This window comes from Hephaestia sp. MAHUQ-44 (genome assembly GCF_023806085.1).
GTDB lineage: Bacteria > Pseudomonadota > Alphaproteobacteria > Sphingomonadales > Sphingomonadaceae > Sphingomonas.
Genome location: NZ_JAMSLX010000017.1, coordinates 1 through 56,490, shown reverse-complemented (window position 1 = coordinate 56,490; position 56,490 = coordinate 1). Strand labels below are relative to the sequence as shown.

Sequence of the window (56,490 nt, the reverse complement as noted above, 5' to 3'; positions counted from 1 at the left end):
CTGTCGGGTGGGGCAAGGGGGCCGCGAACAAATCGAGGCGGACATGAACGACAAGCTGGTTACGCTCATTGGTGGAGGCGGGTTCGTTGGCCGCTATGTGGCGCAGGCGCTGCTCAAGGCCGGTGCGCGCGTGCGGATCGCGCAGCGCGATCCCCGCCAGGCGTGGTTTCTGAAGCCGCTTGGCGGGCTCGGGCAGACCCAATTCGTCGCCGCCGACGTGCGGCGTCCCGATAGCATTGCGCGCGCCGTCGCCGGTGCGGATGCGGTGATCAACCTGGTCGGTGTGCTGAACGGCGATTTCCGCGGGCTCCACGTCGAGGGCGCGCGGCATGTCGCCGACGCCTGTGCCACGGCCCGAGTCGCGGCGCTGGTGCAGCTCTCTGCCATCGGTGCCGATCGCGAGTCGCCCGCGGCTTATGGCCGATCGAAGGCGGAAGGCGAGGCGGCGGTGCGCGCCGCGTTCCCCAGCGCGACGATCGTGCGGCCGTCGATCGTGTTCGGGCGCGAGGATCGCTTCGTCAACCGGTTCGCCGAGATGATCGTGGCGGCGAGCGCGATGCCGCTGGTCCGGGTCGTGCCGGTGGTGCGCGCCGACACCCGATTCCAGCCGGTCTTTGTCGGCGACGTGGCGCGCGCGCTGGTGGCCGCGCTCGCGGCGCCCGAGCCGTTCGGCGGCAAGACGATCGAGCTGGGCGGGCCGGACGTGCTGTCGATGCGGGCGCTGCTGCAATGGATCGCGGGCGCGATCGGCCGCGATCCGACGTTCGTCGAGCTGCCCGATCCGGTCGCGCGGATCGTCGCGGCGTTGCCGGGCACCCCGATCACGCGCGATCAACTGCTGATGCTCGAGCGCGACAATGTGGTGACCGGCGCGAACGGCCTCGCCGCCGCGGGGGTGGAGCCGACGCCGCTCGCCGCGGTCGCGCCTGCCTGGCTCGTCCAGTATCGCCGCAGCGGCCGCTTCGGCACGAAGGCCGTGGCCTGACCTTCTCCCGCGCGCCCACCGCACCGGCGGCCGCGTCCTGCCCGAGGAAATGCTTTTGAGCGATCTTCTCGTCGTCATCCTGCTCGGCATCGTCGAGGGGCTTACCGAATTCCTGCCGGTCTCCTCGACCGGGCATCTGATCCTCGCGGGCGAATTGCTCGGCTTCAAAGGCACGGTTTCGACGACGTTCGATATCGTCATCCAATTGGGCGCGATCCTCGCGGTGATCGTGCTCTATTGGCGACGCTTCTGGCACGTCGCGATGGGGCTGCTGGGCTGGCAGCAGGGGCCGGTCGCGTTCACGCGCAACATCCTGCTCGGCTTCCTGCCTTCGGCGGTGATCGGGCTGTTCGTCTACAAGATGGTCAAGGCGATGCTCGAGCAGCCGATCATCGTCGCGGTGATGCTGATCGTCGGCGGGGTCGCGATCCTGGCGATCGAGCGCATGGTCAAGCGCACCCCGGTCGCGAGCGTCGAGGCGATGCCGACCCGCACCGCGCTTGGCATCGGCATCATCCAGTGTCTGTCGATGATCCCCGGCGTCAGCCGGTCGGGCGCGACGATCATGGGTGCGCTCGCGCTTGGCGTCGATCGCAAGACCGCGGCCGAATTCAGCTTCTTCCTCGCGGTGCCGACGATGCTCGCCGCCTCGGGCTACGATCTGCTCAAGAGCCACGAGGCGTTGACCAGCAACGACTGGCTGGCGATCGCGATCGGTTTTGTCGTCTCGTTCATCGTCGCGCTGCTGGTGATCCGGTGGTTTGTCGGCGTCGTGACGCGGCATGGTTTCGCGCCCTTCGCCTGGTATCGAATCGTCGCGGGCGGCGTGGCGCTGGTGTGGTTGCTGATGAGATAATCCCGTATCGGACCTGTTATCGGCGTCGCGCCGTGAAAAAATAACGGAAATCCGCGTCGCCGTAAAAACAAGGTCATCATTGTTGCCCTAAAGACCGTTTTGTGCGTGACTCGTGCGGGTTGGCACATTAAAGCACCCACATTCTCTTGGATGTGGGGCGATGATGGCGCACGGCACGATGCAAAGGTTCGTGGATCGCGAGCAGGCCTATCCGGCCAAGCGCTCGCCCGAGGAGCGCGCGCGCGACTTTCGCGAGATCGCGGATCGCTACGATACCGACACCGCGCGCAAGCAATCGGCGCGCTGCTCGCAATGCGGCGTGCCGTTCTGCTCGGTGCATTGCCCGCTCCACAACCACATCCCCGATTGGCTGCGGCTGACCGCCGAGGGCCGCGTGCGCGAGGCGTATGAACTGTCCAATTCCACCTCGACCATGCCTGAGATCTGCGGCCGCATCTGCCCGCAGGATCGGTTGTGCGAGGGCAATTGCGTCACCGAATTCACCGGCCACGGCGCGATCACGATCGGCGCGGTCGAAAAGTTCATCACCGATACCGCGTGGGACGAAGGCTGGGTCGAGCCGCTCCACGCCGGGCCCGCGCGCGGGCAATCGGTGGGCGTCATCGGCGCCGGGCCGGCGGGGCTGAGCGGCGCCGAATATCTGCGCGCGGCGGGCTATGAGGTGCATGTCTACGATCGCTACGATCGGCTCGGCGGGCTGCTGACCTATGGCATCCCCAGCTTCAAGCTCGAAAAATACGTGATCGACCGGCGGATCGAGCGGCTGCGCGAAGGCGGGATCGTCTTCCACGAGAATTTCGAGGTCGGCCGCGACGCGACGCTCGAACAATTGCGCGCCCGCCACGATGCGATCCTCGTCGCCACCGGGGTTTACAAGCCGCGCGCGCTCCGCGTCCCCGGCGTCGGCGGCACCGGCGTGGTCGAGGCGCTCGATTATCTGATCGCGTCGAACCGCAAGAGCTATGGCGACGCCGTACCCGCGTTCGACGACGGCAGTCTCGATGCCGCGGGCAAGCGCGTGGTGGTGATCGGCGGCGGCGATACCGCGATGGATTGCGTCCGCACCGCGATCCGCCAGGGGGCAAGTTCGGTCAAATGCCTCTATCGCCGCGATCGCGCCAACATGCCGGGCTCGCAGCGCGAAGTGGGCAATGCCGAGCAGGAAGGCGTCGAGTTCGTCTGGCTGTCGGGCCCGCTGGCGTTCGATACCGATGGCGATGGCGCCGCCGGGCGCGTCACCGGTGTTCAGGCACAGCGGATGCGGCTGGGCCAGCCCGACGCGAGCGGCCGCCGCGCGCCCGAGCCCGATCCGGGCAACACCTATGTCGAGCCCGCCGATCTCGTCATCAAGGCGCTCGGTTTCGACGCCGAGGATCTGCCGGTGATGTTCGACGCGCCCGAACTGGGGGTCACGCGCTGGGGCACGCTGCTGGTCGATCGCGCGATGATGACCAACCTCGACGGCGTGTTCGCCGCCGGCGATATCGTGCGCGGCGCGAGCCTCGTCGTCTGGGCGATCCGCGACGGCCGCGACGTCAGCGAGATGATGCACAATTGGCTCAAGGCGCGCGCCGGGGTGAGCGTCGCACGCGAAAGGGCCGCGGCATGATCACACGATTGACGACGATCGCTGTCGCCCTCGCAATCCCGGTGCAGGCGCAGGTGCAGGATGCAGCGTCGCCGGTCGTCGAGAGCGCCGCCGCCGTAGATCCTGCGGCGTTGGCTGCTGCGGCGGACCTCCTCGCCACGATGAAGCTCGACGATACGCTCGATCGCATGTTCGTCGGGATGAGCCCGCTCTTCGCGGAAAGCGTGATCGGCATGTTGAGCCAGAATCCCGCGACCAAGACCAGCGTGGACAATCTGCTTGCCAATGGCGAGGGCGGGCACGACCGGTTCGTCGCGATCCTGTCGCAGGAGTTCATGACCGCGCTCAAGGCGCGTTATCCCGAGATCAAGACTGCCGTAGCGCGCGAATATGCCGCGCGCTTCACCGCTGTGGAGCTCGACGAGATTACGGCATTTTACTCGAGCGGCACCGGGGCGAAGGTGCTGCGGCTGATACCCGAAATCCAGCAGGTGACCGCCGCCGCAGGCAGCGCGATCGGAGAAAAAGCCGGTGAGGAAGCCGGCAGGCGCGCCTTCGAGCGCGCCGAACGTGAAATGCTCAAGACCAATGATCGGCCCTCGACATGACTCAGATCGACCAGCGCACCCGCCTTGCCCGCGACGGCATGTATCGCCCCGATCTCGAATCGGATGCCTGCGGCGTCGGGCTGATCGCCGCGACCGACGGGCGCGCGTCGCGGCGCACCGTTCAGCTCGCGATCGATGCATTGAAGGCGGTGTGGCATCGCGGCGCGGTCGATGCCGATGGCAAGACCGGCGACGGCGCGGGCGTGCATATCGATCTGCCGACCGCCTTTTTCGACGATGCGATCACCTCGTCGGGGCACAAGGCGATGCCCAACCGGCTCGGGGTGGGGATGATCTTCCTGCCGCGCACCGATCTGGGCGCGCAGGAAACCTGCCGCACGATCGTCGAAACCGCGATCATCGAGGCGGGCTATACGATCTACGGCTGGCGCCAGGTGCCCGTCGACGTGTCGGTGATCGGCCAGAAGGCGCAGGCGACCCGACCCGAGATCGAGCAGATCATGATCGCGGGGCCGCTCCCGGATGAACAATCGGCCGCCGAGTTCGAAAAGCACCTCTATCTGATCCGCCGCCGGATCGAAAAACGCGTCATCGCCGCGCAGGTGCAGGGTTTCTACATCTGCTCGCTGTCGTGCCGCTCGATCGTCTACAAGGGGCTGTTTCTCGCGCAATCGCTGTCGGTTTTCTATCCCGATCTCAACGACGAACGCTTCGTCAGCCGGGTCGCGATCTTCCACCAGCGCTATTCGACCAACACCTTCCCGCAATGGTGGCTCGCACAGCCCTTCCGCTGCCTCGCGCACAATGGCGAGATCAACACGATCCGCGGCAATCGCAACTGGATGGCGAGCCACGAGATCAAGATGGCCAGCCTCGCCTTCGGCGCGCAATCGGAGGATATCAAGCCGGTGATCCCGGCGGGCGCGAGCGACACCGCCGCATTGGACGCGGTGTTCGAGACGATCTGCCGCGCGGGGCGCGATGCGCCCACCGCCAAGCTGATGCTGATCCCCGAGGCGTGGAGCGAAACCTCGCCGATGCCGCCCGCGCACATCGCGATGTATCGTTATCTGGCGAGCGTGATGGAGCCGTGGGACGGCCCGGCCGCGCTGGCGATGACCGACGGCCGCTGGGCGGTCGCGGGGATGGATCGCAACGCGCTGCGCCCGCTGCGCTACACGCTGACCGACGACGGCCTGCTCGTGGTCGGCTCCGAAACGGGCATGGTCGTGGTGCCCGAGACGAGCGTGGTCGAAAAGGGCCGGCTCGGCCCCGGCCAGATGATCGCGGTCGATCTCGACGATGGCCACGTGTTCCACGATTCCGAGATCAAGGATCGGATCGCGGGCGACGCCGATTACGCCGCGATGGGCGCCGATTTCATGACGATGGCGGATCTCGCCGACCCCGATGCGCCGCCGCCTGCCTGCCCCTATAACCGCGCCGAACTGACGCGCCGTCAGGTCGCCGCCGGGCAGACGCTCGAGGATATGGAACTGATCCTCGCGCCGATGGTCGAGACCGCCAAGGAAGCGGTCGGCTCGATGGGCGACGATACCCCGCTCGCGGTGATTTCGGACAAGCCGCGCCTCATCAGCCAGTTCTTCCGCCAGAATTTCTCGCAAGTCACCAACCCGCCGATCGATTCCTTACGCGAACGCCATGTGATGTCGCTCCACACGCGCTTCGGCAATCTCGCCAATATCCTCGATCCGGCGGGGCGGCAGAGCCGCGTGCTGGTGCTCGAGTCGCCGGTCTTGACCTGCGCCGACTGGGATCGGCTCAAGACGCATTTCGCCGATGCCGCGGCCGAGATCGACTGCACCTTCGAGACCGGTGGCGGGCCGGAGACGCTGCGCGCCGCGATCCAGCGCATCCGCGACGAAGCCGAACAGGCGGTGCGCCAGGGCAAGAGCGAGATTTTCCTCACCGACGACGCGATCGGGCCGAACCGTGTTGGCATCGCCGGCGTGCTCGCGGCGGCGGCGGTGCATACCCACCTCGTCCGCAAGGGACTGCGCTCCTACGCCAGCGTCAACATCCGCACCGCCGAATGCCTCGATACGCATTATTATGCGGTGCTGATCGGCGTCGGCGCGACCACGGTGAACGCCTATCTCGCCGAAGCCGCGATCCTCGATCGTCACGCGCGCGGGCTGTTCGGCGATCTCAGCGTGGCGCAATGCCTCGCCAACCATCGCAAGGCGATCGAAGAGGGGCTGCTCAAGATCATCTCGAAGATGGGAATCGCGGTGATCTCGTCGTATCGCGGCGGCTATAATTTCGAGGCGGTGGGCTTGAGCCGTGCGCTGGTCAACGATTTCTTCCCCGGCATGCCCGCGAAGATTTCGGGCGAGGGCTATGCCTCGCTCCATCTCAACGCCACGCTGCGTCACGAAAAAGCGTATGACACCGCGGTGGCGACGCTGCCGATCGGCGGCTTCTACCGCCAGCGCCACACCGGCGAGACGCATGCCTATTCGGCGCAGTTGATGCACCTGCTCCAGACCGCGGTGTCGACCGACAGCTATTCGAGCTATCTGCAATTCTCGCGCGGGGTGGCCGATCTGCCGCCGGTCTATCTGCGCGATCTGCTCCAGTTCAACTTCCCCGACGAAGGCGTCGCGGTCGATCAGGTCGAGCCGATCACCGAGATCCGCAAGCGCTTCGTGACGCCGGGGATGAGCCTCGGCGCGCTCAGCCCCGAGGCGCACGAAACGCTGGCGATCGCGATGAACCGGATCGGCGCCAAGGCGGTCTCGGGCGAGGGCGGCGAGGATAAGGCGCGCTACGCCCCGTACGAAAACGGCGACAACGCCAATTCGGCGGTCAAGCAGATCGCCAGCGGCCGGTTCGGCGTGACGGCGGAATATCTCAACGCCTGCGACGAGATCGAGATCAAGGTCGCGCAGGGTGCCAAGCCCGGCGAGGGGGGGCAGCTCCCCGGCTTCAAGGTCACCGAATTCATCGCGAAGCTGCGCCACGCGACGCCGGGGGTGACGCTGATCAGCCCGCCGCCGCACCACGACATCTATTCGATCGAGGATCTGGCGCAGCTCATCTACGATCTCAAGCAGATCAATCCGCACGCGCGGGTGTGCGTCAAGCTCGTCTCCTCGGCGGGGATCGGCACCGTCGCGGCCGGGGTCGCCAAGGCGCATGCCGACGTCATCCTCATCGCCGGGCACAATGGCGGCACCGGCGCTTCTCCGCAGACCTCGATCAAATATGCCGGCACGCCGTGGGAAATGGGACTGTCCGAGGTCAATCAGGTGCTCACCCTCAACGGCCTGCGCGGCCGGGTGCGGTTGCGCACCGACGGCGGCCTCAAGACCGGGCGCGACATCGTGATCGCCGCGATCCTCGGCGCCGAGGAATTCGGCATCGGCACATTGAGCCTCGTCGCGATGGGCTGCATCATGGTGCGCCAATGCCATTCGAACACCTGCCCGGTGGGGGTGTGCACCCAGGACGAGCGGCTGCGCGCCAAATTCGTCGGCACGCCCGAAAAGGTCATCAACCTGATGACCTTCATCGCCGAGGAAGTCCGCGACATCCTCGCGCGGCTCGGGGTCAAGAGCCTCGACGAGGTGATCGGGCGTACCGAATTGCTGCGCCAGGTCAGCCGCGGTGCCGAGCATCTCGACGATCTCGATCTCAACCCGCTGCTCGCCAAGGTCGATGCCGACGAAAGCGAGCGCCGCTTCTCGCTGCCCGGTTTCCGCAACGAGGTGCCCGACAGCCTCGATGCGCAGATCATCAAGGATGCCGCCGCGGTGTTCTCGCGCGGCGAGAAGATGCAGCTCACCTATTCGGTCCGCAACACGCACCGCGCGGTGGGCACGCGGCTGTCGAGCGAGATCACGCGCACGATCGGCATGTCGAAGCTCGCCGACGGGCATGTCACCGTGCGGCTGCGCGGTTCGGCGGGGCAGTCGCTCGGCGCCTTCCTGTGCAAGGGCATCACGCTCGAAGTGTTCGGCGATGCCAACGATTATGTCGGCAAGGGGCTGTCGGGCGGGATCATCGTGGTGCGCCCGGTGGTCAGTTCGCCGCTCAAGAGCCAGGACAATACGATCATCGGCAACACCGTGCTCTACGGCGCGACCGCGGGCGCGCTCTATGCGGCGGGGCAGGCGGGCGAGCGGTTCGCGGTGCGCAATTCGGGCGCGCATGTCGTCGTCGAGGGCTGCGGCGCCAATGGCTGCGAATATATGACCGGCGGCATCGCGGTCGTGCTCGGCGTGATCGGCGCCAATTTCGGTGCCGGGATGACCGGCGGCATGGCGTTCGTCTACGATGCCGACGACAGTTTTGCCCGCAAGGCCAATCCCGACAGCATCGTCTGGCAGCGACTCGCCTCGGCGCATTGGGAGGGCGTGCTGCGCCGGCTGGTCGAGGCGCATGTCGCGGCGACCGACAGCGTCTGGGCGGCGGGGCTGCTCGACGAATGGGATCGCGTGTGCGGCCGCTTCTGGCAGGTCGTGCCCAAGGAGATGCTCACCCGGCTGGCGCATCCGCTTGATGACACCGAGGAATTGATCGCAGCCGAATAGGGGGGCCTTCCGCTTCGGCGGCCGGTGCAGTAACGCCGACCTATGTGGCAGCTCTTTCAATTTCCGCTGTGTCCGTTCTCGCGCAAGGTGCGGCTCCTGCTGGGCGAGAAGGGCGTGGGCTACGAACTCGTGCGCGAATCGCCGTGGCAGCGCCGCGACGAGTTTCTCGACATGAACCCCGCCGGGCAGACCCCGGTGATGGCCGATCCCGAAAAGAATCTGCTGCTCGTCGATTCGATGGCGATCTGCGAATATTTCGAGGAAACGGTTGAAAAGGCGGCGATGATCAGCGGCACGGCGGCCAACCGGGCCGAGATTCGCCGGCTGGTCTCGTGGTTCGATACGCAATTCTACGCCGATATCGTCGCGCCGCTGCTCCACGAACGGATGGTCAAGCGGCTGGTGCATCGTGCGCCGCCCGACGCCAAGGCGCTGCGCGAGGCGATGAAGGCCGCGCTCCAGCATCTCGATTACACCGATTATCTGCTCGATCATCGCCAGTGGCTGGGCGGCGCAACGATGTCGCTCGCCGATCTCGCCGCTGCCGCGCAGATATCGGTCGCCGACTATCTCGGCGGCATCGACTGGAAGGGGCATGAGGCGACCGCGGGCTGGTATCGCGGGTTCAAGAGCCGGCCGAGCTTCCAGCCGCTGCTCGCCGAGCGGATGGAAGTGATCGGCCCGCCCGCGCATTACGCGGTCCACGATTTCTGATGGCCACGCCGCAAGCGAGCTTCGACGATTTCCTGAAAATCGACATCCGCGTCGGCACCGTCGTTACGGCCGAGCCGTTCCCCGAGGCGCGTAAGCCGGCAATCAAGCTGGTGATAGATTTCGGCGCGGAGATCGGCCGCAAGCGCTCGTCGGCGCAGATTACCGATCATTATGCGCCCGACTCGCTGGTCGGGCGTCAGGTCGCCGCGGTGGTCAATTTCCCGCCGCGCCAGATCGGGCCGATGATGTCGGAGGTGCTGACGCTGGGCTTCGCCGACGCGGACGGTGGCATCGTGCTGATCGCGCCCGATCAACCGGTGCCCGACGGCGCGAGAATGGCCTAGGCCCGGCCGACATTTAGGTCAGGTCGAGCCGAAAATGGTGGTTTCTCGTGACCCGGAGCGCAGCGTTCTTCAGTACGTGAGCACCGGAAGCGCGGGAAACCGCCATTTGCAGGCCGGCATGGATTGAATGTCGGCCGGGCCTACATCAATACATATGCTGGCCGCCGTTGATCGACAGCGTCGATCCGGTCACGAACCCCGCATCCTCCGCGCACAGAAAGGCGACGCCGCGCGCGATTTCGTGCGCCTTGCCGAGCCGGCCGACCGGGATTTTCGCGACGATCTTCTCCAGCACGTCGGCCGGGACCGCGGCGACCATATCGGTATCGATATAGCCCGGCGCGATCGCGTTCACCGTGATGCCCGAACGTGCGCCTTCCTGCGCCAGTGCCTTGGTGAAGCCGTGGATGCCCGATTTGGCGGCGGCGTAATTGACCTGGCCATATTGGCCGGCCTGGCCGTTGATCGAGCCGATGTTGACGATCCGCCCCCATTTGCGTGTCCGCATCCCCGGAAACACCGCCTTGGCCATGTTGAAGCAGCCGCCGAGATTGGTGCGCATCACCTCGTCCCACATGTCGTATGTCATCTTCTGCATCGTGCCGTCGCGCGTGATCCCGGCATTGTTGACGACGACATCGACCGGGCCGAGCTCGTCGGCGACCTGCTGGCACCCCTTCTGGCAGGCATCGAAATCGCCGACATCCCATTTGTAGGTCTTGATCCCGGTGCGGTCGGAGAACGCCTTGGCGCGCTCGTCATTGCCCGCATAATTGGCGGCAACGATCATGCCCGCCTCCTTGAGCGCAAGGCTGATCGCTTCGCCGATGCCGCGAGTGCCGCCGGTAACGATCGCAACGCGTGCCATGCCTGTCTCCTTATCTCGTACGGCGCCGGACGGCCCGCCTCACCGACAAAAGCTATGCCGGACTGGCCCACCCTTCAAGCTCGCGCGTAAGCAATGTTTTGAGCAATGCGATTCCGTCGGCGCTGTCGTTGAGGCACGGCAGATAGGCGAAGTTCGTCCCGCCCGCCGCGACGAATGTCTCGCGGCCACGGATCGCCAGTTCTTCGAGCGTTTCGAGGCAGTCGGCCGAAAAGCCCGGCGCGACGATCGCGACGCGGGTGATGCCCTTGGCGGGCAGTGCGGCGAGCGTGGTGTCGGTCGCGGGTTCGAGCCATTTGGCGCGGCCGAAGCGCGATTGGAACGCGGTGACCAGGTCCCGCCCCAGCGCGTCGCTCAGCAGCCGCGCGGTCTTGCGGCAATGGCAATGATAGGGGTCGCCGAGGTCGAGCGTGCGCTGCGGCATGCCGTGGAAGCTCGCGACGATCGCTTGCGGCGCGAAATCGAGCGCGCCCAGCGCGGTCTCCACCGACGCGGCGAGCGCGGCGATATAGGCCGGGTCGTCATGATAGGGCGGCAGGGTGCGCACCGCCGGCTGCCAGCGCATCTGCCCGAGGCTTGCGAACGCACGGTCGTTGGCGGTCGCGGTCGTCGCCGCGCAATATTGCGGATAGAGCGGGGCGAGCAGGATGCGCTCGCACCCCGCCTCCTTCATCGCGCGCAGCCGATCGGCAATCGCCGGATTGCCGTAGCGCATGGCCCAATCGACCAGCACATCGGGCCCGAACGCACCGTTCAGCGCATCGGCCTGCGCGCGGGTGATGACCGCCAGCGGCGAGCCCTCGTCGCGCCACACCAGGCTGTAGGCGTGGGCCGATTTTTTGGGCCGGGTGGTGAGGATGATGCCGCGCAGGATCGGTTGCCAGATCAGCGGTGGGATCTCGATCACGCGCCGGTCGGACAGGAATTCGGCCAGATAGCGCCGCACCGCGCTCGGCTCGGGGGCGTCGGGGGTGCCGAGGTTGATCAGCAGCACGCCGATCCGTTTGGGCGGCAGCGGCGGATGGTCGGGGGGCAGGGTCATGCGTCGTCGAGCCTCAAGGGGAGCGCGCGCAGGCGCACGCCGGTCGCGGCCTGGAGTGCGTTGGCGATCGCGGGGGCAACCGCGGGCACGCCGAGTTCACCCACGCCGCCGGGATCGGCCTCGCTGCGGATCAGCTCGACGATGATGTCGGGCGTGTCGGCGAGCAGCGGCAGGCCAAGGTCGCCGAAGCCGCGGGCATCGGCAAGGTTGTCGGTAAAGCCTGTCGTGGCGCCAAGCGCGGTCGCCATGCCGAAGATCAGCCCGCTTTCGATCTGCTGGCGGACGATATCGGGGTTGATGAGGCGCCCGCAATCGACCGCCGCCACCAATCGATCGACGCGCGGGCGGCCGTCTTCCAGATGCGCCTCGGCGAGCACAGCGATATAGCTGCCGCGGAAGCGGTGGCACGCAATCCCCTGTCCGCTGCCCGCAATCCCGCCCTGCCAGCCGCCGAGCGCGGCGGCGGTCGACAGGCAGCGCGCCAGCCGCGCGTCGCCGCCGAGCATCGCGATCCGGAACGACATCGCCTCGGTGCCCGCGACATGCGCGAGTTCGTCGATGAAACATTCGTTGAAAAAGGCGGTATAGCCGTGCGCGCCGCCGCGCAGATGCCCGGTCGGCACGCCGATCTCGGCGGGGTGATGGTCGACCGCATAATGCGGGATGCGATAAAAGGGCTCGGCGCCCGCCACGGCATAAGCGTCGCCCATGCCGGGCAGCGCGCGCGCCGCCGCGATGGCGGGATCGCGCGGCATCAGCCGCCGGGCCAGCGCCGCGCCGGTGGCGGGCGCGGCGATCTTGGCGAGCCAGCCGAGCAGCCCGCCGTTGGCGGCAAGCCGTCCCGCCATCCGCGCGGCGGCGGCGGGGCGGTAACGATCGTGGCGCAGATCCTCGATCCGCGACCAGATGAGCTGGACCGGGCGCTTGAGCCGGTCGGCGAGCAACGCGGCCTGTTCGGCGACCTGATGTTCCAGATTGGCGCCGAAGCCGCCGCCGATCTGCATTGGATGGACGGTGACGCGATCCTCGGCGATGCCCAATGTCGCCGCCGCCGCCGCGCGCGCGAGGCCGGGGGCAAGCGTCGGCAACCACAATTCGAGGCCCTTGTCGGTGCGCTGGGCGGTCGCGGTCATCGTCTCGATGCCGGCGTGGACACCCAGCGCGACGCGGTAATCGGCGGTGACGATCTGCGCGTCGCGAAAGACGGCGGCGAGGTCGCCCGCCTTGGCCATCCGTTCGCCCTCGCCGTCGAGCGCGGCCTCCAGCGCGGCGTCGATCGCGGCCGAATCGACGATTGCGCCCTTGGTCTCGAACCGGGGGCTGAGCGCATCGAGCGCGCGGTTGGCCGCCCACCAATTGTTGCCGACGGCGGCGACCCAGCGCGGGTTTTCGATCACCGCGGACACGCCGGGAATGCGTTCGGCTGCCGCCCGATCGACGCGTACCAGCCGCGAATCGCCCACCGGGCCTTGCCGGATCGCGGCATAGACCATGCCGGGCAGCCGGATGTCGCCCGCGAAATTGGCCGATCCATCGACCTTGGCGGGCACGTCGATCCGCGGCAGCGACTGGCCGTAGAGCCGCTCGCCCTCGCCGCTGCGCAGCGGGGCGGGGTCGGGCACGTCCTCGCCCGCGGCCTCGGCCGCAAGCACGCCGAAGCGCAAGCGATCGGTGCCGTGGACGACGAAACCGTCGGCGGTGCCGCACGCCTGCCAATCGACGCCCCAACGCCGCGCGGCGGCCTTGCACAAGGCGACGCGCGCGGTGGCGCCCGCCGCGTGGAGCGCGGCCTCGAACATCCGCACCGAGCTCGATCCCGCCGTCAGCATCAGCAGCGCCTGCTCGGCATGTTGCGCGCGCAATGGCTTGGGCAGCGCGCCGAGCACGCCCCCGAACAATTCGCTCGCCGCGATCGGGTTGGCGTACAGCGGGTTGAGCGGCGCGGGTTCGACGCCGACGGTGCGCCAGTCGGCGCCCAGTTCGTCGGCAACGATCTGCGGCAGCGTGGTGGTGACGCCCTGCCCGTGCTCGGCCTGCGGCACCACCACGGTGATATGCCCGTCCTCGCCGATCTTGAGCCACGCGCCCATGATATGTTCGCCGCGCGCCGCGGTCAGGTTGGCGGCATAGGTGCGCGGCCACACCGCCCAGGCGACGAGCAGTCCAACGCCCGCGCCGCCGCCGATCAGCAGCGTGCGGCGGTTGAAATGCCCCGGTTTGTCGTGATTGGCCATGCGCCCGACGCTGTAGCCGATCGCCCGCGCCACTCAAACCGTTCGTGCTCAGCCTGTCGCCACCAGTGCGCGGTAATGGTCGCGCAAGCGCACCTTGTCGATTTTCTCGGTGCCCAGCCGCGGCAGCGGATCGGGCGATACCCAGAGGTGCGCGGGCAATTTGAACTGTGCGATATGCTCGGCGAGATAGGCGCGCAAAGCGGCGTCGGTCAGCGCCGCGCCCGCGCGGTAATGGATCACGGCACCGGGCACCTCGCCGAATCGGGCGTCGGGAATCGCGAACACCGCGCATTCGGCGACCGCGGGGTGGTGGTAGATCGCGGCCTCGACCTCGAGGCACGAGATATTCTCGCCGCCGCGGATGATGATGTCCTTCTTGCGATCGACGATGAACAGATAGCCATCCGCATCGAGCAGGCCGATGTCGCCGGTCAGGAAATAGCCGTCGTCGGTCACCGCGCTGCGCGTCGACGCGGTGTCGTTCCAATAATGTTTGAAATTGCACACCGATCGGATCGCGATCTCGCCACGCGCGCCCTGCGGCACCGGGCGGCCCGCACCGTCGAGGATCGCGAGATCGACCAGCGGGGCCGAGGCGCGCCCGGTCGAATCGGGCTTGGCGAGATAATTGTCGCGCCAATTGCCGCAGCCCACCGCATTGGTTTCGGTCAGGCCATAGCCGATCAGCGGTGCCCCGCCGCCCATTTCGTCCCTGATCCGCCGGACATGCTCCACCGGGCGCGGCGCGCCGCCCGCGGCGAAATCGGTGACCCTGGACAGATCGTACTGGCCGCGATTGGGGTGGGTGAGGATTTCGTAGCTCATCAGCGGCACGCCGACGAAATAATTGATCGCCTCCGCCTCGATCAGCCGCATCGCTTCCTCGGCATCCCATTTGGGCATCAGGACGAGCTTGCGCCCCATCGCGAAGCTCTGGAGCATCACCGGGATTTCGGCGGTGACGTGGAACAGCGGCACGGTGAGCAGCGTCGCGGGCTGGCCCTGGGGCGGGTTGCCCTGTTCGGTCGCGATCCCGAGCATCACCAGCGCCTGCGCCAGATAATTGTAGGTCGCCTGCACCACGGCGCGATGATCCGACAGCGCTCCCTTCGATCGCCCGGTCGAGCCCGAGGTGAACAGGATCGTCGCATCGTCGTCGCCGCTCAGCGCGGGGAGCGACGCCTCGGCGGTGGCGCGGTGCGTCACCGGCGCGAGCGCCTCGGCGAGCACCGGACGGTCGTCGATCGCGATCACCTGCGTCGCCAACGCGGCCCCGGCGATGCGCTGGGCGCGGGGCGGATCGGCGAACACCAGCCCGCAATCGACATCGCGAATCGCCTCGGCCAGTTCGTCGGCCTGCCACCAGCCGTTGAGCAGGCAGGCGATGCCCCCCGCCATCAGCACGCCCATGTACAGCGCGATCCACGACGGCGAATTGCGCATCGCGATGCCGATCCGATCGCCCTTCTTGACGGCGAATCCCGCCACCAGGGCGCGCGCCACGCGCTCGGCCTCGGCGTGGATCTGGGCAAAAGTGATCCGTTCGGCGCCTGCGACGAGGAAGGTCGCCTCGGCATGTTCGCGGCAATAGTGCGCGAAATAATGCGGCAGCGCGGGCGGGGCCGAGGCGATCATCGGCAGCGTCTGGCCGTTCACGACGATCCCGGTCAGCGGCAAGGGGCCCTCCGGGTCAGTCAGCCGCGCGATTCCGGCCTCCATCCTGCGGTCGAGTTCGGTCGCCATACCTCTCCCCTTGGTCTTGTCGTCTCTGCTCCTTATGAAGGCCTGTCTCTTCGGGGAAAAGCCTTTGATCCTGACCCTTCTCGCGCAAGCCGTTACCGACATCCAGCATATCCGCTGGACCGACCTCGGCCTCGATCCCGTTCTGCTCTCGATTGGCGGGCACCCGATCCTGCGCTGGTATTCGCTGGCCTATATCGGCGGCATCCTCGTCGGCTGGTGGTATCTGCTCAAGCTGCTCGCGCAGCCCGGCGCGCCGATGGCCAAGCGCCATGCCGACGATCTCGTCTTCTACGCGACGATCGGCATCATCCTCGGCGGGCGGCTCGGCTATGTGCTGTTCTACGCCCCCGGCATGCTGCTCGATCCGCTTCAGGTCTTCAAATTGTGGGATGGCGGCATGTCGTTCCACGGCGGGGTGATCGGCACCAGTCTGGCGATGATCCTGCTCGCGCGGCGCCATGGGCTCGCCTGGCTGCGCGTCCACGATTATATCGCGTGCTGCGTGCCGTTCGGGCTGTTTTTCGGGCGGATCGCCAATTTCATCAACGGTGAATTGTGGGGCAAACCCACCAACGTCGCCTGGGCGATCATCTTCCCGCGCACCGGCAACGATGTCGCGCGCCACCCCAGCCAGCTCTACGAAGCCGGGCTCGAAGGGCTCGTGCTGTTCGCGATCCTCTGGTTCTGCTTCTGGAAGACCAGGGCGCGGTACGATCCGGGCAAGCTCACCGGCATCTTCCTCGTCGGCTATGGCTGTGCGCGGTTCTTCGTCGAGTTCTTTCGCGAGCCCGATTCGCAATTCACCGGCACCTTCTTCGCGACCACGATCCATATGGGGCAGGTGCTGTGCATTCCGATGATCCTCGGCGGGATTTACCTGATCGCCACCAGCGCCGGCCGTCGCCACCGCGTCGAGCCGATCGCGGGGGGCGAAAGCGTCGCCTGACATGAACGATCAAGGGCCCGATGTGGCCGAAGGCAGTTTGGCGGATCGCCTCGCGCGCGCGATCACGCTCGCGGGGCCGATCCCGCTCAGCCGCTTCATGGCCGCCGCCAATGCCCATTATTATGCGACGCGCGATCCGCTGGGCGCGGGCGGCGATTTCATCACCGCGCCCGAGATCAGCCAGATGTTCGGCGAATTGCTCGGGCTCGCGCTCGCCGATCTGTGGCAGCGTGCGGGTAGCCCGGCGGTCGCCTATGTCGAACTGGGGCCGGGGCGCGGCACGCTTGCGGTCGATGCGCTGCGCGCGATGGCGAGCGTGGGGCTCAAACCCGCGATCCATCTGGTCGAGACCAGCCCGGTGCTCCGCGCAATCCAGCAGGAGCGATTGCCCGAGGCGGTCTGGCATGCCGATCTTGCGACGCTGCCCGACGACATGCCGCTGCTCGTGGTCGCCAACGAATTTTTCGACGCGCTGCCGATCCGCCAGTTGGTGCGCGCCGGCGACCGCTGGCACGAGCGGCTGGTGGCGTGTCAGGACACGTTATTCCTCCCGATCGGCGGTCCGCCGCTGCCCGATGAGGTGATCCCCGAGCATCTGCGCGACGCCCCCCACGGCGCAGTGCTCGAAACCTCGCCCGCGGGTGTCGCGATGATGCGCGCTCTCGCGGCACGGCTGGCGGCGCAGGGCGGCGCGGCGCTGGTGGTCGATTACGGTTACGACGGCCCCGCGCTCGGCGACACGCTGCAAGCCGTGCGCGGCCATGCCTATGTCAATCCGTTCGAGGCGCCGGGCGAGCATGATCTCACCGCGCATGTCGATTTCGGGACGCTCGGCGCGGCGGCACAGATCGCGGGCGCGGCGGTCCACGGGCCGGTCGATCAGGGCCAGTTCCTGACCGCGCTCGGGATCGGCGCGCGCGCCTCGCGACTCGCGGCCTCGGCGCCCGAGCGGGCGGGTTCGGTCCATGCCGATCACGATCGCCTCGTCGCGCCCGATCAGATGGGGGCGTTGTTCAAGGTGTTCGGCGTCACCCACGCCAACTGGCCGGCACCGGCGGGGCTGGCATGATCGTCTATCGCGATGCGCTGCCCGCCGACGGCCCCGAACTCGCCCGGATGGCGGCGCGCAGCTTCACCGAAACCTTCGGTACGCTCTACCGTGCCTCCGATCTTGCGGCGTTTCTCGGCGCCGCGTTCGGCGACGAGGGCCTGCCCTCGCAGATCGATGCCCCCGGTTACGCGATCCGGCTCGCGACCGAGGACGGCAAGATCATCGGCTTCGCCAAATTGGGGCCGGTCGACTTCCCCGGTGATTGGCCCGCAGCCGCGATCAGCCTCCACCAACTTTACGTCCTCGGCGGCTGGCACGGTGAGGGCGTCGGCCCCGCGCTGATGGTATGGGCGATCGCGCACGCCCGGCGCGCGGGGCATAGCGACATGATCCTCTCGGTCTATGTCGACAACCATCGCGCACGGCGGTTCTACGAACGCTACGGCTTCGTCGAGGTTGGTGCCTACACCTTCATGGTCGGCGATCATCAGGACGACGATCACATCATGCGGTTGGCGCTGTGAGCGGGGTCGAGGCGCTGCGCGCCCGCGCGCTGGGAAGCGTCCCGCACGGCTTTCTCGGCCGTGGCGGCGGGGTGTCGCAAGGCGTGCACCATGGGCTCAACGTCGGGCTCGGCTCGGATGACGACACGCGCGCCGTCGCGCAGAATCGTGCGCTGGCGGCCAGCGCCGTGCTCCCCGGCGCCGCGCTGGTGACGCTCCATCAGGTCCATTCGGCCGAGGCGCTGGCGGTCACCGCGCCGTTTGCCGACGCCGCCCGCCCGCACGCCGACGCGCTCGTCACCGACCGGCCGGGGCTGGTGCTCGGCATCCTCACCGCCGATTGCGCGCCGGTGCTGTTCGCCGATGCGGCCGCCGGCGTGGTGGGGGCGGCCCATGCCGGGTGGAAAGGCGCGCTCGGCGGCGTCACCGATGCCACCATCACCGCGATGGAAGGCCTCGGCGCCGATCGTGCACGGATCGCAGCGGCGATCGGCCCGTGCATCGCACGCGCCAGCTACGAGGTCGATGCCGCCTTCGTCGCCCGGTTCGAGGCCGCCGACCCTGCCAACGAACGCTTCTTTGCCGCCGGTCGCGCAGGCCATCACCAGTTCGATCTCGAAGCCTATGTCGCGCACCGCCTCGCCGCCGCCGGGATCGGTCGCGTCGAGATGCTGGGTGAGGACACCTATGCGCATGCCGCGCGTTTCTACTCATACCGCCGCGCGACGCATCGCCGCGAACCGAGCTACGGCCGCCAGATATCGTTGATCGGCCTCGGCTGACGGGTATCGCGGAACGAATAGTATCGTTAGATACGACCTATTCGCAGCGATAAGAATAAGAGGACGGCATGCCCGACAGCACCAATGAAGAGGCGGTCCTCCCCGCCATCACCCCGCGTCGCAATCCCAAGCCCGCGATCGACGAGATCGGCGGCCACAAATTGAAACCCTCGACGCTGATGATGGGCCACGGCTTCGATCCCGCGCTGTCCGAAGGCTCGCTGAAGCCGCCGATCTTCGCGACCTCGACCTTCGTTTTCCCGAGTGCGGCGGCCGGCAAGCGCCATTTCGAGGGGATCACCGGCAAGCGCCCCGGCGGCGCCGAGGGGCTGGTCTATTCGCGCTTCAACGGCCCCAATCAGGAAATCCTCGAGGATCGCCTCGGCGTGTGGGAGGATGCCGAGGATGCGCTGAGCTTCTCGAGCGGCATGTCGGCGATCGCCACCTTGTTCCTCGCGATGGTCAAGCCCGGCGACACGATCGTCCATTCGGGGCCGCTTTATGCCGCCACCGAAACGCTGATCGCGCGCGTGCTCGGCAAGTTCGGCGTCCATTTCCTCGATTTTCCCGCCGGGGCCAGCCGGGCGGAGATCGATGCGGTGCTCGCCAAGGCCAATTCGGGCCGCGTCGCGCTGATCTATCTCGAAAGCCCCGCCAACCCGACCAACGCGCTGGTCGATGTCGAGGCAGTGCGCGCCAGCCGCGATGCGATCTGGGGGAATAGCGAGGAAAAGCCGCCGATCGCGATCGACAACACCTTCCTCGGGCCGTTGTGGCAAAAGCCGCTCCAGCACGGCGCCGAGATCGTCGTCTACAGCCTCACCAAATATGCCGGCGGGCACAGCGATCTGGTCGCGGGCGGGGTGCTCGGCACCAAGAAGCACATGGACGTGATTCGCGCGATGCGGAACACGATCGGCACGATCACCGATCCCAACACCGCGTGGATGCTGCTGCGCAGCCTCGAGACGCTCGAACTGCGCATGACGCGCGCGGGCGAGAATGCCGCCAAGGTGTGCGCCTTCCTGCGCGATCATCCCAAGATCGAGCGCGTCGGCTATCTCGGTTTTTTGAAGGACGATGCGCAGGCCGATATCTTCCGCCGCCATTGCACCGGCGCGGGCTCGACCTTCTCGCTCTATATCAAGGGGGCTGAGAAGGAGAGTTTCGCCTTTCTCGATTCGCTTCGGATCGCCAAGCTCGCGGTCAGCCTCGGCGGCACCGAAACGCTGGCGAGCCACCCCGCCGCGATGACGCACCTGTCGGTGTCCGACAGCCGCAAGCAGGCGCTGGGGATCACCGATAATCTGGTGCGCATCTCGATCGGGGTCGAGGATGCCGACGATCTGATCGCCGATTTCGACGCTGCTTTGAAAAAGGTGTGATGCCTTCCGTTCGTGCTGAGCCTGTCGAAGCACCGCTCGTCTAAAAGCGAGATCGGCCCTTCGACAGGCTCAGGGCGAACGGAGGCGCGTGACGACCCCCTATTTGATCTTCCACACCCGGATCGGCGATTTGGCGGGCATCGCCACCGGCTCCAGCCAGTCGAAGGTCTTGCCCTGCGCGAGCTGGTCATAGAACCCGCCCGGCGATCGCGCGCGGTAGACGGTCGATTCGGGCATGTTGGGGCACACCATCAGCAGCGTCGCATGGTGCTTCTTCGCGATCGCGCGGAACCGCTCGGGGCTGCCGCCGAAGCCGTGCTGGACGTCGAGGATCGCATCGCCATTGCGGTGATACGGCCCCGCGATCGCGTCGTGATGCGTCAGCGTAATCAGCCGCGGCCCCAGATCGACGAAGGTGAACACCACCTGCGGCGGCAATCGATCGAGCGGCGTGAGCGACGGGATCGTCGGACACGTCCGGCTGGCGCGGCTGATGATCTTGGTGCGCGCATTGGGCCGGTCGATCGGCAGGTAATTGACCATCAGGCTCGCGAAAAAGCCCGACAGCAGGAGGAACCCCGTCACCGGCCCTGCCACGCGCACCAGCACCGACGGCTGGCGGCGGAACCACGGCAGGACGAACCATGCCAGCGCGGTCACGCCCGGCACCGCGAGCAATTGCGCGGCCGGCCCGGCGCGCACCTGCCACAGCAGCATCGCGGTCGCAAAACCGCTGAACAGGGTCACCGTCACCCAGCCGACCAGATTGTCGTTGCCGCGCGCGCGCCAGGTCGCGATCATCCCGCCGATCAGCCCGATCACCGGCAGCGCCGCGATCGGGAAGGCGGCACGGAACGGATGTTCGTAGATCGGCTTGGCCTCGCGGACATGGTTGAGCCAGGTCCGCGCGAGTTCGGGCGACACCTGCTCGGGCCGCCCCAGACATTGCGGGAAGACGAGCGCGAAGCCGATCGCGATCGCGCCGCCCGCCAGAATCGCGAGCGCGCACCGCACCGAGCGCGCGGCCGGGTTGGCCAAGGCCAGCACCAGCAGCAGCGCGCCCGCCGCCACCATCACGCTCAGCCACACCGGGGTCAGCGCGTCGCAGCGCAGCGCCTGATTGGCGTTCGAGGCGAAGGCGGCGAACCCGGCTGCGCACCCCCCGCCGAGCGTGACGGCATAAGCCGCGAGCCGGGGCGCTTCTGCCCGGTCCCAGATCCAGCGCAGCGCCAGGATCGCGCCCGCCATCGCGCAATAGGGCAGCATCTCGAGCCCGATCGTCAGCGATACCGCGCTCGCCAGCCCGACCATCAAGCCCCCGCGCCGCCGGGCATCGTCGGCCAGGCCGGCGACGGTCAGGCTCAGCATCGCGAGCTGCCAGCCGTGATGGTCGATCCGCATCGGCAGGAACATCGGCAGCATCACCCCGCAGAACAGCAGGAAGACGAGCGCGAGCGGCCACAGCAGCGGGTGGACCAGCCGCCGCGTGGTGAAGGCGAGCCCGGCCATCGTGATGCTCAGCGGCAGCAGCGGCGCGATTCCGCACGCCAGCCGCTCGGCCTGGCCGGTGCCGACGAACGGCTTGAAGATCAGGATCAGCGCCGCGATCGGCAGATCGACCAGCCGCGACCAATGGATGTCGAACCCCGCGGGCGGATTGAGCCGGTACTGACGCAGATCGTACCAGCCCTGCCCATCGAGCAGCCCGCGCACCTGCATCAACCGCATATTGTCGTCGGTATCGCCCAGCGACAGCCAGTGGATCGCGCCCCAGCGCTGCGCGATATACCAGATCGCGATGGCCAGCCACATAATCAGCGTCAGCCGCAGCCAGTGGCGATCGAGTTCCTCGAGCGGCTTGAGGCCGCGGCTGCTCTGTCCGGTCAAAGTGCTTCCCTCACGCTCTCGCGGTCATTAGGGCGGGGCTCGTACAAAGGGCAAGGCGAACGTGACGGCGCTTCTTCGGCAAGTCGACATGTGGCGGACGAGCGGGCTGTTCGGCCAGCTCGTGCGGTTCGGCATTTCGGGCGGAATCGCAACCCTGCTCTATGCGCTCGTCTATTCGCCGCTCGCCGGCCTGGGGATCACGTCCGAACAGGTCGCCAACATCGCCGGCTATCTGGTCGCGGTCGCCTCGGGTTATGTCCTCCACAGCAAATGGAGCTTTCGCGGCCATGGCGGCGCCGCGACGCAGACGAGCTGGCGCTTCTTTCTCGTCTCGCTGATCAGCTATGCGATGAACACCTTCTGGGTGTGGCTGCTGACCGACGACGCGGTCCTCGCCGGGCCGTGGTGGTGGCCGCTGATCCCGGTGCTGTTCGTAACGCCGCTCGTTACCTTCGCGCTCAACCGCGTCTGGGTGTTCAAAAGCTGATGGGCGCAATGCTGATGGCCGGAATCTGATGGAACGCATCGTCTACGATCGTATGGCCGCGCACGATTCGACGCATTGGTGGTATCGCGCCCGCCGCGACGTGCTTGCCGATTATCTCACCCGCTACGGTGCGTTGCCGGGCGACGCGCGCCTGCTCGAAATCGGCTGCGGCACCGGCCACAATCTGCCGATGCTCGCGCGCTTCGGCGAGGTCGATGCGATCGAGATCGATGCGGCGGCGCGCGCCATCGCCACCAGGCGTCTTGGCAAGCCGGTGGGCGACGCGCCGCTCCCGACGCTGCCCGGCGTTTCCCGCGCTTCGTACGATCTGATCGCGGTGCTCGACGTGATCGAACATATCGAGGATGACGTGGCGGCGCTGCGCGGCATGGCGGAATGTCTCGCCCCCGGCGGCAAGATCCTCATCGCCGTGCCCGCGCACCAATGGATGTGGAGCGCGCACGACGTCGTCAACCACCATCATCGCCGCTATTCGAAAGCGACGCTCGGCAAGGCGATTGCCGATGCCGGCCTCACCCACAACGGCCTGCGCTGGTTCAACGCGCTGCTTTTCCCCGCTGCGGTGGCCGCCCGCGCGCTCGGCAAGCTCACCGGCAAGGACGACAGCGACGATTCGCCCCCACCCAAACCGATCAACGCGCTGTTCGAGGCGATCTTCCGCACCGAACGCCACCTGCTCGGCCGCGTGCCGCTGCCGCCGGGGCTGTCGCTGATTACGCTGGCGGAGAAGCCGCGCTGAGATTCCTGGGTTCCCGCTTTCGCGGGAGAACGGCACCTATCAATTCACGGTCTAATCCAGAAACGGCGCCGCCACCTCATCGCGCACCCGGAGCAACCGCCCGGTCGCGCGGTCGAGCAGCGCCCAGGTCGTCACTGCCTGCACCTTGACGGCGCCGTCGCCGCCCACGAACCGCACATGCCGATCGAAGCGCGCGCCGCGCGGTGGCTCGGGCACCCAGGTCTCGCCCGTCACCTGCTCGCCCACGCCGACATTGCCGCGATAATCGATCTCGTGGCGCGTCACGACCCAGATATAGGCGGCGCGATGCTCGGGCGGCGCCACCGCCTCCCAATGCGCGATCGCGAGCCGCTGGATCCACGCGACCCACACCGCATTGTTGACGTGGCCGAGTTCGTCGATGTCGGCCGCCGCCGCGGTGAAGACCTGCGGGAACCGGCTCATCGCCTGCCTGCCGGGATGTCCGGTCGGGAAGGCGGCTGGCCCCTCACAGATCGGCGGCCTTCATCTGGGTGATCGGCGCGGCGAGTGGCTGGTGCGCGGCGAGTTTGTCGATCAGGCCGTCGATATGCGCGTCGATTATCAGCAGGTCGCGATGCTGCGCGCGCACGAAGCCGGTCTCGGCCATCTGGTGCCAGAAAGCGATGAGCTGGTCGTAATAGCCAAAGGCGTTGAGCAGCCCCACCGGATCGCGGTGATAGCCAAGCTGCGCCCAGCTCAGCGCTTCCCACAATTCGTCCATCGTGCCGGTGCCGCCGGGTAGCGTGACGAAGCCGTCGGCAAGGTCGGTGAAGCGCTGCTTGCGCTCGTGCATCGTGTCGACGACGTGAAGCTGGGTCAGCCCGCGATGCGCGACCTCGGCATTGACCAGCGCCTGCGGGATCACCCCGATCACCTCGCCGCCCGCGTCGAGCGCGCTATCGGCGATCGCGCCCATCAGCCCGAGCCTGCCGCCGCCGTAGACGATTCCGATTCCCCGCGTCGCGAGCGTGCGCCCCACCTCATGCGCGAGCGCGAGGAACCGCGGATCGGACGGTGTGGCCGAGCCGCAATAGATTGCGAGACGGTTCAGGATGTCGCTTTCTGCCATTTGTAAATTAAACAAGCCCCGATCGTCGCTTCGTTCAGGACGCTCTCGGGGACGACGGGCTCATAGGACGCGTATGAAGGAGAGTAACTGTTAATTACTGTTCCATCTGGTCGATACCGCACAACGGTAATTGTTTTCGCCTTCTCTTCATCGCATTTGAAGTAGTATAAGCGCTTGGATTGTCGTGCTGTTTCTGACGGGTCTTTTGAATAATCTATTTTAACCCATGCCTTTATGGCTCTTGTTGCATAGCCGTCTTTTACCTCCTGAACGCTGTCCGTGTCGAGATACCAGACTGCCTCGGTCGTCGAAACCGCCACCTGTACCCACTCTGCCGAGTAAGCCGGCACTGCCCACCCAGCGATTAGCGCTATCAGCCAGCGCGATATTGATTTTGCCATCTGTCGTCTCCCCCAATTACCCTTCCAGCATCAGCGTCGCGGTCGCCCTGGCGCTTGCCACCACCCCCGGGATCCCCGCGCCGGGGTGTGTCCCCGCGCCGACGAAATAGAGGTTGGGGATATGGTCGTCGCGGTTGTGGACGCGCAACCATGCGCTCTGCGCCCGTGTCGGCTCAAGGCTGAACGCGCCGCCGAGATGCGCGCTCAAATCATGCGCATAGTCCTGGGGGTCGTAGCTGAATTTGGTCACGATCCGCGCGTGGATGTCGGGGATCAGCCGGCGCCCGACCTCATCGAGGATGCGCTTCTCCAATATCGGCCCGATCCTGTCCCAATCGACCGGAAGCTTGCCCAGATGCGGCACCGGCACGATGGCGTGGAAGGTCGAATGCCCCGGCGGGGCAAGGCTCGGGTCGGTCACGCTCGGGTGATGGAGATGGATCGTGGTATCCTCGCTCAGCACGCCATGGTCGTAAATATCGGTGAGCAGCCCTTCATAGCGCGGCCCGAACAGGATCGAATGGTGCGGGATCCCCGGCCACGTCCCCTTGATCCCGAAATGGACGCGGAACAGCGAGGGCGAGAAGCGCTTGCGCTCCAGCCGCGCGCGCACCCGCTGTGCGCTGCGCGAGCCGCGCAACAGGTCGCGATAGCTGTGCATCACGTCGGCATTGCTCGCCACTGCCTCGGCGTCCGCCGTCCAGCCGCTGGCGGTCGTCACGCCGGTCGCGCGGTCGCCCAGTGTCGCGATCTCGGTCACCGGGTCGCCGAGCCGTAAGGTGCCGCCCAGCCGCTCGAACTGCGTCACCATCCCCGCGACCAGCCGGTTGGTGCCGCCTTGCGCGCACCACAAGCCGCCCTCGCGTTCGAGCTTGTGAAGCATTGCGTAGATCGCGCTCGTGGTGAACGGATTGCCGCCGATCAGCAGTGTCTGGAACGACAGCGCCTGGCGCAGCTTCTCGTTGCGCACGAAGCGCGAGACGATGCCATAGATCGATCGCCACGCCTGATGCCTGGCCAGCGCGGGTGCCGCGCGCGCCATCGATCGCAGATCGAACGTGCCATGGCCGAGCCTGGCATCGCCATCGGCATAGACGGCCCGCGAATAATCGAGGAACCGGCGATAGCCCGCGAGATCGCCGGGCTCGAGCCTGACGATCTCGTTCGTCAGCGCGGCATCATCGGTCGCATAATCGAAATGCGTGCCGTCGCGCCAGTGGAGCCGGTAGAAGGGTGATACCGGCAGCAGCGTCACATCGTCGGCGATATCGCGACCCGACAGCGCCCATAGATCGCGCAGGCCATCGGGGTCGGTGATCGCCGATGGCCCCGCGTCGAAGGTGAAACCGTCTTGCTCCCGGAAATAGGCGTGCCCGCCGGGCTTGTCGCGTGCTTCGACGATGGTCGTCTCGACGCCAGCCGATTGCAGCCGGATGCCCAGCGCCAGCCCGCCGAACCCCGATCCGACGATGATCGCGCGGCTCATGGCGCGCGGCCGAAAATGGCGGCAGGCGCACACCCGCTGGAGACGGGCGTGCCGGTCAGGATGCGCATCTAATCCCCTATGATCGAGCGGCCGGCATAAAAACGTCCGACGCGCGGCGGATCAAGCCTGTAGAAGGGTTTGCATCGCTTGTAACGTGCCGCGACCGCATTGCCGCGGCTCGTTGCGGCGGACGTGCCTCGGATATCGCAACGGAGCGAATAGTGCGACACCGCGTTACTGCCTTACGTCGCTTTCACGGAGCCCGCGTTTGATCCGCCACTTTCTTGTCGCGCCCGCTGCCACCGCGGCCGCCGTTCTCGCCGCTCAACCCGCCACCGCACAGGATAGCACCACCGCCGATCGCTCGATCGACGGCGATAGCATCACGCTCGGGGCGGGGCTCGCCTATGTCCCCGATTATGAGGGGTCGAACGATTACCGCGTCGCGCCCGGCCCCGGCGCGATCGGATCGATCGACGGGTTTGCGTTCACGCTGGCGGCCAACCGCGCGAGCGTCGATCTGATCCGCAATCGGCCCGGTCCGGGCTGGGATTTTCAGGCCGGGCCGATCGCGGTCGTCAATTTCAACCGATCGACCACCAAGAGCATCGACGATCCGCGGATCAAGGCGCTGGGCAAGGTCGATACCGCGATCGAACTCGGCGGCTATATCGGCATCGGCAAGACCGGCGTCGTCACCAGCCCCTATGACAAGCTGTCGGTCTCGCTGAGCTGGCGCCACGATGTCGCCGGTGGGCACGACAGCGCGATCCTGCAACCATCGGTCACCTATTTCACCCCGCTCAGCCACAAGGCGGCGATCGGCTTGTTCGCGTCGGCCGAACATGCCGGCAAGGGCTATGCGCGCAGTTATTTCAGCGTCGATGCGGCGCAATCGGCGGCGAGTGGCCTGCCGGTTTATCACGCGTCGAGCGGGTGGAAGAATTATATGATCGGCACCATCGCCACCCATTCGCTCACCGGCGATCTGCTTCACGGGGTCAAGCTCGTCGCGGCAGGCACCTATCGCCGGATGCTGGGCGATTTCGGCGACTCGCCTGTAGTGTCGATCGCCGGGTCGCGCGACCAGTGGATGGGCGCGGTCGGGCTCGCCTATACGTTTTGAGCGGCGGCACCGGCCCGCGCCCCCACCCACCCTTGCCCTTTCGGCCCCGGGGGCTAGACTGGCGCCTTATCCCCGGGGGGCCGCTGTGTGGCGGCTGAGAGGCAGACTGGATCTGCGACCCGCTGAACCTGATCCCGTTAACGCGGGCGGAGGGAGGGAAGCGGCTTTCAGATGAAAGCCGTCGCCTCGCTCCGATAGACAAGGAGCGATGCGCCATGGCCGATATCCCTGCAAAGACCGAGATCGGTGTCACCACCGGCCCGATCCGCGGCAGCCGCAAAGTCCACGTCCCGGCGCGCACCGGCAGCGGCGTGCGCGTTGCGATGCGCGAGATCGATCTCGATCCCGGCTGCGGCGAGCCCCCTTTGCGTGTCTACGACACTTCGGGCCCCTATACCGATCCGGCGGCGCATATCGACATCATGGCCGGCCTGCCCGCGCTGCGGCGTGACTGGATTCTGGCCCGCGGCGACGTCGAATCGTACGACGCGCGACAGGTCCGACCAGAGGATAACGGCCTGTCGGGCCCCGATCGCTCGGCGGGCGTGCCGCAATTCCCCAATGTGGTGAAGCGCCCGCTGCGCGCGAAGCCCGGCGCGAATGTCAGCCAGATGCATTATGCGCGGCGGGGCATCATCACGCCTGAGATGGAATATGTCGCCGAGCGCGAAAATCTCGGCCGCGAGATCGCGCGCGAGCACATCCGCGACGGGCAGGATTGGGGCGCCAGCATCCCCGATTTCGTCACCCCCGAATTCGTCCGTGACGAGGTCGCGCGCGGCCGTGCGATCATCCCCAGCAACATCAACCACCCCGAATCCGAGCCGATGGCGATCGGCCGCAACTTCCTCGTCAAGATCAACGCCAATATCGGCAATTCCGCCGTGGCGAGCGATGTCGCGCAGGAAGTCGAGAAGATGGTGTGGTCGATCCGCTGGGGCGCGGATACGGTGATGGACCTCTCGACGGGGCGCAACATCCACGACACGCGCGAATGGATTCTGCGCAATTCGCCGGTGCCGATCGGCACCGTCCCCATCTATCAGGCGCTCGAGAAAGTCGGCGGCATCGCCGAGGAACTGACGTGGGAAATCTTCCGCGACACCCTCATCGAGCAGGCCGAACAGGGGGTCGATTATTTCACGATCCACGCCGGCGTGCGGCTGCCCTTCGTGCCGATGACGGCGAAGCGCGTGACGGGCATCGTCAGCCGCGGTGGCTCGATCATGGCGAAATGGTGCCTCGCGCACCACAAGGAAAGCTTCCTCTACGAACGGTTCGACGAGATCACCGAGATCATGAAGGCGTATGACATCGCCTATTCATTGGGTGACGGCCTGCGCCCCGGCTCGATCGCCGACGCGAACGACGAAGCACAATTTGCCGAACTCTATACGCTGGGCGAACTCACCAAGCGCGCCTGGGATCAGGACGTGCAGGTGATGATCGAAGGCCCCGGCCATGTGCCGATGCACAAGATCAAGGAGAATATGGACAAGCAGTTGGAGGCGTGCGGCGAGGCGCCTTTCTACACGCTCGGGCCGCTCACCACCGATATCGCGCCGGGCTACGATCACATCACCAGCGGCATCGGCGCGGCGATGATCGGCTGGTACGGCACCGCGATGCTCTGCTATGTCACCCCCAAGGAGCATCTGGGCCTGCCCGATCGCGACGACGTCAAGGTCGGCGTGGTGACGTACAAGCTCGCCGCGCACGCCGCCGATCTCGCCAAGGGCCACCCGGCCGCCAAGGTCCGCGACGACGCGCTGAGCCGCGCGCGGTTCGAGTTCCGCTGGCGCGACCAGTTCAACCTCAGCCTCGATCCCGACACCGCCGAGCAATATCACGACCAGACGCTCCCCGCCGAAGGCGCCAAGACCGCGCACTTCTGCTCGATGTGCGGCCCCAAATTCTGCTCGATGAAGATCACGCAGGAAGTGCGCGATTTCGCTGCCAGGCAGAACGCCGGCGTCGACAGCTTCCTGGCCAGCATACCGCCACGGGAGGGGGATCAGCCCCAGATTGGTGGAGGGGTTGCGCCGCTCGACGAGGCGGCCGCGGAAGAGGGAATGCAGGCGATGAGCGAATTGTACAACGAAACCGGCCGCGAACTGTACATGGGCTCTGGCGGGCGGGAGCACGATTGACGCCGAAATCCAGGGGCGGCGGTATGCCGCCGACCCCTGGGCGGCTCACCTGATTCTCACGCCGTGTTTACGGTGGCAGTCCACCAAATCACCACATCGAGCGACGGCTTAATAATGATACCGGCACTGCGCGACCTCGAGCGTCTGCGCGTCACCCTTGCCGCTTACCCGATACACCAGCCGGTGTTCCTGATCGATGCGTCGCGACCACCAACCCGAAAGGTTGCCACCCAGCGCCTCGGGCTTGCCGGTTCCTTTGAACGGGTGCCGCCGGCATTCCTCGATCAACGCGTTGACCCGATCGAGTTTCTTGCCGCCGATATCCTGCCAGCTGAGATAGTCAGCCCATGCGTCCCGATCGAACGCGATCTTCACGGCGCAATCAGTTCGCGCTCTTCGCCTTCGCCGGCATTGAGACGCTCAATCGCGCCGAGCAGGCGGGCCGCGTTCTTGGGTGAACGCAGCAAGTAAAGCGTCTCCTCGATCGATGCCCATTCGCTCTCGGAAATCAGCACCGCGCCTTCGCCGCGCTGGCGAGTGATCGCGATCGGTGCCCGGTCGGCGATCGCCTGATCGATCACCGACTTGAGGTTTTCTCGCGCTTCGGAATAGCTGATCGCCTTCATGGGGATTTATATGGACAATGTTTTGTACAATATCAACAAAGGCGGACGGTATGTACAGGCGCGCATATCCCCTCCGCGTGCGTCCGCCCGGGTCGCGCACCGAGCATGATTGTCTTGTTCACCCGCGGCCCCGGTCACGCGCTCACGTCGCGCTTACCACCGCTCACCGCAATACCCCGCACGCGCGCATCCGGATCGCGTACCACAGCAGCAGCACCGCCCCGATCCACAGCGCGGCGGTGAAGGCCATGCCGGCGGGAGTGTTGAGGCTCGCGGGCATCGCTGACACGCCGAACTGATACACCGTCCCGATCACCAGCCCTGCCAGCGAGGCGGTGAACGCCCACACCGCCCAGCGGTTCGCCAGCAGCAGCAACAGCGATCCCAGCACCGCGCCCCACACGCCCACCGCCCAGGCCACCGTCATCACCGGCGGAAAGCTGTCGAACCACGCGAGCTGTTCGGGGGTGAAGTTGGCGAGATAGGCCGCATTGTGCGTCTTGGTCATCACATAGTCGACCGCGCCGCCCGCATTCCATATCAGGCTCAGCACGCCCACCGCCCACAGGTGCCAGGGCCGCCGCGCCACCGCGTCGTCATCGCTTGCCATCGCCGTCGTCCTCTCCGCACACGCGTCGTTGGCGCGCCGGCAGAAATAGTATCACGATACGACGAACAGAGGAACTGGCGCGCCAATGCGAGCGTTGATGGGGTTGACCGGGAGGAAGTTGTGGAAGCGGTTATCTATCTGATTGCGATCCTCGGCTGCGGTGATGGCGCGCAAAGGTGCAGCCAGCAGCGCGTCGAACCCACGCCCTACGCCACGATTCAGGCGTGTCGCGCGGCGCTGCCCGAGGCGCTCGCGCGCAACACCGACATCGATTATCCCACGATCGCTGCCGATTGCCGCGCCAGCGGCCCGCTTATCGCTGCACGCCCCGCCGCCCCGCTCGGCTGACCGCCTTCTGCTTCCGTTCGTGCTGAGCTTGTCGAAGCACCGCTCTTTTTGGCGCCTGCCTGCCCTGCTTATGCGTCCACCCCCAATTGCCACAGCACGAAGGCGTGCTCCTCGGCCGCCTCGCGCAAGCTCTCGAACCGCCCCGATTTGCCGCCGTGGCCTGCGCCCATATTGGTCTTGAGCAGCAGCAGGTTGGCGTCGGTCTTGGTCGCGCGCAATTTGGCAGCCCATTTGGCGGGCTCCCAATAGGTCACGCGCGGATCGTTGAGCCCGCCCGAGATGAACAGCGGCGGATAGCCTTGCGCCCGCACATTGTCATAAGGCGAATAGCCGCGGATCAGCTCGAACGCGGCCTTGTCGGTGATCGGATTGCCCCATTCGGGCCATTCGCCCGGCGTCAGCGGCAGCTCGGCATCGAGCATCGTGTTGAGTACGTCGACGAACGGCACGTCGGCGATCACCGGGCCCCATAGATCGGGATCGGAATTGACCACCGCGCCCATCAATTCGCCGCCTGCCGATCGCCCCGCGATCGCGATCCGGCCCTTCGCGGTCCAGCCCCGGTCGATCAGCCCTTTCGCCACGTCGACGAAATCGGTGAAGGTGTTGGTGCGCTTCTCCAGCTTGCCGTCGTGATACCATTGCTGGCCCAGATCGTCGCCGCCGCGGATATGCGCGATCGCATAAGCGAAACCGCGATCGAGCAGGCTGAGCCGCCCGGTCGAGAAGCCCGGCGGGATCGCCATCCCGTACGCGCCGTAGGCATAAAGGAACAGCGGCCGCGATCCGTCCATCGGGAAACCCCTGGGATAGACGATCGACACCGGCACCCCGGTCCCGTCGCGCGCCGCGATCGTCAGCCGTTCGGTCGCATAGTGCGCGGCGTCATAGCCGCTCGGGATTTCCTGCACCTTGAGCGTCGTCAGCCCGCCGCTCGCGACATCGTAATCATACACCGTCCCCGGCGTGACCATCGATTCATAGCCGATGCGCAGGCTCGGACAGGCATATTCGGGGTTGCTGCCCAGCCCGGCGGCATAGCTCGGCTCGGGAAAGGCGATGCGGCGCGACGCCGCCGTGGAATCGTACGAATGGATCTCGATCTGGTCGAGCCCCTCCTCGCGCCCCTCGACCACGAAATAATCGGCGAAGCACGCCATGCCGGTCATGTAGAAATGCGGGCTCGGCGCGATCCGCTCGGTCCATACGGCCGGATTGTCGATCGGCGCGGTCACCAGCCGCCACATCGGATCGATATCGTTGGTGTGGATGAACAGCGTGCCGTCATGCTCGTCGACATCATATTCGCGCCCCGGCTGGCGCGGGGCGACAAGGATCGGTTCGGCGGTAGGGTCGCTCGCGGGGACGAGCCGCACTTCGCTCGTCACATGGTCGCCGGTGGCGATGATGATCCACTGGCGCGACTGCGTTTCGGAGACGCCGACGCGATAGCCCTCGTCGGCCTCGTGATAGAGGACAATATCCTCGGCCGGATCGGTGCCCAGCCGGTGCAGCCGCGCATTGTCGGTCCGCCATTGCGCGTTGGCGAGCCCGTAGAGGAAGCCGCTGTCGTCGGCGGTCCACACGATCTCGGAGAGCATCCCCGGAATCACATCGGGCAGATGCGCGCCGGTCTCGAGATCCTTCACATGGATGGTGAAACGTTCCGACCCATTGTCGTCGATCGCATAGGCCAGCAGTTTGCCGTTGTTCGACACCGAAAACGCGCCGAGCCGGAAATAGTCCTTGCCCTCGGCCAGCGCCGGCTCGTCGAGCAGCAACTGGTCCGCGCCGCCGCCGACGGGCTTGCGCCACCATTTGCGATATTGCCCGCCGGTCTCGAACGCGGTCCAGTACAGCCAGTCGCCGTCCTTTTGCGGTACGCTCGAATCGTCTTCCTTGATGCGGCCCTTCATCTCTTCGTACAGCCGGTCGACCAACGCCCGGTGCGGCGCCATCTCGGCCTCGAAATAGGCATTCTCCGCCTCGAGATAGCCGAGCACGTCCTTGTCGGTGACCTCGGGATACCCCGGGTCCCTGATCCACGCCCAGGGATCGTCGATCGTCACCCCATGCGCGGTGAACGAATGCGGGCGCTGGGCCGCGACGGGCGGGGAAAGGCGATGGCTCATACCCGCAGCCCTATCGCGACCGCCCCCTCGGCGTCGAGGGGGGCATCGCCGATTGACGGCACCCTGATCGTGGCCTTAAGGAAAGCGACTTGCGTTAATGGGCGCGAACAAGGAGCGGGATGATCCGACGATTGGCATGTGCCGGGCTCGTCCTGTTTGCGGCCGCACAGGTCTCGGGCGAGGATATGATTCCCCCCGATCTCGCGGCCGAGGTCAATCCCTTCATCGGCACCACCAATGGCGGCAACGTCTATCCGGGGGCCACCATGCCGTTCGGGATGGTGGCGTTCAGCCCCGAGGCGACCCCGCTGCCGGGCCGGAGCTTCCCGATCGCCGCGCCCGGCGGTTATGAATGGCGCGCCAACGGCATCCGCGGCTTCGCGCTCACGCATCTGTCGGGCACCGGCTGCACCGGGGCGAGCGGCGATATTCCGATCATGCCGGTGACGGTACCGGTCGAGCGCTCGCCGTCGTCGGTCGCGGCCGGGCTCGGCTATGCCAGCCTGCTCGATCACGCCAGGGAAAGCGCGAGCCCCGGCGCCTATGCGGTGACGCTCGACAATCGCGTGCGGGTCGAACTCGGCGCTACCAACCGCACCGCGGTCGGCCGCTTCATCTTTCCGCAAGACCGTCCCGCCAACCTCCTGTTCCGTACGTCGGACAGCGAAGTCGGCAGCACCGCCTCGACGATCCGCATCGATGCCGAGCACCGCACCGTCAGCGGCTCGGTGACGAGTGGTAATTTCTGCGGCTATCTCGCGCCCGATCGGCGCGAGAGCTATTACACACTCCACTTCGTCGCGACGTTCGATCAGCCGTTTACGGTCGGCGGTACGTGGCGCGACGATCAGGTCGTCAAAGGCGCGACCGAGGGCGGGGGCGGCACCACCTACGGCACGCACGGCCACCCGCCCGCGGGCAAGGGGGCGGGCGGCTGGATCGGCTTCGATGCCGAAAAGACCCCGGCGGTGACGATGCGCGTCGGCATTTCCTATGCCGATGCAGCGGGCGCGCGCGCCAATCTGGAGCGCGAAAGCCCGGCGGGCACCAGTATCGAAGCGACGCAGGCGGCGACGCGCGCCGCGTGGAACCGTGCGCTTGGCCAGATCCGCATCACCGGCGGATCGCGGGCCGACCGCACCGTTTTCTACACCGCGCTCTACCACAGCCTGCTCGGCCAGAACCTCTACAGCGACGCCGACGGCCGCTATCGCGGTTTCGACGGCGCGATCCATCGGCTCGCCAAGGGGCAGCACGCGCAATATGCCAATTTTTCGGGCTGGGACGTCTATCGCTCGCAGCTCCAGTTGGTGACGCTGCTCGATCCGCAGCGCGGGTCGGATATCGCGCAATCGCTGCTCAATCAGGCCAATCAGAATGGCGGCGTGTGGGATCGCTGGACGCATCTGACCGGCGCGACCGGCGTGATGAACGGCGATCCCTCGCCCCCCGCGCTCGCGGCGATCTACGCCTTCGGTGGCCGCGCCTTCGATCTCAAGGCGGCCTACGCCTCCTTAAAGCGCGCCGCGACCGTACCGACGGACAAGGATCTCAGCCGCACCGGCTGCCCGGTGCTGTGCGTCGGCCAGCGTCCCGGCCTCGATCAATGGCTCACGCTCCATTACATGCCGGTGGGCGCCCCCGGCTGGGGCTCGGCGTCGGACACGCTCGAATTCGCCGCCGCCGATTTCGGCCTCGCCGAACTCGCGCGCGCCGCCGGCGACAAAGCGGGCGAGCGCCAATTCCGTGAACGCTCGGGCTGGTGGCGCAATCTGTACAACCCCAGGGCGACGCCCGAGGGCGGCTATATCCAGCCGCGCAACGCCGACGGCAGTTGGCCTGCGTTCGACCCCGCGTCGGACGAAGGCTTCGTCGAAGGGTCGGGCGCGCAATATCTGTGGATGGTGCCCTTCGATCCCGCCGGGCTGATCGAGCAACTCGGCGGCAGGGAGGCCGCGACGCGCCGCCTCGACGCCTTCTTCCGCACCCCCGTGGGCGGCTGGGCGGTCACCAAAGCGGGGCCGCTCCATGCCGAACTCGATAACGAACCCTCGATCGCCGCGCCCTGGCTCTACAATTTCGTCGGCCAGCCGTGGCAGACGCAAGCGATTGTCCGCGCCGCGATGCGCCGGATCTGGACCGATAGCCCCGGCGGTATTTCGGGCAATGACGATCTCGGCCAGATGTCGTCCTGGTATGTGTGGTCGGCGCTCGGCCTCTATCCGCTCTATCCCGGCCGCGCCGAACTGGTGATCGGCAGCCCGCTGTTTCCCGCCGCGACGATCGACCGCCCCGGCGGCCGGATCGCAATTCGCGGGGTCGGCGCCGCCCCCGACGCGCCCTTTGTCCAGGCGCTCGCCGTCAACGGCAAGTCCAGCGACCGCGCGTGGCTTCCCGCCGGTTTCGTCGCCACCGGGGGCACGCTCGATTTCACGCTCGGCACCAAGCCCGATCGCCACTGGGCCAGCACCACGACGCCGCCCTCGTTCCACTGATCATCTTTTGTTTGCCGTTATTTCCGAGCCGCCAGATGATTCCATCTGGCTCGACATCACTCTACTTGCGCAGGTGCTTCGCGAAGAAGCGGGTAACCACGTCGAACAATTGCTTCGATTCGGGCAGATCGGGGTCCATGTGAAACGCATGGGGCAACCCCTCCCACACGTGCAGTTCGGCATCGACCCCCTGCGCCACCAGCCGCGAATGCGTATAGACGGTCGAACTCAGCGCGAAATCGCGCGTCGCGGTCGCGAGCAGCGTCGGCGGAAATTTGGCGAGCAGGCCAAGCGAGCGTGCCGGAAAGGCCAGCGGATCGTCGGGCGACACGCCGTGGAAATAGGGGTTCACCGCCATGGTGTGCGCCGAGGTGTCGTAGACCATCCGCGAAGAATCGCCCTCGGTCCAATAGACCCCGCCTTCGCACAGCATCGCGATCGCGCCGGGCAGCGGCAGCTTCTGATCGATCAGCCACGCGACGCTCTGCGCGGTGAGCAGCCCGCCCGCCGAACAGCCGGAAATGCCGATGTTGCGCGGATCATAGTGCTTGATCAGGTCGCGATATACCGCCGCGACATCCTGGCTCGCGGCGGGAAAGGTGAAATCGGGGCCTTGCCGGTAATCGACGCTGACCACCTTGATCCGCCCGATCGCGGCGATGGGCATCGATTCGACCCGGCTCAGCGTCCGCGCGCCGCCCATGAACGCGCCGCCATGCACGTTGATCAGCACGCGTCGCCGGTTCTCGGGGGCCACCCCGCCGCGCGGCGTGACCATTTCGGTCCGAACCCCGCCGATCACCTGATCCTCGATCGAGACGTCGAACAGCGTCTGCAACCGCCGGTACGCGTTCGACGCGTAAAAGGCTTGCGCCTCGCACTCGCGGATCGCGGGAATCTGGTCGTTGGGCGCGCCGGCCATCGACGGGCACGATCGCGGGTCGCCTTGCTCGGGCGCCGGATTGCGCTGTGCGGCAAGGTGCTGCCGCGTCTCCGCGCTCAACAGCGTCGATTCGGGGATCGCGATCGCGGGGGCGTGGATCGTCCCGTCGGCGTCCACCGTCTGCGCGGCGGCAGGGGCGATGGCAAGCCAAGGCGCGGCGGCCAGCGCCAGACTGCGGGAGATCCAGCCCCTCGGCCAGCCCCTCGATATGCCGATGTAGCGCATTGGCGTCCTCCCCTGCGGGCGCGTGTAGCAGCAATAGTTCCATACAAGAAATATTATTTTGTATGTGAGACGCGACGGTGCGGTGCGATCCTTGCCCCTCCGATCGGTGCAGCCTGTCCTACACGCTGGAAATCTGCCACAAGGGGCGCCTCAGCGATGCCCGCCCGTGCCCTGCATCCGGGGTGAGGAAGGGTGCCGCGCCAGAGCGTCAACTTTGTCAACTTGAGAGCGCTCGCCAACACCAGTTCGAGGAACCTGCATGTCCACTTATGCTGCCCGACTCGAGGCCCTTCGCGCGCAATTGAAGCGGCAGACGCTCGATGGTTTCGTCGTGCCGCTCACCGACGAGCATATGAGCGAATATGTCGGCGCCTATGCGCAGCGCCTCGCCTGGCTCACGGGCTTTGAAGGTTCGGCCGGCAGTGCGGTGGTGATGCCCGAACAGGCCGCGATCTTCACCGACGGGCGCTACACGCTTCAGGTCCGCCAGCAGGTCGATGGCAGCCATTGGCAATATGTGCCCGTGCCCGACGTCACCATCGCCGATTGGCTGGCGGAGCACGCCGCCGCCGGCGCGCGCGTGGGCTATGATCCGTGGCTTCATACGCGCCACTGGGTCGAACAGGCCTCGGCGGCACTGGCTCAGGTCGGCGCGGCGCTGGTGCCGGTCGAACACAACCCGATCGATGCCGTCTGGGCCGATCGCCCCCAGCCGTCCGATGCCAGGCTCGCGGTCCAGCCCGATGCCGCCGCGGGCAAGTCCTCGGCGCAGAAGCGGCAGGAAATCGCTGACTGGCTCGCTGCGGAGAAGGCCGACGCGGTCGTGCTCTCGGCGCTCGATTCGATCGCCTGGGCGCTCAACGTGCGCGGCGGTGATGTCGCGCACACGCCGGTCGCGCTTGCCTATGCGATCGTCGCGGCCGACGGCACCGCCGATCTCTACGTTGCCCCCGATAAAGTGACCGATGCGGTGCGCCAGCATCTCGGCAATGCGGTGCGCCTCCATGATCGCACCGCTTTTGCGCCCGCACTCGCCGGGTTCGCGGGGCGGCGCATCGCCGCCGATCCCGACAATGCCGTCGCCGCGATCTTCGACGCGCTTGAGGCGGGCGGCGCGACCGTGCTGCCCTTGCGCGATCCCGTGGTGCGCACCAAGGCGATCAAGAACGCGGCCGAGATCGCGGGCCACCGCGCCGCGAGCGTCCGCGACGGCGCCGCGCTCAGCCGCTTCCTGCGCTGGGTCGAGGAAACCGCGCCCAACGGCGGGCTGACCGAGCTCGATTGCGTCGCCAAGCTGCTCGACTTCCGTCAGGCGACGGGCAAGCTCAAAGACACGTCGTTCGACACGATCTCGGCCACCGGTGCCCACGGCGCCAGCCCGCATTACCATTCGACCCCCGCATCGAATGCCGAACTCAAGCCCGGCGACCTGTATCTGGTCGATTCGGGCGGCCAATATGAAGACGGCACCACCGACGTCACCCGCGTCCTGTCGATTGGCGAGCCGACCCACGAGATGAAGGATCGCTTCACCCGCGTGCTCCGGGGCAATATCGCGCTCGATAGCGCCTTGTTCCCGCCTGGCACCAACGGCGGCCAGCTCGATGGTTTCGCGCGGCGGCCGCTATGGGAAGTCGGGCTCGATTATGCGCACGGCACCGGTCACGGCGTCGGCGCGTACCTCTCGGTCCACGAAGGCCCGGCGCGGATCGCCAAGCCCAATTATCCCGGCGGCGGACCCTCGGTTCCGCTCGAACCCGGCATGATCCTCTCGAACGAGCCCGGCTATTACAAGGAAGGCGAATACGGCATCCGCATCGAGACGCTGGTGCTCGTCGTCGAGCGCGCGGTGCCGCGGGGCGACATGCCGATGCTGGGGTTCGAAACGCTGACGTTCGTGCCGATCGAACGCTCGCTGATCCTGCCCGAACTGCTCAGCGCGCGCGAACTGGCCTGGCTCAACGCCTACCACGCCAAGGTGCTGGAAAAGATCGGCCCCGAGCTGGACGGCGACGACCGCGCGTGGCTCGAAGCCAAATGCGCGCCGATCGGGTAGCGCATATACATGCCGTTCGTGCTGAGCCTGTCGAAGCACCGCTCTTTCTTGCGCTGGAAGAAAGCGAGTCGGCCCTCCGACAGGCTCAGAGCGAACGGAAGGGCCTACCGTTCGAGCGTCGCCATGAAGCGGACCTTGGGATAGCGATCGGCGACATAGCCGATCTCCCACGCGGTCTTGGCCATGAAGACGGGATTGCCGTCGCGGTCCCTGGCCATCGCGCCGCGGTTGAGGTCGGTGAACGCCTTGAGGTCGGCGGCATCATCGGCCGCGACCCAGCGCGCGGTTTCGAACGGCGCGATTTCGAGCGCGGCGCCGACCTTATATTCGGCCGCGAGCCGGCTCAGCAGCACGTCGAGCTGGAGCTGCCCGACCACGCCGATCACCCAATTGGCGCCGATCTCGGGGTAGAAGACCTGCGTCACGCCTTCCTCGGCCATGTCGTCCAGCGCCTTGCGCAACTGCTTGGTCTTGGTGGGGTCTTTCAGCACCACGCGGCGCAGGATCTCGGGTGCGAAATTGGGCAGTCCGGTAAAGCGCACCGCCGCTTTCTCGCTCAGCGTATCGCCCACCCGCAGCGTGCCGTGGTTGGGAATGCCGATGATGTCACCCGGAAACGCCTCGTCGGCCAGCTCGCGATTCTGCGCGAAGAACAGGATCGGCGAATGCACCGCGATCGGTTTGCCATGCCCCGTCGGGGTCAGCTTCATGCCGCGCCTGAAGGTGCCCGAGCACAGCCGCATGAACGCGATTCTGTCGCGATGCTGCGGGTCCATATTGGCCTGTACCTTGAACACGAACCCCGTCACTTCATTATTGTCGGGGGCGATGGGGGCCGGCTCGGCGGGCTGCGATCGCGGCCCCGGCGCATAGGCCGCCAGCGCATCGATCAGTTCGGCAACGCCGAAATCCTTGAGCGCCGAACCGAAATAGACCGGGGTCAGATCGCCATGCTGATACGCCGCCGCGTCGAACGCCGCATAGCCTGCCCCGGCCAGCTCGATTTCGTCGCGCGTCTCCTCGGGCAGCGTCGGCGCGTCCTCGATCCGGCCGTGGAAATCGCGGCTCGGCCCGTCGGGGCGCGCGATGCGATTGCGGGCGATGTCGTACACCCCCTCGAACGTGCCGCCCATGCCGACCGGCCAGCTCATCGGCGCGACGTCGAGCGCAAGCACGTCGGCGATCTCGTCGAGCAATTCGAACGGTGGCCGCCCCTCGCGATCGACCTTGTTGACGAAGGTGATGATCGGCACGTTGCGCAGCCGGCACACCTCGAACAGCTTGCGCGTCTGCGCCTCGATTCCGCGCGCCGCGTCGATCACCATCACCGCCGAATCGACCGCGGTCAGCGTGCGATAGGTGTCCTCGCTGAAATCCTCATGTCCCGGCGTGTCGAGCAGGTTGAAGGTGATGCCCTCGCGTTCGAACGTCATCACCGACGAGGTGACGGAGATGCCGCGCTGCTGTTCGATCGCCATCCAGTCGGAGCGCGCCCGCCGCGCCGCGCCGCGCGCCTTGACCTCGCCGGCGAGATGGATCGCGCCGCCCTGAAGCAGCAGTTTCTCGGTCAGTGTGGTCTTGCCTGCGTCGGGATGCGCGATGATCGCGAAGGTACGGCGGGGAGAAGGGGTCATGCGGGGGCCCATAATGCATGCCGGCGCGGGCTGGCATCTTTTTATTGGAAAGGGGGGTGTGGGGGCTACGCCACCAGCGTCACGGCCATCCCGATTCGCTTGTCCTGGCCCGGCGGAATCGTGAACACGCCGGGCTTGGAGCGGAAGTCGCCGGTGAAATCGTGCGGGTCGGCGATGCCGTGCCACGGCTCGATGCACACGAACGCCGCGCCCGGCTTGGTCCAGATGCCGAGTGCGGGCGTATCGGGAAATGCCACGTCGAGCGCTGGGCCCGCGCCGGCGCCGTACCGCACGCTGCTCGAGTGCACGGGGTCCCAGATCAGCGCGTCGTCGGTAAACAGCGCATCGTCGAGCGCCAGGACGCGCCCCTCCAGCGGCGAGCGGCGCGCGCGGTCGGCGATCAACCCCTCGGCATCGACGCGCTTGAGCGCCCCTGGCTCGTCGGTCGAGAAGGTGATCATATGGTCGCCGCGCGCCGCGCCATAGGGCAGCGGCCAGGCGAATGCCGGATGGAAGCCGAATTGCGCAGGCATCACGATGCCCGACCGGTTGGTGATCCGCGCGTCGATCGCCAGCGTCGCCGCGGTGATCGTGAAGCCGATCTCAAGCGCGAAGGCATAAGGATAATGCGCCCGCGTCGCGGCGTTGTCGGTCAACTGGAAACGCGCGCTCGCGGCGGTCGTCTCGATCACCTCGAAGCGATGATCGCGCGCAAAACCGTGCTTGGGCATCGCGTAGCTCTTGCCCGCGAGCCGGATCGTCCCGTCGCCAACGCATCCGATCACCGGAAACAGGATCGGCGCATGCTTGGGCCAGAACGCCGGATCGGCGTCGGTCATCAGGTCGCGGCCGGCGGCATCGCGCAGATGCGTCAACTCGGCACCCATCGGATTGATCGCCGCCGACAGCCGGTCGCTGGCAATCCCGATCATGTCGTGGTCCGTCATCGCCGACCCTCCGCGGTTGAGTGGTGCCTCCCCGACGCATTGCCGGGGCGCCGTGGCTTTATTGGTCGCGCGCTACCTGAAAGCCAGCGAACGACTGGCTCACGGGCATCAGTTCGAGCGTGTTGATGTTGAGGTGCGGCGGCAGCGTGGCGACCCATAGCATCGTATTGGCGATGTCCGCGCCCGTCATCGGGTTCGCGCCGCCATAGAGCGTGTCCGACGCCTGCTGGTTGCCGCCGGTGCGCACGACGGTGAATTCGGTTTCGACCATCCCTGGCTCGATCGAGGTCACGCGCACCCCGGTGCCGGCGAGATCGGATCGGATCGCGAGGCTGAACTGGCGCACGAACGCCTTGGTGCCCGCATAGACGTTGCCGCCCGGATAGGGATAGGTACCCGCGACCGATGCGAGGTTGATGATCGCCCCCTTGCGCGCGATCAGCGCGGGCAGCAGCTTGCGCGTGATCGACACCAAGGCGGTGACATTGGTGTCGATCATCGTCTTCCACTGATCGAGCACGGCGTCCTGCGCGGGCACCGTGCCGAGCGCGAGCCCGGCATTGTTGATCAGCAGGTCGATTGCGCGAAAGCTCTCGGGCAAGGCATCAAGCGCGGTATCGCGCGCGCCCTCGTCGCGCACGTCGAACGCGGCGCCGTGGAAGGAATCCCCCAGTTCGGCCGCCAGCGCATCGAGCCGCGCGCGGCGCCGCCCGGTGCCGATCACCCGCCACCCTGCGCCCACAAACGCCCGCGCGGCGGCCTCGCCGATCCCCGCGGTCGCGCCGGTGATAAGAGCTGTGCGCATGGATGGTCCTTTCGTCTTCGAATAGCGTGCCTTAGCGCCTGTGGGCGCGCGGTCCAACCTGTCCAATCGTCACCCCGGCCTTGTGCCGGGGTCCGCCTAGATGCAGGCTCGTCGCGTGGCGATAGAGCGAACCCCGTGCGTCTATATCCTCGCGCGGCGTTATCACGGCACGCTCTATACAGGCGCGACCTCCAACCTCGTTGGCAGAATCATTCAGCATCGCGAGGGCGCATTCGAAGGTTTCACCAAGCGTTACGCCATCCGCACGCTGGTCTATTACGAGGTCGCGGAAACGATGGAAGCGGCAATCCAACGCGAGAAGCAGATCAAGCGCTGGCGCCGTGAGTATAAATACAATTTGATCGAGCGACTCAATCCGACGTGGGACGACCTCGCGGTGGGCCTGGGCTTGCCGCCTCTGCCGGGATGAATGCGGCGAAGCGGCCCCCGGCACGAGGCCGGGGTGACGCAATCCTTACCCCCTCAGCACCGCGCCGAGCTTGGCCGCTACCGCCACCACCTTGTCGGCGATGCCCTTGATCTCGGCGTCGGTGAAGCTCTTGTCGGCGGGTTGCAGCGTCACCTCGACCGCCATCGAGCGGACGTCGTCGCGCGCGAACAGATCGAACAGCCGCGCCGAGGTGATGGCCTGTTTGTCGGCACCCCTGATCGCGCGGACAAGCGTGTCGGCGGCGAGATCGGCGGGCACGGTGAACGCGAAGTCGCGCGTCACCGCCTGCAACGCGGGCGGCGCATAGGCCGGGCGCATGAAGCCGGTCGAACGCTTGCCAGGAATCGCATCGAGATACAGCTCGACCGCGGCGACCGGCCCGTCGAGATCGAACGCCTTGAGTGTCGCGGGATGCACCATCCCGAACGCCGCGAGCACGGCCTTGGGCCCGAGCCGCAGCGTTCCCGATTGCCCCGGATGCCACGCCGTGCCCGCGTCACCGAACACCTGTAGATTGTCCACCGGCGCGCCCGCCGCGGCGAGCAACGCCAGCGCCTCGGCCTTGGCATCGAACGCATCGAAGCCTTGCGCCTTGCCGGTCGCCCAATGCCGCGCGCGGCGATTCCCGGCGAGCACCACGCCCAGGCTCGGCCGCTCGGCATCGGCAAGGTAGCGCCGCCCGATCTCGAACAGCCGCACGCTCGTCGCGCCGCGCTTGAGATTGCGTTCGGCCGCGGCAAGCAAGCCCGGCAGCAGCGACGGCCGCATGACCTTCAGATCCTCGCTGATCGGATTGGCCAGCGTCCACGCCCCACCGCCGAACGGCGCGGCTTCGCTGTCGGCGAGGAAGCTCCACGTCACCGCTTCGTCGAGCCCGCGCGCGGCGGCCGCGCGGCGGGCGCGGCGTTCGAGCTTCTGCTCGGGCGTGGCGGTCGGCCGGGCAACGCCGGGCGCGCGCGCCAGTGGCACCGGCGCCACCTTGTCGATGCCCTCGATGCGGATCACTTCCTCGACCAGATCGGCCGGGCCATCGACGTCACGGCGCCAGCTCGGCACCGTCACGGCCCAATCGGCGTCGACGGTGAAGCCGAGGCTTTCGAGAATCGCCTGCTGGCGATCGGCGGGGATCGCCAGCCCGCCCAGCGTCTCGCTGCGCGCCGGATCGTAGCCGATCGTCCGCGCGCGCGTCGGCGGCGTGCCCGCGCGCGTGATGCCGCTCGCCGTGCCGCCGCAATGATCGAGCACCAGTCTTGTCGCGATTGCCAGCCCGTCGTCGAGGAACGCGGGATCGACCCCGCGCTCGAAGCGTGCCCGCGCATCGCTGGTCAATCCCAGCTTCTGCCCGGTGCGTGCGACATGATCGGGGTCGAAATAGGCGCATTCGATCAGCACGTCGGTCGTGCTGTCGGTCACGCCCGATTCCTCGCCGCCCATGATGCCGCCGATGTCGTGTGCCTGCACGTCGTCGGCGATCACGGTCATGCCCGCGTCGAGCGTATAGGTCTTGCCGTTGAGCGCGAGCACGGTCTCGCCCGCGGTTGCCGCCCGCGCGACCAGCGCGCCCTTGATCTTCGCGCGGTCGTAGACGTGGAGCGGCCGCCCGAGATCGATCATCACGAAATTGGTGATGTCGACCAGCACCGAGATCGGTTTCTGCCCGATTGCGTTGAGCCGCCGCGCCATCCATGCGGGCGCGGCGCCGTTGGTCACGCCCGACACCGCCTGCGCGTAGAAGGCGGGGCAGCCGGCCGGATCGTCGGTGCGCACGTCGGGGCCGGGGCCTTCGCCCACGACCGGTTCGATCGTGTCGCGCCGATAGACCTCGGCCAGCGGCCTGAGCGTGCCCAGCCCGGCTGCCGCAAGATCGCGCGCGATGCCGCGCACGCCCATGCAATCCTGCCGGTTGGGGGTGATCGACACGTCGATGACGGGATCGTTCAAACCGGCGTAATCGGGGTAAGCGGTGCCGACAGGGGCATCCCCAGGCAGTTCGATGATGCCCTCATGCCCTTCGCCGATCTCGAGTTCGCGCGCCGAACACATCATCCCGTTCGAGGTGACGCCGCGGATCGCGGCGACCTTCAGTTCGAACCCGCCGCCCGGCACGTATGCGCCCGGCGGGCCGAACACCCCGATCAGCCCCGCGCGCGCATTGGGTGCGCCGCACACGACCTGCAGCGGGCCGTCTCCGGCATCGATCGACAACACCTGAAGCTTGTCGGCATCGGGATGCGGTGCCGCGCTCAGCACCTTGGCGACCTTGAACGCGGCCAGCGTTTCGCCCGGATTGTCGACACCCTCGACCTCGAGCCCGACGCGGGTCAGCGCCTCGACGATCTCGTCGAGCGCGGCATTGGTGTCGAGATGCTCCTTGAGCCAGCCCAGCGTGAACTTCATGCGCCGACTCCCCCCGACAAGGTGGGGACGTCGAGCGTCGAGAAGCCGTAATGTTTGAGCCAGCGCAGGTCGCCGTCGAAAAACGCGCGCAAATCGTCCATCCCGTATTTGAGCATCGCCAGCCGGTCGATCCCGCAGCCGAACGCGAAGCCCTGCCATTCCTCCGGATCGAGCCCGCACGCGGCGATCACCTTGGGGTGCACCATCCCCGAACCGAGCACTTCCATCCACCCGTCACTGCCGCCGATGACGCGTTTGCCCTTCTGAATCGAGAAACCGACATCGACCTCGGCCGACGGCTCGGTGAAGGGGAAATAGCTCGGCCGCAGCCGAAGCACGATGTCGTCGCGCTCGAAGAACGCCTTGAGGAAGGTCTCGAGCGTCCATTTGAGGTGCCCCAGCGTGATCCCCTTGTCGATCACCAGCCCCTCGACCTGATGGAACATCGGTGTGTGGGTGGCATCCGAATCGGACCGATAGGTGCGCCCAGGCGCGATGATGCGGATCGGCGGCTTTTGCGCCATCATCGTCCGGATCTGCACTGGCGAGGTGTGCGTGCGCAGCAGCATCTTGCGCGCACCGTCGTCGCCGTCGGGGAAATAGAAAGTATCGTGCATCGCCCGCGCTGGGTGGCTTTCGGGGATATTGAGCGCGGTGAAATTGTGCCAATCGTCCTCGATCTCGGGGCCGGTCGCGACCGCGAAGCCGAGATCGGCGAAGATTTCGGCCAGCTCGTCCATCACCTGGCTCACCGGATGCACGCTGCCGGCGAGCGGCGCGTCGGCGGGCAGCGTCATGTCGAGCGTTTCGGCGGCGAGTCTCGCATCGAGCGCGGCGCGTTCGAGCGTGTCCTTGCGCGTCGCGATCGCCTGCGTCACCGCCTCGCGCAGCGCATGGATGCGCGGGCCTTCGGCCTGCCGCTCATCGGGGCTCATCTTGCCCAGCGACTTGAGCAGCGCGGTGATGCTCCCCTGCTTGCCGAGCGCGGTGACGCGCACCGCCTCGAGCGCGTCGAGATCGGCGCTTTCAATCCGGGCCAGCAAGTCACGCTGCATCTGATCGCGTTCGCTCATTCGATCCTCATTGAAACCGGTCGCTCCGGGTCTGTCGACGGGCCGTTGTGCACCGGGCGGGCAAAAGCAGGGCGTCGTATGGACTCGGGCGTGCGCCGGATTGGGGGCGTCGTGTGTCGTTAGCCATGCGGCGCCGAAACGAAAAGGGGCGCCGGTGATCGCCACCGACGCCCCTTGTCATCTTGGTCGCTACAGGCGCGCTTCAGGCGGCCTGGGGCAGTGCCGCCTTCGCCTGCGCGACGATGGCGCTAAACGCGCCGCCTTCGTGCATCGCGAGGTCGGCCAGAACCTTCCGATCGAGTTCGACGCCGGCGAGCTTGAGCCCGTGCATGAACTGCGAATAGGTCAGGCCCTCGGCGCGGACGCCCGCGTTGATCCGCTGGATCCAGAGCGCGCGGAAGCTGCGCTTCTTCACCTTGCGGTCGCGATAGGCGTATTGGCCGGCCTTTTCGACGGCCTGACGGGCGATACGGATCGTGTTCTTGCGACGGCCGTAATAGCCCTTCGCCGATTCGAGGATCCGCTTGTGCTTGGCGCGGGTGGTTACACCCCTTTTGACGCGTGCCATGGTCTAGATCCCCTCAATTCAGGCCGTAAGGCGCCCAGGCCTTGACGGTGGCGGTGTCGGCCTTGGAGAGGACCGTGGTGCCGCGGTTCTGGCGGATATATTTGGCGTTATGGCTGATCAGCCGGTGGCGCTTGCCCGCCACGCCGTGCTTGATCTTACCGGTGGCGGTCAGCTTGAAGCGCTTTTTGACGCCACTCTTGGTCTTGAGCTTGGGCATTTTCGTCTCCTTGGTTGCGCGACGATCACGGACAGCCACGGCAGCCCATACCGGCCGGGCAGTCCTTCCTTGCATCTCGCGGGAAGGCGGGCGCTTAACCGAAGGCGCCCGGCGATGCAAGTATCGGGAACGATTCGGAAGGTTTGTTTGCGGCGCCGGCCTACTCCCTCACCCGGCCTTCCATCCAGGATATGCTCGTGGGAGGCCGGGTGGGGGAGCGGGCCGGTGCCGCCCTTCCCACCAGAAGCGCGCGGCTCAGCGCGTCAGCCGCGTGACGTGCCCCATCTTGCGCCCCGGACGCACCGTCTTGCCATAGAGATGGACGTGGGCGTCGGGGTCGGCGAGCAGGTCGGCCCAGTGCATGGCATCCTCGCCGATCAGGTTGGTCATGTCGACCTGCGGCGCGGTGAGCGCGGTATCGCCGAGCGGGAGGCCGCAGATCGCGCGGACATGATTCTCGAATTGCGAACAGACCGCGCCCTCGATCGTCCAATGCCCCGAATTGTGGACGCGCGGTGCCATCTCGTTGAATACCGGGCCATCGGCGGTCGCGAAGAACTCGCAGGTCAGCACGCCGACATGCCCCAGCGCCTCGGCGATCCGCCCCGTCAGCGCCGCCGCCTCGGTCCATTGCGACGCAATTTCGGCGGGCGCGGGCAGCGTCGAGCGGTGCAGGATGCCGTCGACATGCTCGTTCTTGGGCGGGGCATAGCTTACGCACGCACCGTCCTCGCGGCGCGCGAGCACGATCGAGAATTCGTGATCGAAGGCGACAAAGCCTTCGAGCACCGCCGGGCCGCCGCCGATCGCAGTCCAGGCCGCCTCGGCATCGGCGGGCGAGGCGAGCCGCGCCTGACCCTTGCCGTCATAGCCGAAACGCGTCGTCTTGAGGATCGCCGGGCAGCCGATCGCCGCGATCGCCGCGTCGAGTTCGGCGCGGGTCGTGATAGCGGCGAACGGCGCGGTCCGCCCGCCAAGGTCGCGCGCGCAATTCTTTTCGTTGATCCGGTCGCGCGAGATTTCGAGCGATTTTTTGCCCGGTCGCACCGGTACCTTGCCGGCGAGCCGGTCGACCACGTCCAGATCGACATTCTCGAATTCGTAGGTGACGACATCGACCGCGGCGGCGAACGCATCGACTGCGTCCAGATCGTCCCACGCCGCGGCGGTGAAGGTGCGCGCGACGTCGCATCCCGGCCCCGGTGACGGCGCGAAGATGTGGCAGCGATAGCCGAGCTGCGCGGCGGCGACCGCGATCATCCGCCCGAGCTGCCCCGCGCCGAGAATTCCGATCGTCGAGCCCGGCGGCAATGGCGTCATTCGGGGCGTTCCGCGACCGCGGCGGTCTGCGCCGCGCGCCACGCCGCGAGCCGCGCGCCCAGCGCGTCATCGGCGGTCGCGAGGATTGCCGCGGCCAGCAACGCCGCATTGGTCGCGCCGGCCTTGCCGATCGCAAGCGTGCCGACGGGGATGCCGGCGGGCATCTGGACGATCGAGAGCAGGCTATCCATCCCGTCGAGCGCCTTCGACTGGACGGGCACGCCGAGCACCGGGAGCGCGGTCATCGATGCGGCCATGCCCGGGAGATGCGCCGCGCCGCCCGCGCCCGCGATCACGACCTTGAGGCCGCGCCCCTCAGCGCTTTTGGCATAGTGATAGAGCCGCTCGGGGGTGCGGTGTGCCGAGACTACCCTGGTCTCGTGCGGCACGCCGAGCGCCTCGAGCATCTCGGCGGCATGGCGCATCGTCTCCCAATCGGAGGTGCTGCCCATGATGATGCCGACCAGAGGTGCGTCCGCCATCGCTTCGCCCGCTTGCGTTAGGAAAGCGCGACGGTTAGCGGCGCACGCCGGGCAGGGCAAGCGCAGTTGCAGGCATGTAGGGCGGCGGCGGTCGTTACCGTTCGCTCAGATAATAACGCTCGCGCGCGTTCAGTCCTTCATCCAGTTCGTAGACGATCGGCTGCCCGGTCGGGATTTCGAGCCCGGTGATCGCATCGTCGGCGATCCCCGACAGATGCTTGACCAGCGCGCGCAGCGAATTGCCATGGGCAGAGATCAGCACGCGCTTGCCCGCCTTGAGTTCGGGCACGATGCGCGTCTCCCAATAAGGCAGCACGCGCGCGATCGTATCCTTCAGGCTCTCGGTCGCGGGGATGGCGATCCCGGCATAGCGGCGGTCCTGCGACAGGTCGTAGGCGCCGCCAGCCTCCAGCGGCGGCGGCGGCGTATCGAAGCTGCGGCGCCAGATATGCACCTGCTCGTCGCCATGCTTCGCTGCGGTCTCGGCCTTGTTGAGCCCGGTCAGCCCGCCATAATGCCGCTCGTTCAGCCGCCAGTCCTTCTCGGTCGGCAGCCACAGCCGCCCCATCTTCTCGAGCGCGATGTTGAGCGTGCGGATCGCGCGCGTCTGCACGCTGGTGAACGTCAGGTCGAAATCGAACCCCTTCTGGCTGAGCATCTCGCCGGCGGCCTCGGCCTCGGCGACGCCCTTGTCGGTCAGGTCGACATCCCACCAGCCGGTGAAGCGATTCTCGAGATTCCAGGTGGACTGGCCGTGGCGGATCAGAACGAGTGTAGGCATGAAGTCTCCCGGTCGAGCGTCATGATGCGTGGTGTGCGCGCGCCAGATAGCTGCCAAAGGCGTTGTCGTCCACGCAGCCCACCGCCGTGCCGCGCGCTCAGCGCCATCACAAGGTGCCGATCTGCTGTGCCAGCGTTTCAAGGCACGCGTGCGCGAGTCGCTTCGATCGTTCGGCCGACCAGCCGAATGCGGGGTCGGCATTGGCGTCATGGTCCTTGAACGGCATTTCGAGCGTCATCGCGACCGCGCCGAATCGCTCGGCGACCTGATTGGTCGACATCGACAGATTGGCCTTGCCCGGTGGCGATTTGGGATAGCCGATCGCGGTCTGGAAGTCGGGCGTGTGCGCGGCCAGCGCGTCGGCGAAGCGATAGAATTTGGCGCCCTGCGCGTCGCTCCACGACGGAATGCCCTCGAAGCCCGCGACAAAATTGGCCGGGATCGCCTCGTCGCCATGCACGTCGATCGCAACATCGACCCCGGTCTCGTCCATCGCGTTGCGCACCGCGAGCACTTCGGGGCTCTTCTCCGCCGAGGGCGCGTGCCATTCGCGATTGAGGTTGATGCCCGCGGCATTGGTGCGCAAATGCCCGCGATACGAACCGTCGGGGTTCATGTTGGGCACGAGGTGGAAGGTGTATGTGGCGAGCAGTGCCTTGGTCGCCGCGTCGTCGGTGTCGGCGAGGCGCTCGAGCGCGCCTTCCATCCACCATTCGGCCATGCTCTCGCCGGGGTGCTGGCGCGCATAGAGCCACACCCGTTTGGGGCCGCTGCCGGTGGTGAGATAATCGATCGATCGCCCGTCGAGGCTCGTCCCCAATTCGCGATGCACGAAGCCGGCGCGCGCGGCATAATCGGCGATCAACTGGTTGTGGCGTTCGAGCGTATAGGGCGCGAAATAGGCGAACCAGACCAGCGCCGCGCCGCCCGGCCAGCGCCATTCGAGCACGCCGTTGTCGTAGTGCGTCTCGATCTGCCGCCAGGTCGTCCGATCGGTGCTCGCGCGCACCTTATAGCCCGGCCAACCGTCGGGATAGGCCGATCCGCCCGCATTGGTGATGCGAAAGGTCGCCGCCTCCCCGCCCGCGACGCGGAAATGGAACCATTGGTAGAAATCGGACTGACGGTCGTGCGCGATCTCAAGGTCGGCGATGCCGTTCTTGATCGACAGGACGCGGATATTGCCGCCATCGAAGGCGCTTGTGATCTGGATGGTCATTTCACCTCGATAGTCACCCCCGACAATCCGGGAAAGTCCTTGAACAGAGCGCGGGCCATCCGCGCGGCTGCCGCGCTGGCGGTGGCATCAGGGGCGTCGCTCACCGCCTGGCTCTGCGCGCGGCCTTCCCAGACCACGGTCGAATCGGCGCGGCGTTTGATCTGCACCGACAGTTCGGAGACGATCAATTCGCGCGTCCGTCGCTTGCCGATCGGCACGCTCAGCCCGGCACCGACGCCGACGTTGCGGCCGAACGAGGCCCCGCCCAGCCCGATCGAGAAAGGTGACCGGCGTTCGATCGTCCCGCGCGAGGCGCGCATGAAATTGACCGTCGCGACATAGGCCGCCTCGTCGCCCGGCGGCGGCACGGTATAGCCGCTACGCATCAATTCGGTCTGCACGGCGGCGGCATAGGTCTTGTATTCAAGGCTCGCGGGGCCGGCGGGCGCGAACGGCTCGACGATGATGGTGCCGCGGTCGAGCGGCGCATCGGCGCGCCCGAGGTGGAACCGCGTCACGTCGACCGGTGCCGGCCCGCTGGCGCACCCGGCGAGGATTCCCGCCAGCGCGAGGGCCATGATCGTCACGCTTGTACGCATTGTTTTTCGCCTTTCGTCGCACCGCCCGGCCATCCGGGCGCGCGATTGCACTATACAGACTGTTGACGTGGTATTCGGTTCCAACCCGTAACGACAGGGCGCATTATCCGGCGCGCGCCTTGACTTGAACCGGCCCCGGCGATAGGCGAGCGCCTCGTTTTCAAACATCCTCATTTTTGCAGAAGCGAATCGATCATGAAGATCCGCAATTCCCTAAAGTCGCTCAAGGATCGCCATCGCGATAACCGCGTGATCCGTCGTCGCGGCCGTACCTACGTCATCAACAAGACCAACCGCCGCTTCAAGGCCCGCCAGGGCTAAAGCCTTTTTGCTGGGCCGGTGCCGCCTTCCATCAAGAATGTCGTTTTCGACGTCGGGAAGGTTCTGTACGATTGGGACCCCCGGTTCCTATACGAGCGCCTGATCCGCGATGATCGGGCGCTCGATGCGTTCCTGCGCGATGTCGTCACGCACGACTGGCATTTTCAGCACGACGCGGGCCGCCCTTTCGCCGAGACTTCGGCCGAGCTGATCGCGCGTTTTCCCGAGCACGAATCGTTGATCGCCGCCTGGGGCCCGCGCTTCGGCGAAACCATCCCCGGCCCGATCGCCGGCATGCCCGATCTGGTCACCGAGCTCGATGCAGCGGGCGTGCCGCTCTACGCCATCACCAATTTCTCGGGCGAGTTCTGGCCGCCGTTCCGCGTGCGCGAGGCCGCGGTGTTCGATCGTTTCCGCGACATTGTGGTCTCGGGCGACGAGCGATTGGTGAAGCCCGATCCGGCGATCTACGCGCGCGCGATTCGTCGCTTCGGTATCGTGCCGGGCGAATCGGTGTTCATCGACGATAGCCCGGCCAATGTCGCCGGCGCGGCCGATGCCGGGCTGATCGCGCTCCATTTCACCGGCGCGCCCGCGCTGCGGCGCGATCTGAAGCGCCTTGGCTTGCTGGCAGGCTAGCCTTTGAGGGAACGAGCGGGTCAGCCCTCGCCGTTGCCCTCGTGCTTCTTCAATTCGTCGCCGATGATCCGCACGACATGGATCACGTTGGTCGATCCCGGCGTCTTGAAAGGCACGCCGGCGATGATGATCACGCGATCGCCCGCCTCGGCCATGTGGTGGCGCAGCGCCATGCGCTTGGCCTTGGCGACCATATCCTCGAACGAATTGACGTCGCGCGTGTGCACCGCCGAGGTGCCCCACAGGATTCCGGCGCGCCGCGCGGTCTCCATCCGCGGGGTCAGCATCAGGATCGGCACCGACGGGCGCTCGCGCGCCACGCGCCGCGCGGTCGAGCCCGAGCTGGTGAAGCAGATGATCGCCGCAGCCGAAATCGTGCCGGCGATGTTCTTGGCGGCCTCCGACAGCGCGTCGGCGGTGGTGGGATCGGGCTTGAGCACGGTGAAATGGACGCGGTCGCCATGCATCGGATCGCGTTCGACCGCATCGGCGATCGAATCCATCATCGTCACCGATTCGACCGGCCAGGCGCCCGCCGCGCTTTCGGCCGAGAGCATGATCGCGTCCGCCCCGTCATAGACCGCGGTCGCGACGTCGGAGACTTCGGCACGCGTCGGCGAGGGCGCGGTGATCATCGATTCGAGCATCTGCGTCGCGACGATGACGGGGCGGCCCATCCGCCGCGCGACCTCGACGATCCGCTTCTGCAAGGGCGGCACGCGCTCGGGCGGCAGTTCGACGCCCAGATCGCCGCGCGCGACCATCACGCCGTCGCACATCTCGACGATTTCCTCGAGCCGGTCGATCGCAGCGGGTTTCTCGATCTTGGCGAGCAGCGAGGCCTTGCCCTGGATCAGCCGCCGCGCCTCGGCGAGATCCTCGGGCCGCTGGACGAACGAGAGCGCGATCCAGTCGACCCCCTGATCGATCGCAAACGCCAGGTCGCTGCGGTCCTTTTCGGTCAGCGCCGCCATCGGCACGACGACGTCGGGCACGTTGAGGCCCTTGTTGTTCGACAGCGTGCCGCCGACCTCGACGCGGGTAACGATCCGCGCGTCGTCATGCTCGGTCACGCGCAGCACCATCTTGCCGTCGTCGAGCAGCAGGCGCGCGCCGGGCCGGATCGCCTCGAAAATCTCGCGATGCGGCAATTCGACGCGCGTCGCGTCGCCCGGTGCGGTATCGCGGTCGAGCACGAAGGTCGCGCCGGTCTCGAGCATCGCGCTGCCGTCGGCGAACCGGCCGACGCGCAGCTTGGGGCCCTGAAGGTCGGCAAGGATCGTGCTCGGCCGCCCGATCTTCTTTTCGAGCCCGCGGATCGCCTCGATCACCGCGATCTTCGATTGCTGGTCGCCGTGGCTCATGTTGATGCGAAACGCATCGGCGCCCGCAAGGAACAGCTTCTCGATCATTTCCGGGGAATTGCTGACGGGCCCGAGCGTGGCGAGTACGCGCACCTTGCGCGTTCGAGGGCTGGCGGCCTTGGTCATGTACATTCCTGCGGTTGTCCGCAGTTGCTCTAGGACGAGGGCCCGCAAACGGCAATGGCTGGTGCCGCGTGCGGCGCCGCCGAAGCGGCGGTCGGTTTGCGGTCTGCGCCGTCGTCCCTATCTCAAGGCAGGCAACCATTGGAGGGCAGAACATGGCGATCCTCGAGGAAATCGATGATGCGGTGGCGGCAGCAGCGTTTCGGCGGCTGGTCGAGCATTTGCGCCTGCGCTCCGATGCGCAAAATGTGGATCTGATGGGGCTGGCGGGCTTCTGCCGCAATTGCCTCGCCGATTGGGTGCGCGAGGCCAGCGAGATGACCGATCGGCCGCTCGATTCGGATCAGGCGCGCGCCGCGATCTACGGCATGCCCTATGCGCAGTGGAAGGGCGCGCACCAGAAACCGGCGACGGCCGAACAACTCGCGCGGATGGCGGCAAGCGTCGCCAAAAACCGCGCCGATGCCGATCTTGATGAGGCGCTCGACGAAAGCTTCCCGGCCAGCGACCCGCCGTCGCAGACCCGGCCCGGCGGCTGATCGGCCCTGTTGCGGGAATCGGGCGCGCGGCTTAGACGCGCCGCTCTGCCCTCGTTGCGGGGGCCCATTTTGCCATTGTTTTGATCAACGGGCCGTCGCGGCACCGTGCGGAGGATTCATGACCGACGAGCGTAACGAAGGAATGGGGGGCGGCCGCGTCGCCGCTGACGAACTGCGGCTGCTGATCGAGCGCGCCGAGCGGCTCGAAGAGGAAAAGAAGGGCATCAGCGACGACATCAAGGACGTGATGGCCGAAGCGAAAAGCCGCGGCTACGACGCCAAGGCGATCAAGAAGATCATGGCGATCCGCAAGAAGAAGAAAGAAGAATATCAGGAGGAAGAAGCGATCCTCGAAACCTATATGCACGCGCTGGGGATGCTGTAATCGGGCGGAGGATGTTGTTGAATCGCGCCTTCGTCGATATCCTCGCGCGGTAGCCGCGGCCTGAGCCCAGCCCAAGATTGAGGCAGGGGTGCTGCGGTCGGATCAACCACTTTAGTTGAAAAGACATCGATGGCAGGTCATTCCAAATTCAAGAACATCATGTACCGCAAGGGTGCGCAGGATAAGAAGCGCTCGGCGCTCTTTTCCAAGCTCAGCCGCGAAATCACCGTCGCGGCGAAGATGGGCACCCCCGATCCGGACATGAACCCGCGCCTGCGCGCGGCGGTCAATGCCGCCAAGGCGCAGTCGGTGCCCAAGGACAATATCCAGCGCGCGATCGACAAGGCGAGCCGCGCCGATGCCGAGAATTACGAGGAAATCCGCTACGAAGGCTTCGGCCCCGGCGGCGTCTCGCTGATTATCGAAACGCTCACCGACAACCGCAACCGCACCGTCACCAACGTGCGCACCGCGGTCTCGAAGAACGGCGGCAATCTCGGCGCGTCGGGCTCGGTCAGCCATGGCTTCGATCGAATGGGGCTGATCACCTATCCGGCCGCCGCGGGCGATGCCGATACGGTATTCGAAGCCGCGCTCGAAGCGGGGGCGGAGGATGTGGCGTCGGAGGACGAGCACGAGATCTGGACCGCGCAGGACACGTTGCACGAGGTCGCCCGCGCGCTCGAACCGGTGCTCGGCGAACCCGAAAGCGCCAAGCTGGCGTGGCGCCCGCAAACCACGATCGACCTCGACGAGGGCGATGCCGCGACGCTGCTCAAGCTGCTCGACGTGCTCGACGACGATGACGACGTCCAGACGGTCTGGGGCAATTACGAGATCTCCGACGCGGTGATGGAGAAACTCGGCTGATGACGCACCTCCCCGGCACGGGGAGGGGTGCTGCCGGCGGCGGCGGGGGCTCGCCGTACGCGCGCCGCGCGCGACGGCGCCCTCCCGGCCCGCGATGATCATCCTTGGCCTCGATCCGGGGCTCGGCACCACCGGCTGGGGGCTGATCCGCGCCGAGGGCAACCGGCTCTCGCACCTCGCCAACGGTCGCCTCAAAACCGATAGCACCACACCGCTTGGCCGGCGGCTCGCGCATCTCGATGCGATGCTTGGCGCGCTCATCGTCGATCATGCGCCCGATGCGGCCGCGGTCGAGGAAGTGTTCGTCAACGCCAACCCGCAATCGACGCTCAAACTCGGTCAGGCGCGGGGTGTGGTGCTGTGCGCGGTGGCGCGCGCCGGGCTCGACGTCGGCGAATATGCCGCGCGGCTGGTCAAGAAAGCGGTGGTCGGCACCGGCGGTGCGGAGAAGGCGCAGGTCCACGCGATGGTGATGCGGTTGCTGCCGGGGGTGAAGATCGACGGCGCCGACGCCGCCGACGCGCTCGCGGTGGCGATCTGCCACGCGCACCACATGGCCAGCCGCCGCGCGGGGCTGCGATAGACGAGCAGTTGGAGCCTTCGGTGTTCAGTTCCGGTATCTGGAGGATTGGATTGACGATGAAGCGCTCTGGTTCTGACGTCCAGGTTTTGACGATATATTCGTAGGGTGTGAGGCCGCTGAGCGTCTTGAGCCGGCGCGCAAAGTTG

53 protein-coding genes, 1 pseudogene and 1 riboswitch are annotated in these 56,490 nt (G+C 66.8%); of the genes and pseudogenes, 26 read left to right on the top strand and 28 right to left on the bottom strand.

The annotated features are described in order from the left end of the window. Window positions 1–43: 43 nt before the first annotated feature. The 7 genes from NFE57_RS14855 to NFE57_RS14825 all read left to right on the top strand — a co-directional run bounded on the left by NFE57_RS14855 (window position 44) and on the right by NFE57_RS14825 (window position 9,633). A complete protein-coding gene (locus tag NFE57_RS14855; RefSeq protein WP_252136372.1) occupies window positions 44–985 on the top strand; it encodes a complex I NDUFA9 subunit family protein in 942 nt (313 codons plus the stop codon). A gap of 49 nt (window positions 986–1,034) precedes the next feature. Continuing rightward, entirely contained in the window at window positions 1,035–1,841 is an 807-nt protein-coding gene (locus NFE57_RS14850) for an undecaprenyl-diphosphate phosphatase (protein WP_252136371.1), read from the top strand. 163 nt (window positions 1,842–2,004) lie between these two features. After that, window positions 2,005–3,471, top strand: a complete 1,467-nt coding sequence (locus tag NFE57_RS14845; protein WP_252136381.1) for an NAD(P)-dependent oxidoreductase — start codon at window positions 2,005–2,007, stop codon at window positions 3,469–3,471. Continuing rightward, window positions 3,468–4,058: a DUF2059 domain-containing protein gene (locus tag NFE57_RS14840; RefSeq protein WP_252136370.1), complete on the top strand. Its 591-nt coding sequence runs from the start codon at window positions 3,468–3,470 to the stop codon at window positions 4,056–4,058. The genes NFE57_RS14845 and NFE57_RS14840 overlap by 4 nt, the downstream gene beginning before the upstream one ends. Continuing rightward, on the top strand, window positions 4,055–8,575 hold the full coding sequence (gene gltB / locus NFE57_RS14835; RefSeq protein ID WP_252136369.1) for a glutamate synthase large subunit: 4,521 nt from the start codon (window positions 4,055–4,057) through the stop codon (window positions 8,573–8,575). The genes NFE57_RS14840 and gltB overlap by 4 nt, the downstream gene beginning before the upstream one ends. 42 nt (window positions 8,576–8,617) lie before the next feature. Continuing rightward, window positions 8,618–9,289, top strand: coding sequence for a glutathione S-transferase family protein (locus NFE57_RS14830; protein ID WP_252136368.1), 672 nt, complete (start codon window positions 8,618–8,620; stop codon window positions 9,287–9,289). Then, window positions 9,289–9,633 (top strand): tRNA-binding protein, encoded by a 345-nt coding sequence (locus tag NFE57_RS14825; protein ID WP_252136367.1) that lies wholly within the window; start codon window positions 9,289–9,291, stop codon window positions 9,631–9,633. Before NFE57_RS14830 ends, NFE57_RS14825 begins: the two co-directional genes overlap by 1 nt. 145 nt (window positions 9,634–9,778) lie before the next feature. On the opposite strand, the gene phbB is transcribed toward NFE57_RS14825, so the two are convergent. The 4 genes from phbB to NFE57_RS14805 are packed head-to-tail and all read right to left on the bottom strand — an operon-like array spanning window position 9,779 to window position 15,538. Next, the gene (gene phbB / locus NFE57_RS14820; RefSeq protein WP_252136366.1) at window positions 9,779–10,501 is read right to left on the bottom strand and encodes an acetoacetyl-CoA reductase; all 723 of its coding nucleotides are present in this window, start codon (window positions 10,499–10,501) and stop codon (window positions 9,779–9,781) included. A gap of 52 nt (window positions 10,502–10,553) precedes the next feature. Beyond that, window positions 10,554–11,561 (bottom strand): ferrochelatase, encoded by a 1,008-nt coding sequence (gene hemH / locus NFE57_RS14815; RefSeq protein ID WP_252136365.1) that lies wholly within the window; start codon window positions 11,559–11,561, stop codon window positions 10,554–10,556. After that, window positions 11,558–13,795, bottom strand: a complete 2,238-nt coding sequence (locus NFE57_RS14810) for a xanthine dehydrogenase family protein molybdopterin-binding subunit (protein WP_252136380.1) — start codon at window positions 13,793–13,795, stop codon at window positions 11,558–11,560. The genes hemH and NFE57_RS14810 overlap by 4 nt, the downstream gene beginning before the upstream one ends. A 48-nt stretch (window positions 13,796–13,843) precedes the next feature. After that, complete coding sequence (locus NFE57_RS14805; protein WP_252136364.1) at window positions 13,844–15,538, bottom strand: class I adenylate-forming enzyme family protein; 1,695 nt, start codon at window positions 15,536–15,538, stop codon at window positions 13,844–13,846. Window positions 15,539–15,602: 64 nt separating this feature from the next. On the opposite strand from NFE57_RS14805, the gene lgt reads away from it, so the two are divergent. From lgt to NFE57_RS14780, 5 genes are all read left to right on the top strand, one after another. Then, window positions 15,603–16,484 carry a prolipoprotein diacylglyceryl transferase gene (lgt, locus tag NFE57_RS14800; RefSeq protein ID WP_252136363.1) on the top strand — a complete coding sequence of 294 codons (882 nt, stop codon included), beginning with the start codon at window positions 15,603–15,605 and terminating at the stop codon, window positions 16,482–16,484. 1 nt (window position 16,485) lies between these two features. Further along, window positions 16,486–17,553 carry a class I SAM-dependent methyltransferase gene (locus NFE57_RS14795; protein WP_252136362.1) on the top strand — a complete coding sequence of 356 codons (1,068 nt, stop codon included), beginning with the start codon at window positions 16,486–16,488 and terminating at the stop codon, window positions 17,551–17,553. Continuing rightward, window positions 17,550–18,059 carry a GNAT family N-acetyltransferase gene (locus NFE57_RS14790; protein WP_252136361.1) on the top strand — a complete coding sequence of 170 codons (510 nt, stop codon included), beginning with the start codon at window positions 17,550–17,552 and terminating at the stop codon, window positions 18,057–18,059. Before NFE57_RS14795 ends, NFE57_RS14790 begins: the two co-directional genes overlap by 4 nt. Beyond that, window positions 18,056–18,820: a peptidoglycan editing factor PgeF gene (gene pgeF, locus NFE57_RS14785; RefSeq protein ID WP_252136360.1), complete on the top strand. Its 765-nt coding sequence runs from the start codon at window positions 18,056–18,058 to the stop codon at window positions 18,818–18,820. Before NFE57_RS14790 ends, pgeF begins: the two co-directional genes overlap by 4 nt. Window positions 18,821–18,888: 68 nt before the next feature. Next, window positions 18,889–20,205 (top strand): cystathionine gamma-synthase family protein, encoded by a 1,317-nt coding sequence (locus NFE57_RS14780; protein WP_252136359.1) that lies wholly within the window; start codon window positions 18,889–18,891, stop codon window positions 20,203–20,205. 99 nt (window positions 20,206–20,304) lie between these two features. Here NFE57_RS14780 and NFE57_RS14775 read toward each other — a convergent pair whose 3' ends face one another. Next, a complete protein-coding gene (locus NFE57_RS14775) occupies window positions 20,305–22,017 on the bottom strand; it encodes an AcrB/AcrD/AcrF family protein (protein ID WP_252136379.1) in 1,713 nt (570 codons plus the stop codon). Between the two features lie 136 nt (window positions 22,018–22,153). On the opposite strand from NFE57_RS14775, the gene NFE57_RS14770 reads away from it, so the two are divergent. Further along, a complete protein-coding gene (locus NFE57_RS14770; RefSeq protein WP_252136358.1) occupies window positions 22,154–22,579 on the top strand; it encodes a GtrA family protein in 426 nt (141 codons plus the stop codon). A gap of 28 nt (window positions 22,580–22,607) precedes the next feature. Further along, window positions 22,608–23,339, top strand: a complete 732-nt coding sequence (locus tag NFE57_RS14765) for a class I SAM-dependent methyltransferase (RefSeq protein WP_252136357.1) — start codon at window positions 22,608–22,610, stop codon at window positions 23,337–23,339. 51 nt (window positions 23,340–23,390) lie between these two features. On the opposite strand, the gene NFE57_RS14760 is transcribed toward NFE57_RS14765, so the two are convergent. Genes NFE57_RS14760 through NFE57_RS14745 form a run of 4 tightly spaced genes read right to left on the bottom strand, consistent with a single transcriptional unit; the run spans window position 23,391 to window position 26,316 of the window. Then, entirely contained in the window at window positions 23,391–23,783 is a 393-nt protein-coding gene (locus NFE57_RS14760) for an acyl-CoA thioesterase (RefSeq protein WP_252136356.1), read from the bottom strand. Between the two features lie 43 nt (window positions 23,784–23,826). Then, window positions 23,827–24,411, bottom strand: a complete 585-nt coding sequence (locus tag NFE57_RS14755) for an LOG family protein (RefSeq protein ID WP_252136378.1) — start codon at window positions 24,409–24,411, stop codon at window positions 23,827–23,829. Continuing rightward, window positions 24,408–24,830, bottom strand: coding sequence for a surface-adhesin E family protein (locus NFE57_RS14750; protein WP_252136355.1), 423 nt, complete (start codon window positions 24,828–24,830; stop codon window positions 24,408–24,410). The genes NFE57_RS14755 and NFE57_RS14750 overlap by 4 nt, the downstream gene beginning before the upstream one ends. Window positions 24,831–24,846: 16 nt before the next feature. After that, the gene (locus NFE57_RS14745; RefSeq protein WP_252136354.1) at window positions 24,847–26,316 is read right to left on the bottom strand and encodes a phytoene desaturase; all 1,470 of its coding nucleotides are present in this window, start codon (window positions 26,314–26,316) and stop codon (window positions 24,847–24,849) included. A 271-nt stretch (window positions 26,317–26,587) separates the two neighbouring features. On the opposite strand from NFE57_RS14745, the gene NFE57_RS14740 reads away from it, so the two are divergent. Beyond that, complete coding sequence (locus NFE57_RS14740; protein WP_382280776.1) at window positions 26,588–27,442, top strand: MipA/OmpV family protein; 855 nt, start codon at window positions 26,588–26,590, stop codon at window positions 27,440–27,442. A 63-nt stretch (window positions 27,443–27,505) separates the two neighbouring features. Then, window positions 27,506–27,614, top strand: a riboswitch (TPP riboswitch). A gap of 43 nt (window positions 27,615–27,657) precedes the next feature. Further along, window positions 27,658–29,592: a phosphomethylpyrimidine synthase ThiC gene (gene thiC, locus NFE57_RS14735; protein WP_252136352.1), complete on the top strand. Its 1,935-nt coding sequence runs from the start codon at window positions 27,658–27,660 to the stop codon at window positions 29,590–29,592. 108 nt (window positions 29,593–29,700) lie between these two features. Here the strand turns inward: thiC and NFE57_RS14730 are convergent, their stop codons facing one another. The 3 genes from NFE57_RS14730 to NFE57_RS14720 all read right to left on the bottom strand — a co-directional run bounded on the left by NFE57_RS14730 (window position 29,701) and on the right by NFE57_RS14720 (window position 30,828). After that, on the bottom strand, window positions 29,701–29,967 hold the full coding sequence (locus NFE57_RS14730) for a Txe/YoeB family addiction module toxin (RefSeq protein ID WP_252136351.1): 267 nt from the start codon (window positions 29,965–29,967) through the stop codon (window positions 29,701–29,703). Then, complete coding sequence (locus NFE57_RS14725) at window positions 29,964–30,218, bottom strand: type II toxin-antitoxin system Phd/YefM family antitoxin (protein ID WP_252136350.1); 255 nt, start codon at window positions 30,216–30,218, stop codon at window positions 29,964–29,966. The genes NFE57_RS14730 and NFE57_RS14725 overlap by 4 nt, the downstream gene beginning before the upstream one ends. A gap of 163 nt (window positions 30,219–30,381) precedes the next feature. Then, entirely contained in the window at window positions 30,382–30,828 is a 447-nt protein-coding gene (locus NFE57_RS14720) for a hypothetical protein (protein ID WP_252136349.1), read from the bottom strand. A 120-nt stretch (window positions 30,829–30,948) separates the two neighbouring features. On the opposite strand from NFE57_RS14720, the gene NFE57_RS14715 reads away from it, so the two are divergent. Beyond that, window positions 30,949–31,176, top strand: a complete 228-nt coding sequence (locus tag NFE57_RS14715; RefSeq protein ID WP_252136348.1) for a hypothetical protein — start codon at window positions 30,949–30,951, stop codon at window positions 31,174–31,176. 68 nt (window positions 31,177–31,244) lie between these two features. Here NFE57_RS14715 and NFE57_RS14710 read toward each other — a convergent pair whose 3' ends face one another. Further along, window positions 31,245–33,308, bottom strand: a complete 2,064-nt coding sequence (locus NFE57_RS14710; protein ID WP_252136347.1) for a S9 family peptidase — start codon at window positions 33,306–33,308, stop codon at window positions 31,245–31,247. Window positions 33,309–33,427: 119 nt separating this feature from the next. On the opposite strand from NFE57_RS14710, the gene NFE57_RS14705 reads away from it, so the two are divergent. Next, on the top strand, window positions 33,428–35,803 hold the full coding sequence (locus NFE57_RS14705; RefSeq protein WP_252136346.1) for a GH92 family glycosyl hydrolase: 2,376 nt from the start codon (window positions 33,428–33,430) through the stop codon (window positions 35,801–35,803). 61 nt (window positions 35,804–35,864) lie between these two features. On the opposite strand, the gene NFE57_RS14700 is transcribed toward NFE57_RS14705, so the two are convergent. Next, entirely contained in the window at window positions 35,865–36,971 is a 1,107-nt protein-coding gene (locus tag NFE57_RS14700) for an alpha/beta hydrolase (RefSeq protein ID WP_252136345.1), read from the bottom strand. Window positions 36,972–37,230: 259 nt separating this feature from the next. On the opposite strand from NFE57_RS14700, the gene NFE57_RS14695 reads away from it, so the two are divergent. Beyond that, complete coding sequence (locus tag NFE57_RS14695) at window positions 37,231–39,027, top strand: aminopeptidase P family protein (protein ID WP_252136344.1); 1,797 nt, start codon at window positions 37,231–37,233, stop codon at window positions 39,025–39,027. Window positions 39,028–39,131: 104 nt separating this feature from the next. Here the strand turns inward: NFE57_RS14695 and NFE57_RS14690 are convergent, their stop codons facing one another. From NFE57_RS14690 to NFE57_RS14680, 3 genes are all read right to left on the bottom strand, one after another. After that, the gene (locus NFE57_RS14690; RefSeq protein ID WP_252136343.1) at window positions 39,132–40,661 is read right to left on the bottom strand and encodes a peptide chain release factor 3; all 1,530 of its coding nucleotides are present in this window, start codon (window positions 40,659–40,661) and stop codon (window positions 39,132–39,134) included. Between the two features lie 65 nt (window positions 40,662–40,726). Continuing rightward, window positions 40,727–41,608 carry an aldose 1-epimerase family protein gene (locus NFE57_RS14685; RefSeq protein WP_252136342.1) on the bottom strand — a complete coding sequence of 294 codons (882 nt, stop codon included), beginning with the start codon at window positions 41,606–41,608 and terminating at the stop codon, window positions 40,727–40,729. A gap of 58 nt (window positions 41,609–41,666) precedes the next feature. Beyond that, entirely contained in the window at window positions 41,667–42,413 is a 747-nt protein-coding gene (locus NFE57_RS14680; RefSeq protein WP_252136341.1) for an SDR family NAD(P)-dependent oxidoreductase, read from the bottom strand. Window positions 42,414–42,528: 115 nt separating this feature from the next. Between NFE57_RS14680 and NFE57_RS14675 the strand changes: the two genes are divergently transcribed. Then, entirely contained in the window at window positions 42,529–42,843 is a 315-nt protein-coding gene (locus NFE57_RS14675; RefSeq protein ID WP_382280764.1) for a GIY-YIG nuclease family protein, read from the top strand. Window positions 42,844–42,888: 45 nt separating this feature from the next. Here the strand turns inward: NFE57_RS14675 and pheT are convergent, their stop codons facing one another. The 9 genes from pheT to NFE57_RS14630 form a co-directional block, all read right to left on the bottom strand. Continuing rightward, on the bottom strand, window positions 42,889–45,261 hold the full coding sequence (gene pheT, locus NFE57_RS14670) for a phenylalanine--tRNA ligase subunit beta (protein WP_252136340.1): 2,373 nt from the start codon (window positions 45,259–45,261) through the stop codon (window positions 42,889–42,891). Beyond that, complete coding sequence (gene pheS / locus NFE57_RS14665) at window positions 45,258–46,334, bottom strand: phenylalanine--tRNA ligase subunit alpha (protein WP_252136339.1); 1,077 nt, start codon at window positions 46,332–46,334, stop codon at window positions 45,258–45,260. Before pheS ends, pheT begins: the two co-directional genes overlap by 4 nt. 202 nt (window positions 46,335–46,536) lie before the next feature. Then, a complete protein-coding gene (gene rplT / locus NFE57_RS14660; RefSeq protein WP_252136338.1) occupies window positions 46,537–46,902 on the bottom strand; it encodes a 50S ribosomal protein L20 in 366 nt (121 codons plus the stop codon). A 13-nt stretch (window positions 46,903–46,915) separates the two neighbouring features. Beyond that, window positions 46,916–47,119, bottom strand: a complete 204-nt coding sequence (gene rpmI / locus NFE57_RS14655) for a 50S ribosomal protein L35 (RefSeq protein ID WP_058755056.1) — start codon at window positions 47,117–47,119, stop codon at window positions 46,916–46,918. A gap of 255 nt (window positions 47,120–47,374) precedes the next feature. Then, window positions 47,375–48,439: a 5-(carboxyamino)imidazole ribonucleotide synthase gene (locus NFE57_RS14650; RefSeq protein ID WP_252136337.1), complete on the bottom strand. Its 1,065-nt coding sequence runs from the start codon at window positions 48,437–48,439 to the stop codon at window positions 47,375–47,377. After that, entirely contained in the window at window positions 48,436–48,921 is a 486-nt protein-coding gene (gene purE, locus NFE57_RS14645; RefSeq protein WP_252136336.1) for a 5-(carboxyamino)imidazole ribonucleotide mutase, read from the bottom strand. The genes NFE57_RS14650 and purE overlap by 4 nt, the downstream gene beginning before the upstream one ends. Before the next feature lie 94 nt (window positions 48,922–49,015). Next, a complete protein-coding gene (gene gpmA / locus NFE57_RS14640) occupies window positions 49,016–49,702 on the bottom strand; it encodes a 2,3-diphosphoglycerate-dependent phosphoglycerate mutase (RefSeq protein WP_252136335.1) in 687 nt (228 codons plus the stop codon). Between the two features lie 106 nt (window positions 49,703–49,808). Further along, window positions 49,809–50,921 (bottom strand): M14 family metallopeptidase, encoded by a 1,113-nt coding sequence (locus NFE57_RS14635; RefSeq protein ID WP_252136334.1) that lies wholly within the window; start codon window positions 50,919–50,921, stop codon window positions 49,809–49,811. Then, window positions 50,918–51,520 carry a DUF4136 domain-containing protein gene (locus NFE57_RS14630; protein WP_252136333.1) on the bottom strand — a complete coding sequence of 201 codons (603 nt, stop codon included), beginning with the start codon at window positions 51,518–51,520 and terminating at the stop codon, window positions 50,918–50,920. Before NFE57_RS14630 ends, NFE57_RS14635 begins: the two co-directional genes overlap by 4 nt. A gap of 195 nt (window positions 51,521–51,715) precedes the next feature. On the opposite strand from NFE57_RS14630, the gene ykgO reads away from it, so the two are divergent. After that, window positions 51,716–51,841 carry a type B 50S ribosomal protein L36 gene (ykgO, locus tag NFE57_RS14625; RefSeq protein ID WP_003046794.1) on the top strand — a complete coding sequence of 42 codons (126 nt, stop codon included), beginning with the start codon at window positions 51,716–51,718 and terminating at the stop codon, window positions 51,839–51,841. A gap of 18 nt (window positions 51,842–51,859) precedes the next feature. Then, a complete protein-coding gene (locus tag NFE57_RS14620) occupies window positions 51,860–52,480 on the top strand; it encodes an HAD family hydrolase (protein WP_252136332.1) in 621 nt (206 codons plus the stop codon). Window positions 52,481–52,500: 20 nt separating this feature from the next. Here NFE57_RS14620 and pyk read toward each other — a convergent pair whose 3' ends face one another. Then, window positions 52,501–53,970, bottom strand: coding sequence for a pyruvate kinase (pyk, locus tag NFE57_RS14615; RefSeq protein ID WP_252136331.1), 1,470 nt, complete (start codon window positions 53,968–53,970; stop codon window positions 52,501–52,503). Window positions 53,971–54,122: 152 nt separating this feature from the next. On the opposite strand from pyk, the gene NFE57_RS14610 reads away from it, so the two are divergent. The 4 genes from NFE57_RS14610 to ruvC all read left to right on the top strand — a co-directional run bounded on the left by NFE57_RS14610 (window position 54,123) and on the right by ruvC (window position 56,344). Beyond that, complete coding sequence (locus NFE57_RS14610) at window positions 54,123–54,506, top strand: DUF1244 domain-containing protein (protein WP_252136330.1); 384 nt, start codon at window positions 54,123–54,125, stop codon at window positions 54,504–54,506. Between the two features lie 142 nt (window positions 54,507–54,648). Then, window positions 54,649–54,891 carry a DUF2312 domain-containing protein gene (locus NFE57_RS14605; RefSeq protein ID WP_353653938.1) on the top strand — a complete coding sequence of 81 codons (243 nt, stop codon included), beginning with the start codon at window positions 54,649–54,651 and terminating at the stop codon, window positions 54,889–54,891. 129 nt (window positions 54,892–55,020) lie between these two features. After that, window positions 55,021–55,761 carry a YebC/PmpR family DNA-binding transcriptional regulator gene (locus NFE57_RS14600; RefSeq protein ID WP_252136328.1) on the top strand — a complete coding sequence of 247 codons (741 nt, stop codon included), beginning with the start codon at window positions 55,021–55,023 and terminating at the stop codon, window positions 55,759–55,761. Window positions 55,762–55,855: 94 nt separating this feature from the next. Next, a complete protein-coding gene (gene ruvC / locus NFE57_RS14595; RefSeq protein ID WP_252136327.1) occupies window positions 55,856–56,344 on the top strand; it encodes a crossover junction endodeoxyribonuclease RuvC in 489 nt (162 codons plus the stop codon). Between the two features lie 46 nt (window positions 56,345–56,390). Here ruvC and NFE57_RS14590 read toward each other — a convergent pair. After that, window positions 56,391–56,490: pseudogene (locus NFE57_RS14590) on the bottom strand (IS481 family transposase); the annotation flags it as partial.

Excerpts from the sequence above, each read along its gene's own strand:
- NFE57_RS14855 (WP_252136372.1), top strand. The coding sequence starts at position 44 with ATGAACGACAAGCTGGTTACGCTCATTGGTGGAGGCGGGTTCGTTGGC.
- NFE57_RS14850 (WP_252136371.1), top strand. The coding sequence starts at position 1,035 with ATGCTTTTGAGCGATCTTCTCGTCGTCATCCTGCTCGGCATCGTCGAG.
- NFE57_RS14845 (WP_252136381.1), top strand. The coding sequence starts at position 2,005 with ATGGCGCACGGCACGATGCAAAGGTTCGTGGATCGCGAGCAGGCCTAT.
- NFE57_RS14840 (WP_252136370.1), top strand. The coding sequence starts at position 3,468 with ATGATCACACGATTGACGACGATCGCTGTCGCCCTCGCAATCCCGGTG.
- gltB (WP_252136369.1), top strand. The coding sequence starts at position 4,055 with ATGACTCAGATCGACCAGCGCACCCGCCTTGCCCGCGACGGCATGTAT.
- NFE57_RS14830 (WP_252136368.1), top strand. The coding sequence starts at position 8,618 with ATGTGGCAGCTCTTTCAATTTCCGCTGTGTCCGTTCTCGCGCAAGGTG.
- NFE57_RS14825 (WP_252136367.1), top strand. The coding sequence starts at position 9,289 with ATGGCCACGCCGCAAGCGAGCTTCGACGATTTCCTGAAAATCGACATC.
- phbB (WP_252136366.1), bottom strand. The coding sequence starts at position 10,501 with ATGGCACGCGTTGCGATCGTTACCGGCGGCACTCGCGGCATCGGCGAA.
- hemH (WP_252136365.1), bottom strand. The coding sequence starts at position 11,561 with ATGACCCTGCCCCCCGACCATCCGCCGCTGCCGCCCAAACGGATCGGC.
- NFE57_RS14810 (WP_252136380.1), bottom strand. The coding sequence starts at position 13,795 with ATGGCCAATCACGACAAACCGGGGCATTTCAACCGCCGCACGCTGCTG.
- NFE57_RS14805 (WP_252136364.1), bottom strand. The coding sequence starts at position 15,538 with ATGGCGACCGAACTCGACCGCAGGATGGAGGCCGGAATCGCGCGGCTG.
- NFE57_RS14795 (WP_252136362.1), top strand. The coding sequence starts at position 16,486 with ATGAACGATCAAGGGCCCGATGTGGCCGAAGGCAGTTTGGCGGATCGC.
- NFE57_RS14790 (WP_252136361.1), top strand. The coding sequence starts at position 17,550 with ATGATCGTCTATCGCGATGCGCTGCCCGCCGACGGCCCCGAACTCGCC.
- NFE57_RS14780 (WP_252136359.1), top strand. The coding sequence starts at position 18,889 with ATGCCCGACAGCACCAATGAAGAGGCGGTCCTCCCCGCCATCACCCCG.
- NFE57_RS14775 (WP_252136379.1), bottom strand. The coding sequence starts at position 22,017 with ATGTGGCTGGCCATCGCGATCTGGTATATCGCGCAGCGCTGGGGCGCG.
- NFE57_RS14765 (WP_252136357.1), top strand. The coding sequence starts at position 22,608 with ATGGAACGCATCGTCTACGATCGTATGGCCGCGCACGATTCGACGCAT.
- NFE57_RS14760 (WP_252136356.1), bottom strand. The coding sequence starts at position 23,783 with ATGAGCCGGTTCCCGCAGGTCTTCACCGCGGCGGCGGCCGACATCGAC.
- NFE57_RS14750 (WP_252136355.1), bottom strand. The coding sequence starts at position 24,830 with ATGGCAAAATCAATATCGCGCTGGCTGATAGCGCTAATCGCTGGGTGG.
- NFE57_RS14745 (WP_252136354.1), bottom strand. The coding sequence starts at position 26,316 with ATGAGCCGCGCGATCATCGTCGGATCGGGGTTCGGCGGGCTGGCGCTG.
- thiC (WP_252136352.1), top strand. The coding sequence starts at position 27,658 with ATGGCCGATATCCCTGCAAAGACCGAGATCGGTGTCACCACCGGCCCG.
- NFE57_RS14725 (WP_252136350.1), bottom strand. The coding sequence starts at position 30,218 with ATGAAGGCGATCAGCTATTCCGAAGCGCGAGAAAACCTCAAGTCGGTG.
- NFE57_RS14720 (WP_252136349.1), bottom strand. The coding sequence starts at position 30,828 with ATGGCAAGCGATGACGACGCGGTGGCGCGGCGGCCCTGGCACCTGTGG.
- NFE57_RS14710 (WP_252136347.1), bottom strand. The coding sequence starts at position 33,308 with ATGAGCCATCGCCTTTCCCCGCCCGTCGCGGCCCAGCGCCCGCATTCG.
- NFE57_RS14705 (WP_252136346.1), top strand. The coding sequence starts at position 33,428 with ATGATCCGACGATTGGCATGTGCCGGGCTCGTCCTGTTTGCGGCCGCA.
- NFE57_RS14700 (WP_252136345.1), bottom strand. The coding sequence starts at position 36,971 with ATGCGCTACATCGGCATATCGAGGGGCTGGCCGAGGGGCTGGATCTCC.
- NFE57_RS14695 (WP_252136344.1), top strand. The coding sequence starts at position 37,231 with ATGTCCACTTATGCTGCCCGACTCGAGGCCCTTCGCGCGCAATTGAAG.
- NFE57_RS14690 (WP_252136343.1), bottom strand. The coding sequence starts at position 40,661 with ATGACCCCTTCTCCCCGCCGTACCTTCGCGATCATCGCGCATCCCGAC.
- NFE57_RS14685 (WP_252136342.1), bottom strand. The coding sequence starts at position 41,608 with ATGACGGACCACGACATGATCGGGATTGCCAGCGACCGGCTGTCGGCG.
- NFE57_RS14680 (WP_252136341.1), bottom strand. The coding sequence starts at position 42,413 with ATGCGCACAGCTCTTATCACCGGCGCGACCGCGGGGATCGGCGAGGCC.
- pheT (WP_252136340.1), bottom strand. The coding sequence starts at position 45,261 with ATGAAGTTCACGCTGGGCTGGCTCAAGGAGCATCTCGACACCAATGCC.
- pheS (WP_252136339.1), bottom strand. The coding sequence starts at position 46,334 with ATGAGCGAACGCGATCAGATGCAGCGTGACTTGCTGGCCCGGATTGAA.
- rplT (WP_252136338.1), bottom strand. The coding sequence starts at position 46,902 with ATGGCACGCGTCAAAAGGGGTGTAACCACCCGCGCCAAGCACAAGCGG.
- rpmI (WP_058755056.1), bottom strand. The coding sequence starts at position 47,119 with ATGCCCAAGCTCAAGACCAAGAGTGGCGTCAAAAAGCGCTTCAAGCTG.
- NFE57_RS14650 (WP_252136337.1), bottom strand. The coding sequence starts at position 48,439 with ATGACGCCATTGCCGCCGGGCTCGACGATCGGAATTCTCGGCGCGGGG.
- purE (WP_252136336.1), bottom strand. The coding sequence starts at position 48,921 with ATGGCGGACGCACCTCTGGTCGGCATCATCATGGGCAGCACCTCCGAT.
- gpmA (WP_252136335.1), bottom strand. The coding sequence starts at position 49,702 with ATGCCTACACTCGTTCTGATCCGCCACGGCCAGTCCACCTGGAATCTC.
- NFE57_RS14635 (WP_252136334.1), bottom strand. The coding sequence starts at position 50,921 with ATGACCATCCAGATCACAAGCGCCTTCGATGGCGGCAATATCCGCGTC.
- NFE57_RS14630 (WP_252136333.1), bottom strand. The coding sequence starts at position 51,520 with ATGCGTACAAGCGTGACGATCATGGCCCTCGCGCTGGCGGGAATCCTC.
- ykgO (WP_003046794.1), top strand. The coding sequence starts at position 51,716 with ATGAAGATCCGCAATTCCCTAAAGTCGCTCAAGGATCGCCATCGCGAT.
- pyk (WP_252136331.1), bottom strand. The coding sequence starts at position 53,970 with ATGACCAAGGCCGCCAGCCCTCGAACGCGCAAGGTGCGCGTACTCGCC.
- NFE57_RS14610 (WP_252136330.1), top strand. The coding sequence starts at position 54,123 with ATGGCGATCCTCGAGGAAATCGATGATGCGGTGGCGGCAGCAGCGTTT.
- NFE57_RS14605 (WP_353653938.1), top strand. The coding sequence starts at position 54,649 with ATGGGGGGCGGCCGCGTCGCCGCTGACGAACTGCGGCTGCTGATCGAG.
- NFE57_RS14600 (WP_252136328.1), top strand. The coding sequence starts at position 55,021 with ATGGCAGGTCATTCCAAATTCAAGAACATCATGTACCGCAAGGGTGCG.
- ruvC (WP_252136327.1), top strand. The coding sequence starts at position 55,856 with ATGATCATCCTTGGCCTCGATCCGGGGCTCGGCACCACCGGCTGGGGG.